The 57,671-nt window shown below is 34.3% G+C and carries 58 protein-coding genes and 6 tRNA genes (1 of these 64 running past the window's edge); 22 read left to right on the top strand and 42 right to left on the bottom strand.

All coding sequences use genetic code 11. The features are described 5' to 3' along the window. From Q5I06_RS02770 to Q5I06_RS02695, 16 genes are all read right to left on the bottom strand, one after another. On the bottom strand, positions 1–70 hold the beginning of the coding sequence (locus Q5I06_RS02770; protein ID WP_305520908.1) for a formyltransferase family protein. It extends 803 nt beyond the left edge of the window; 70 of the gene's 873 nt are visible here — the first part of the coding sequence; its start codon is at positions 68–70; the stop codon falls past the left edge of the window. 42 nt (positions 71–112) lie between these two features. Beyond that, the gene (locus Q5I06_RS02765; RefSeq protein ID WP_305520907.1) at positions 113–901 is read right to left on the bottom strand and encodes a hypothetical protein; all 789 of its coding nucleotides are present in this window, start codon (positions 899–901) and stop codon (positions 113–115) included. A gap of 3 nt (positions 902–904) precedes the next feature. Then, a complete protein-coding gene (locus tag Q5I06_RS02760) occupies positions 905–2,248 on the bottom strand; it encodes an AMP-binding protein (RefSeq protein WP_305520910.1) in 1,344 nt (447 codons plus the stop codon). Between the two features lie 16 nt (positions 2,249–2,264). Next, positions 2,265–2,435 carry a hypothetical protein gene (locus Q5I06_RS02755; protein ID WP_305520906.1) on the bottom strand — a complete coding sequence of 57 codons (171 nt, stop codon included), beginning with the start codon at positions 2,433–2,435 and terminating at the stop codon, positions 2,265–2,267. Then, positions 2,432–3,967, bottom strand: coding sequence for an amino acid adenylation domain-containing protein (locus tag Q5I06_RS02750; protein WP_305520905.1), 1,536 nt, complete (start codon positions 3,965–3,967; stop codon positions 2,432–2,434). Before Q5I06_RS02750 ends, Q5I06_RS02755 begins: the two co-directional genes overlap by 4 nt. A gap of 132 nt (positions 3,968–4,099) precedes the next feature. After that, a complete protein-coding gene (locus Q5I06_RS02745; RefSeq protein ID WP_305517771.1) occupies positions 4,100–4,597 on the bottom strand; it encodes an SDR family NAD(P)-dependent oxidoreductase in 498 nt (165 codons plus the stop codon). Then, on the bottom strand, positions 4,570–4,800 hold the full coding sequence (locus tag Q5I06_RS02740) for an SDR family oxidoreductase (protein WP_305517772.1): 231 nt from the start codon (positions 4,798–4,800) through the stop codon (positions 4,570–4,572). Before Q5I06_RS02740 ends, Q5I06_RS02745 begins: the two co-directional genes overlap by 28 nt. Next, positions 4,797–5,642 carry an AAC(3) family N-acetyltransferase gene (locus Q5I06_RS02735; RefSeq protein ID WP_305517773.1) on the bottom strand — a complete coding sequence of 282 codons (846 nt, stop codon included), beginning with the start codon at positions 5,640–5,642 and terminating at the stop codon, positions 4,797–4,799. Before Q5I06_RS02735 ends, Q5I06_RS02740 begins: the two co-directional genes overlap by 4 nt. Positions 5,643–5,653: 11 nt before the next feature. Further along, positions 5,654–6,370, bottom strand: coding sequence for an SDR family oxidoreductase (locus Q5I06_RS02730; RefSeq protein ID WP_305517774.1), 717 nt, complete (start codon positions 6,368–6,370; stop codon positions 5,654–5,656). Next, entirely contained in the window at positions 6,367–6,585 is a 219-nt protein-coding gene (locus tag Q5I06_RS02725) for an acyl carrier protein (protein ID WP_305517775.1), read from the bottom strand. Before Q5I06_RS02725 ends, Q5I06_RS02730 begins: the two co-directional genes overlap by 4 nt. Before the next feature lie 11 nt (positions 6,586–6,596). Then, positions 6,597–7,250, bottom strand: a complete 654-nt coding sequence (locus tag Q5I06_RS02720; RefSeq protein WP_305517776.1) for an acetyltransferase — start codon at positions 7,248–7,250, stop codon at positions 6,597–6,599. Beyond that, complete coding sequence (locus Q5I06_RS02715; protein ID WP_305517777.1) at positions 7,250–7,564, bottom strand: acyl carrier protein; 315 nt, start codon at positions 7,562–7,564, stop codon at positions 7,250–7,252. The genes Q5I06_RS02720 and Q5I06_RS02715 overlap by 1 nt, the downstream gene beginning before the upstream one ends. A 1-nt stretch (position 7,565) precedes the next feature. Further along, positions 7,566–8,636 (bottom strand): ketoacyl-ACP synthase III, encoded by a 1,071-nt coding sequence (locus Q5I06_RS02710; RefSeq protein WP_305517778.1) that lies wholly within the window; start codon positions 8,634–8,636, stop codon positions 7,566–7,568. Continuing rightward, a complete protein-coding gene (locus Q5I06_RS02705) occupies positions 8,633–8,863 on the bottom strand; it encodes an acyl carrier protein (RefSeq protein ID WP_305517779.1) in 231 nt (76 codons plus the stop codon). The genes Q5I06_RS02710 and Q5I06_RS02705 overlap by 4 nt, the downstream gene beginning before the upstream one ends. Continuing rightward, entirely contained in the window at positions 8,856–9,515 is a 660-nt protein-coding gene (locus Q5I06_RS02700; RefSeq protein WP_305517780.1) for an LbetaH domain-containing protein, read from the bottom strand. Before Q5I06_RS02700 ends, Q5I06_RS02705 begins: the two co-directional genes overlap by 8 nt. Beyond that, entirely contained in the window at positions 9,515–10,186 is a 672-nt protein-coding gene (locus tag Q5I06_RS02695) for an acyltransferase (RefSeq protein ID WP_305517781.1), read from the bottom strand. The genes Q5I06_RS02700 and Q5I06_RS02695 overlap by 1 nt, the downstream gene beginning before the upstream one ends. Positions 10,187–10,369: 183 nt before the next feature. Here Q5I06_RS02695 and Q5I06_RS02690 point away from each other — a divergent pair, with 183 nt between their 5' ends. Then, positions 10,370–12,076, top strand: a complete 1,707-nt coding sequence (locus tag Q5I06_RS02690; RefSeq protein ID WP_305517782.1) for an ABC transporter ATP-binding protein/permease — start codon at positions 10,370–10,372, stop codon at positions 12,074–12,076. A gap of 30 nt (positions 12,077–12,106) precedes the next feature. Here Q5I06_RS02690 and Q5I06_RS02685 read toward each other — a convergent pair whose 3' ends face one another. The 9 genes from Q5I06_RS02685 to Q5I06_RS02645 form a co-directional block, all read right to left on the bottom strand. Further along, positions 12,107–12,547 (bottom strand): copper resistance protein CopD, encoded by a 441-nt coding sequence (locus Q5I06_RS02685; RefSeq protein WP_305517783.1) that lies wholly within the window; start codon positions 12,545–12,547, stop codon positions 12,107–12,109. Positions 12,548–12,729: 182 nt separating this feature from the next. Then, positions 12,730–13,824 carry a restriction endonuclease subunit S gene (locus Q5I06_RS02680; RefSeq protein ID WP_305520904.1) on the bottom strand — a complete coding sequence of 365 codons (1,095 nt, stop codon included), beginning with the start codon at positions 13,822–13,824 and terminating at the stop codon, positions 12,730–12,732. A gap of 192 nt (positions 13,825–14,016) precedes the next feature. Next, positions 14,017–14,091 (bottom strand) — tRNA-Asn (locus Q5I06_RS02675). A 79-nt stretch (positions 14,092–14,170) separates the two neighbouring features. Continuing rightward, positions 14,171–15,457, bottom strand: a complete 1,287-nt coding sequence (locus Q5I06_RS02670) for a nucleotide sugar dehydrogenase (protein ID WP_305517645.1) — start codon at positions 15,455–15,457, stop codon at positions 14,171–14,173. Beyond that, positions 15,454–16,542, bottom strand: a complete 1,089-nt coding sequence (locus tag Q5I06_RS02665) for a DegT/DnrJ/EryC1/StrS family aminotransferase (protein WP_305517644.1) — start codon at positions 16,540–16,542, stop codon at positions 15,454–15,456. The genes Q5I06_RS02670 and Q5I06_RS02665 overlap by 4 nt, the downstream gene beginning before the upstream one ends. Continuing rightward, positions 16,539–17,108 (bottom strand): acyltransferase, encoded by a 570-nt coding sequence (locus Q5I06_RS02660; RefSeq protein ID WP_305517643.1) that lies wholly within the window; start codon positions 17,106–17,108, stop codon positions 16,539–16,541. The genes Q5I06_RS02665 and Q5I06_RS02660 overlap by 4 nt, the downstream gene beginning before the upstream one ends. Further along, entirely contained in the window at positions 17,105–18,088 is a 984-nt protein-coding gene (locus Q5I06_RS02655; RefSeq protein ID WP_305517642.1) for a Gfo/Idh/MocA family protein, read from the bottom strand. Before Q5I06_RS02655 ends, Q5I06_RS02660 begins: the two co-directional genes overlap by 4 nt. Continuing rightward, a complete protein-coding gene (gene wecB / locus Q5I06_RS02650; protein ID WP_305517641.1) occupies positions 18,049–19,110 on the bottom strand; it encodes a non-hydrolyzing UDP-N-acetylglucosamine 2-epimerase in 1,062 nt (353 codons plus the stop codon). The genes Q5I06_RS02655 and wecB overlap by 40 nt, the downstream gene beginning before the upstream one ends. A gap of 18 nt (positions 19,111–19,128) precedes the next feature. Next, positions 19,129–19,863, bottom strand: coding sequence for a YebC/PmpR family DNA-binding transcriptional regulator (locus tag Q5I06_RS02645; RefSeq protein ID WP_305517640.1), 735 nt, complete (start codon positions 19,861–19,863; stop codon positions 19,129–19,131). Positions 19,864–20,003: 140 nt separating this feature from the next. On the opposite strand from Q5I06_RS02645, the gene Q5I06_RS02640 reads away from it, so the two are divergent. Further along, a complete protein-coding gene (locus tag Q5I06_RS02640; protein WP_305517639.1) occupies positions 20,004–20,618 on the top strand; it encodes a hypothetical protein in 615 nt (204 codons plus the stop codon). Here Q5I06_RS02640 and hemB read toward each other — a convergent pair. The 13 genes from hemB to Q5I06_RS02575 all read right to left on the bottom strand — a co-directional run bounded on the left by hemB (position 20,615) and on the right by Q5I06_RS02575 (position 31,777). Next, positions 20,615–21,589, bottom strand: coding sequence for a porphobilinogen synthase (hemB, locus tag Q5I06_RS02635; protein WP_305517638.1), 975 nt, complete (start codon positions 21,587–21,589; stop codon positions 20,615–20,617). The genes Q5I06_RS02640 and hemB overlap by 4 nt on opposite strands. 10 nt (positions 21,590–21,599) lie before the next feature. Next, positions 21,600–22,565 (bottom strand): tRNA modification radical SAM protein MnmL/YtqA, encoded by a 966-nt coding sequence (gene mnmL / locus Q5I06_RS02630; RefSeq protein WP_305517637.1) that lies wholly within the window; start codon positions 22,563–22,565, stop codon positions 21,600–21,602. Further along, on the bottom strand, positions 22,562–23,965 hold the full coding sequence (purF, locus tag Q5I06_RS02625; RefSeq protein ID WP_305517636.1) for an amidophosphoribosyltransferase: 1,404 nt from the start codon (positions 23,963–23,965) through the stop codon (positions 22,562–22,564). Before purF ends, mnmL begins: the two co-directional genes overlap by 4 nt. Positions 23,966–24,027: 62 nt before the next feature. Beyond that, complete coding sequence (locus tag Q5I06_RS02620; protein ID WP_305517635.1) at positions 24,028–25,284, bottom strand: ArsS family sensor histidine kinase; 1,257 nt, start codon at positions 25,282–25,284, stop codon at positions 24,028–24,030. A 1-nt stretch (position 25,285) separates the two neighbouring features. Continuing rightward, positions 25,286–25,966 carry an acid response regulator transcription factor ArsR gene (gene arsR / locus Q5I06_RS02615; protein ID WP_305517634.1) on the bottom strand — a complete coding sequence of 227 codons (681 nt, stop codon included), beginning with the start codon at positions 25,964–25,966 and terminating at the stop codon, positions 25,286–25,288. 301 nt (positions 25,967–26,267) lie between these two features. After that, a complete protein-coding gene (locus Q5I06_RS02610) occupies positions 26,268–26,534 on the bottom strand; it encodes a CiaD-like domain-containing protein (protein ID WP_305517633.1) in 267 nt (88 codons plus the stop codon). Beyond that, positions 26,525–26,776, bottom strand: coding sequence for a tetratricopeptide repeat protein (locus tag Q5I06_RS02605; RefSeq protein WP_305517632.1), 252 nt, complete (start codon positions 26,774–26,776; stop codon positions 26,525–26,527). Before Q5I06_RS02605 ends, Q5I06_RS02610 begins: the two co-directional genes overlap by 10 nt. Further along, positions 26,776–27,849: a 3-isopropylmalate dehydrogenase gene (gene leuB / locus Q5I06_RS02600; RefSeq protein ID WP_305517631.1), complete on the bottom strand. Its 1,074-nt coding sequence runs from the start codon at positions 27,847–27,849 to the stop codon at positions 26,776–26,778. The genes Q5I06_RS02605 and leuB overlap by 1 nt, the downstream gene beginning before the upstream one ends. After that, positions 27,846–28,361: a 3-isopropylmalate dehydratase small subunit gene (locus Q5I06_RS02595; protein WP_305517630.1), complete on the bottom strand. Its 516-nt coding sequence runs from the start codon at positions 28,359–28,361 to the stop codon at positions 27,846–27,848. Before Q5I06_RS02595 ends, leuB begins: the two co-directional genes overlap by 4 nt. Positions 28,362–28,413: 52 nt before the next feature. Beyond that, positions 28,414–29,289, bottom strand: a complete 876-nt coding sequence (locus Q5I06_RS02590) for a hypothetical protein (protein WP_305517629.1) — start codon at positions 29,287–29,289, stop codon at positions 28,414–28,416. A gap of 62 nt (positions 29,290–29,351) precedes the next feature. Further along, complete coding sequence (locus tag Q5I06_RS02585) at positions 29,352–30,530, bottom strand: replication-associated recombination protein A (RefSeq protein ID WP_305517628.1); 1,179 nt, start codon at positions 30,528–30,530, stop codon at positions 29,352–29,354. Positions 30,531–30,540: 10 nt separating this feature from the next. After that, positions 30,541–30,903, bottom strand: coding sequence for a heat shock protein transcriptional repressor HspR (locus Q5I06_RS02580; protein ID WP_305517627.1), 363 nt, complete (start codon positions 30,901–30,903; stop codon positions 30,541–30,543). Between the two features lie 10 nt (positions 30,904–30,913). Further along, positions 30,914–31,777 carry a DnaJ C-terminal domain-containing protein gene (locus tag Q5I06_RS02575; RefSeq protein ID WP_305517626.1) on the bottom strand — a complete coding sequence of 288 codons (864 nt, stop codon included), beginning with the start codon at positions 31,775–31,777 and terminating at the stop codon, positions 30,914–30,916. Positions 31,778–31,961: 184 nt separating this feature from the next. Between Q5I06_RS02575 and Q5I06_RS02570 the strand changes: the two genes are divergently transcribed. From Q5I06_RS02570 to Q5I06_RS02560, 3 genes are all read left to right on the top strand, one after another. Further along, on the top strand, positions 31,962–33,089 hold the full coding sequence (locus tag Q5I06_RS02570) for an outer membrane family protein (RefSeq protein WP_305517625.1): 1,128 nt from the start codon (positions 31,962–31,964) through the stop codon (positions 33,087–33,089). A 51-nt stretch (positions 33,090–33,140) separates the two neighbouring features. After that, a complete protein-coding gene (locus Q5I06_RS02565) occupies positions 33,141–34,337 on the top strand; it encodes a hypothetical protein (protein WP_305517624.1) in 1,197 nt (398 codons plus the stop codon). Between the two features lie 72 nt (positions 34,338–34,409). Then, entirely contained in the window at positions 34,410–35,633 is a 1,224-nt protein-coding gene (locus tag Q5I06_RS02560; RefSeq protein WP_305517623.1) for a hypothetical protein, read from the top strand. 60 nt (positions 35,634–35,693) lie between these two features. On the opposite strand, the gene Q5I06_RS02555 is transcribed toward Q5I06_RS02560, so the two are convergent. The 3 genes from Q5I06_RS02555 to Q5I06_RS02545 all read right to left on the bottom strand — a co-directional run bounded on the left by Q5I06_RS02555 (position 35,694) and on the right by Q5I06_RS02545 (position 39,301). Further along, positions 35,694–36,656 (bottom strand): GDP-L-fucose synthase family protein, encoded by a 963-nt coding sequence (locus Q5I06_RS02555; protein WP_305517622.1) that lies wholly within the window; start codon positions 36,654–36,656, stop codon positions 35,694–35,696. 32 nt (positions 36,657–36,688) lie between these two features. Continuing rightward, positions 36,689–37,801, bottom strand: coding sequence for a GDP-mannose 4,6-dehydratase (gene gmd, locus Q5I06_RS02550; RefSeq protein WP_305517621.1), 1,113 nt, complete (start codon positions 37,799–37,801; stop codon positions 36,689–36,691). 102 nt (positions 37,802–37,903) lie between these two features. After that, the gene (locus tag Q5I06_RS02545; RefSeq protein WP_305517620.1) at positions 37,904–39,301 is read right to left on the bottom strand and encodes a mannose-1-phosphate guanylyltransferase/mannose-6-phosphate isomerase; all 1,398 of its coding nucleotides are present in this window, start codon (positions 39,299–39,301) and stop codon (positions 37,904–37,906) included. Positions 39,302–39,504: 203 nt separating this feature from the next. Here Q5I06_RS02545 and Q5I06_RS02540 point away from each other — a divergent pair. The 17 genes from Q5I06_RS02540 (at position 39,505) to fusA (ending at position 56,397) form a co-directional block, all read left to right on the top strand. Beyond that, positions 39,505–39,580 (top strand) — tRNA-Thr (locus Q5I06_RS02540). 71 nt (positions 39,581–39,651) lie between these two features. Then, positions 39,652–39,736 (top strand) — tRNA-Tyr (locus tag Q5I06_RS02535). A gap of 44 nt (positions 39,737–39,780) precedes the next feature. Further along, positions 39,781–39,857: transfer RNA gene (locus tag Q5I06_RS02530), tRNA-Gly, on the top strand. A gap of 57 nt (positions 39,858–39,914) precedes the next feature. After that, a tRNA-Thr gene (locus Q5I06_RS02525) sits at positions 39,915–39,989 on the top strand. A 103-nt stretch (positions 39,990–40,092) separates the two neighbouring features. Continuing rightward, positions 40,093–41,292 carry an elongation factor Tu gene (gene tuf / locus Q5I06_RS02520; protein ID WP_305517619.1) on the top strand — a complete coding sequence of 400 codons (1,200 nt, stop codon included), beginning with the start codon at positions 40,093–40,095 and terminating at the stop codon, positions 41,290–41,292. Positions 41,293–41,309: 17 nt separating this feature from the next. Beyond that, a complete protein-coding gene (gene rpmG / locus Q5I06_RS02515) occupies positions 41,310–41,468 on the top strand; it encodes a 50S ribosomal protein L33 (RefSeq protein ID WP_095273449.1) in 159 nt (52 codons plus the stop codon). A gap of 17 nt (positions 41,469–41,485) precedes the next feature. After that, positions 41,486–41,561, top strand: a tRNA-Trp gene (locus Q5I06_RS02510). Positions 41,562–41,597: 36 nt separating this feature from the next. After that, positions 41,598–41,777 carry a preprotein translocase subunit SecE gene (secE, locus tag Q5I06_RS02505; protein ID WP_095295591.1) on the top strand — a complete coding sequence of 60 codons (180 nt, stop codon included), beginning with the start codon at positions 41,598–41,600 and terminating at the stop codon, positions 41,775–41,777. Between the two features lie 12 nt (positions 41,778–41,789). Continuing rightward, a complete protein-coding gene (gene nusG, locus Q5I06_RS02500; protein WP_305517618.1) occupies positions 41,790–42,323 on the top strand; it encodes a transcription termination/antitermination protein NusG in 534 nt (177 codons plus the stop codon). 24 nt (positions 42,324–42,347) lie between these two features. Continuing rightward, a complete protein-coding gene (rplK, locus tag Q5I06_RS02495; RefSeq protein WP_305517617.1) occupies positions 42,348–42,773 on the top strand; it encodes a 50S ribosomal protein L11 in 426 nt (141 codons plus the stop codon). Between the two features lie 33 nt (positions 42,774–42,806). Next, entirely contained in the window at positions 42,807–43,511 is a 705-nt protein-coding gene (rplA, locus tag Q5I06_RS02490) for a 50S ribosomal protein L1 (protein ID WP_305517616.1), read from the top strand. Between the two features lie 96 nt (positions 43,512–43,607). Next, positions 43,608–44,090 carry a 50S ribosomal protein L10 gene (rplJ, locus tag Q5I06_RS02485; protein ID WP_305517615.1) on the top strand — a complete coding sequence of 161 codons (483 nt, stop codon included), beginning with the start codon at positions 43,608–43,610 and terminating at the stop codon, positions 44,088–44,090. A 16-nt stretch (positions 44,091–44,106) separates the two neighbouring features. Beyond that, positions 44,107–44,478 (top strand): 50S ribosomal protein L7/L12, encoded by a 372-nt coding sequence (gene rplL / locus Q5I06_RS02480; protein ID WP_305517614.1) that lies wholly within the window; start codon positions 44,107–44,109, stop codon positions 44,476–44,478. 158 nt (positions 44,479–44,636) lie between these two features. Beyond that, the gene (locus Q5I06_RS02475; protein ID WP_305517613.1) at positions 44,637–53,294 is read left to right on the top strand and encodes a DNA-directed RNA polymerase subunit beta/beta'; all 8,658 of its coding nucleotides are present in this window, start codon (positions 44,637–44,639) and stop codon (positions 53,292–53,294) included. An 82-nt stretch (positions 53,295–53,376) separates the two neighbouring features. After that, positions 53,377–53,766 carry a 30S ribosomal protein S12 gene (gene rpsL / locus Q5I06_RS02470; RefSeq protein ID WP_095295598.1) on the top strand — a complete coding sequence of 130 codons (390 nt, stop codon included), beginning with the start codon at positions 53,377–53,379 and terminating at the stop codon, positions 53,764–53,766. Between the two features lie 12 nt (positions 53,767–53,778). After that, entirely contained in the window at positions 53,779–54,246 is a 468-nt protein-coding gene (gene rpsG / locus Q5I06_RS02465; RefSeq protein ID WP_305517612.1) for a 30S ribosomal protein S7, read from the top strand. Positions 54,247–54,318: 72 nt separating this feature from the next. Then, the gene (fusA, locus tag Q5I06_RS02460) at positions 54,319–56,397 is read left to right on the top strand and encodes an elongation factor G (protein ID WP_305517611.1); all 2,079 of its coding nucleotides are present in this window, start codon (positions 54,319–54,321) and stop codon (positions 56,395–56,397) included. Positions 56,398–56,572: 175 nt separating this feature from the next. Here the strand turns inward: fusA and Q5I06_RS02455 are convergent, their stop codons facing one another. Continuing rightward, a complete protein-coding gene (locus Q5I06_RS02455) occupies positions 56,573–57,475 on the bottom strand; it encodes a hypothetical protein (protein WP_305517610.1) in 903 nt (300 codons plus the stop codon). Positions 57,476–57,671: the final 196 nt, after the last annotated feature.

Here is a 57,671-nt window from a genome sequence, read left to right as displayed (position 1 = left end):
CAGAGAGGATTTTGGTTATTTCTAAGGCTATAGTGCCATTACCGATGATGATTATTTTTTCAAAAATCATCAAGCAGATCTCAAGAAGAAATCAGGGCTTAGAAGGTTTTGCTTATACCCCCCCCCCCATTTCTTTATTAGCTATTTTTGCAGCTTTGAGGTAGATAAAGTTTTTGAGTCCATCTGGAGAAAAACCTTCTATTTGGTACATATTCATGGCCTTTGTATTTTTTGTATCACACCATAGATAGATGGATTGTATATCAAAGTTGTTTAATTCCTGATAAAACATTTGCCATATTTTTATTAAGCTATCTTTGCCTCCATAATTTGCGATGTAGTTGATGTAAGCACCTTTGCCATTGATATTAAAGATCAAATAACTAATGATTTGTCTTTCTTTTTTTATATAGAGTATTCTTTTATTTTTGATCCAATCTTTTATGGTTTCAAGTGTGGGTAGGTGGTCAAAATAAATATTAAAATCTTTTTGAATAAGTTCATAAAATTTCTTTGCTGAAGGTTTTTTATAAGGAGGTTGCTGGATTTCCATCTTAGAGATATTAGATAGATTTTTTCTAAGCCTTATATAAACAGTTTGTTTTTTTGCAGAGTTTAGAATAATTTCTTCTTGTTTTTGAAGAATTTCTATGCAGATGGGTGCATTATTTTGGATTTTGCTCAAAGTATCTTGAAGTTTTTTTATATCATTGCTAAAAAAATACAATCTCCAAAAACCTAGCTCTTTTTTGAGTATGATAATAGAATGAGATAAAATTTTTACTTGATAGGCGATGTTTAGCTGTGTGTAGAAGTTGGTATAGATGTTTTTCGCATTTTTTTTAATCAAAAATATCTGGGAACGGATATCATTAATATCCATTTTTTGAAAGTCTTTCATTGGCTAACTTTGTGTTTTGATAAACTCTTTGAGTGCTATTCTATCGATTTTACCATTTGCATTCAAGGGCATTTTTTCAATACGGAGTAGTTTTTGAGGATACATATATTTCGCAATTTTATTTTTAAGATGTTCGAAAATAGCTTTTTTTTCTAATTCTATTTTGCTTTGATAGCATAAAATAATTTGATTATTTTCATACATTATACACAAGCTCTCTATAGAGTCAAAATCACTTAAAGCTATTTCGATTTCACTTAATTCGATTCTATAGCCATTATGCTTGATTTGATAGTCCTTTCTTCCCATCAGCACTAGTTCTTGGAATTCATTATATTGGGCAAGATCTCCTGTTTTATAGACTTTATCATAGTATTTATTATGAGTGGGGTTTTGGATGAATACTTCAGATGATTTATTTAGATTTTGGAAATATTGTAAAGATAGGCACGAACCTCTCACATAGAGTTCGCCTGTAATATTTGGCTTATTGATGATTTGATTATTTTCATCAATAAGTAATATTTGTGTATTTCTGCAAGGCTTCCCGATAGGAATAGCTTGTGCATCACTAAAATTCCTATCTACAATATAGCGGCAACAAATATCGGTTATTTCGCTAGGTCCATATAGGTTTCCAAATACAGCATTTGGATAATATTTTTTGAAATAGTTGAGAACCTTAGAACTCATACTTTCTCCCCCAAAAAATATTTTATCTAGCTTTGGACACACCTTTGATAAAAGATCAAGATTTGCTATTTGAGTCAGCACAGAAGGCACCCAATAAATGTAATTGATGTTATTTTGTTCTACAAATTTTAGGCTTTCGATGGGGAATAAAAATTTTTCCTCTGGAATAAGAACCAGTTTGTTGCCTATAGCAAAAGTGGGGTATATATCAAATAGGGATTTATCAAAATAAAACGGGGACTGATTTCCGATCACATCAGAATTAGAAGGTCTTATTTTTTCTTCTGATAATATCCATTCAATATAATCAATAATACTTCTATGAGATACCACCACTCCTTTTGGAGTTCCGGTAGATCCTGAAGTATTGATAATATAAGCAGGATCAGTATCGATGAGATTTTCATAATTTGTTTTTATTTCTTTAGTATCTTTTATCAAATCATCAATCAGCAGTATTTTTTCATCTTCAAAAATATCTTTGAGTTTTTCTTTATTCTCTTTATCTGTAATCACAAAATGTGGTTGAATATTTTTCAAGATAGATTCTAATCTCTCTTTAGGACTTTTTATATCTAAGGGCATATAAATATTCCCAGAAAACAGCACTCCAGCAAAACAAATCAGAGACTCGATAGATTTAGGAAGAAAAATAGCTATTGTATGGAAACTAGACCCTTGCGGGGGGGGGGGGGGTGATTTCTAGCATATGAGTAGAAAAATTCAGAGCTTTAGTGTAGAAATCTCTAAAAGTTATTTCTTTTTGAGAGTCTATTATCGCAATTTTATCGGGAAATTTTTCAGTGGTTTGCTTTAGATATTCAAGTACATTTTTTTTCATTTTTCTTCCTTTGTTTTAAAATTCATGTCTTTGAGTGCTATTCTATCGATTTTGCCATTTGGATTTAATGGCATAGATTGAACACGGAGTAATTTTTGAGGATACATATATTTGGGAAGTTTATTTTTGAGATGAGTGAAAATATCAGCTTTTGAGAGTTCTTTTTCACTCTCATAAAATAGCACAATTTCTGAATCTTTGGTATCATAAATCACGCACAAAGCTTGAATATTTTCCAAATCTCTCAAGGCAGTCTCGATTTCTCCTAATTCGATTCTATAGCCATTATGCTTGATTTGATAGTCTTTTCTTCCTGTGGTGATAAGTTCAAAATTCTCATTGTAATATCCTATATCACCTGTTTTGTATATTTTTTCATTATAGTGAGGTTGGATTGGATTTTGGATGAAGCTTTGATTGGTTTTTTCTATATCATTATAATATCCTAGCGAGAGAGAGGAGCCTCTCACGCAGATTTCACCTGTTTGATAAGCAACATTGATTAGTTTATTATTTTCATCAAGCAAAAGGATTTGCGTATTTCTACAAGATTTTCCTATAGGCAAAATCTCATCATCTCTAAAATTCCGATTAAGCACATAAAATGTGCAATCTACTGTTATTTCAGTGGGACCATATAAATTAGCAAAGGTAGCATTAGGATATTTTTTTATCCAATAGTTCAGATCTCTTGTTGGCATTATTTCCCCAGCAAAGAGGATTTTATCTAGCTTTGGCAAAAGGTTCTCAAGAGCTTTATTTTTTGCTACATTGCTTAGAAGTGTTGGCACCCAAAATATATAATTGATTTTTTTCTCATCAATATATTCTAAAAGCTCTTTTGGAAAAAGAAATTTTTCTTCAGGAATCAATACCAAAGTAACACCAGTAAAAAAACACAAATAAATATCTAAAACTGAGTTATCAAAATAAAACGGGGACTGATTTCCGATCACATCAGAATTAGAAGGTCTTATTTTTTCTTCTGATAATATCCATTCAATATAATCAATAATACTTCTATGAGATACCACCACTCCTTTTGGAGTTCCGGTAGATCCTGAAGTATTGATAATATAAGCAGGATCAGTATCGATGAGATTTTCATAATTTGTTTTTATTTCTTTAGTATCTTTTATCAAATCATCAATCAGCAGTATTTTTTCATCTTCAAAAATATCTTTGAGTTTTTCTTTATTCTCTTTATCTGTAATCACAAAATGTGGTTGAATATTTTTCAAGATAGATTCTAATCTCTCTTTAGGACTTTTTATATCTAAGGGCATATAAATATTCCCAGAAAACAGCACTCCAGCAAAACAAATCAGAGACTCGATAGATTTAGGAAGTGCTATGGCTATGGGAGTTGGCATTTTATATTCAGGAAAATTATCGATTAAATGGGTCGAAATATTTTGAGCAAGATTGTAAAAATCTCCAAAGGTTATTTCTTCTTTTCTATCTATGATGGCGATTTTATCGGCCATAGTGTAGAGAGTTTGTTTTAGATATTCTAATACGTTGATTTTCATTAAAATTCTTTATTTGAGGAAAGTCGTGCTTAATTATAGCATAAAAGCTTTTTTGGATTTTGAGATTATTTGGAATAAAAACATCATCACTATTTGAAATTACTTTGGCTTTTGATGGCTAGGATTTCACCATCAGTTCCCTATAGAGCTTCTACCACCATCAAGAACGATATTTTGTCCGCTTAAGTAGCCACTTGATAACAAAAAATCTACCAAAGCACTTACATCTTCGCATTTTCCTTCACCACTAGGTGGAGGTTTTTGCATTTCTAGCTGTGCTGTAGCTTTTGTGGGGATATTTCCCAAAATAATAGAGTTGATTTTGATTTGAGGAGATAGCTCATCACATAAACTTCGAGTAAGGGAATCCAAACAAGCCTTAGATGCCCCATAAATACTACTCCCTTTATAGCCTCTGAGTGCAGAAATACTAGAAATAAGAATGATATTCTTTAAGTGAGGTTTATTGGGTTTTTTTAAGAGGGTAGCGATGATTTCACAACAAGAAAAAAAGTTTATATTAAAACTCTTAATACTTTGATTATAGTCAAAATATCGAATCGGACCAAATATGGCTTCACCACCACAATGTATAAAATTCTCTATACCCCCCCCCCATTTAGTAAGCAAGAAATAGAATCCCTGATACTAGAAATATCTTTGAGGTTAATGGTTAAAAGCTTGTGAGATTTTGGATTTGGCAAGGATTTTAAAGTCTCTTCTAATTTATTAAGATTGCGCCCTGATAATATTAGGTTTTGTTTTAGCGATAAAACTTGAGCAATGTTTTTACCAATATCTGAGGTAGCTCCTGTGAGTAGTGTGTAATTCATAGAGCAACCTTTTTCCCATAGGTATAACTTTTGTCCAAAAAATCTCTAGGATAGGGGAATTCAAGCATAAAATCTATGTTGGATTTGATGGCTTCAGAGATGATTTTATAGCTATCTTTTTCATTCACGATTTGGATTTGAGTTTGTCCGAGTTTGATTTCTTTGATGGCGTTGTATTTATCTAAGGTTTTATTCAGAGTATCGTCCTTGAAGGCTTCTACATTTGCATATCTTACAGGCAGTATAAAACTATCTTTATAGCTTTTGTCATCTAAAATAATATTTCCTTCAAATACCTTGTCGTATCGATAAGGGACTTCCAACATTCTCTCAATATAATGAGAATAGGTGAAGCAATCACAAACCCTGTTTCCAAAAAACAAAAATTTAACATCTTTTTTGTGATGGAGTTTGTCAAACAAGCTTCCAATCCCACAAGAGTGTTTGCTAATATCAAGAAGATCTTTATCTTCGCCTATGATTGCACAAGACATTAGCGGATCGATTGTTCGCTTTGCATTTTGGAGCTTTCTAAAATATTCACTCAAAATACCCATTGGAGATTTTGTATTTTTAAGATCAAAATCTTCTTTTGCACAAAAACTAAAGCTGAAGGTTGGCATAATAATATTTTTCACTCGCATTGAATCAAAAATATCCACAATATGCCCTAAAAGTTCCTTCTTGCTTAGTTCAGTATTTGGTGTTCCAAAATTAAGTTCAGAATGAACAAATAAATAATCACATTCTTGTGCACCTATTTTTAACAATGAATTCAAAATATCATTTTTTGTGATAGGATTGTTTTTATCTATAAATAAAATCGTATTTAAATCTTGCATAAAACTCCTTTTTAGACGCTATAGCCACCATCGATAATGATTTGTTGCCCACTTATCCATCTGCAATCAAGTATGAATTTTACGCCTTGAGCTATGTCTTGTGTTTTGCCTTCTCCTAGTGGGTATTTTTTGAGTATTTGTTGCTTTTGTTCTTCGTCAAATAGATTTTTTGTCATCCCTGTTTCAAAAATCCCGCCAGGTAAAATCGAATTCACCTTGATATTAGGGGCGAGTTCTAGGCTCAAACTTTTCATATAAGCATCTAATCCACCTTTTGTACTAGCATAAAAGCTATTAGCTATTTCGCCTTTTTTGCTAAAAGTGCTTGAGATGAAAATAATATCTTTAAGATAGGGTTTGAGATTTTTTTTGAGTAAAAACTTGACGATAAGCATTGCAGAGTATAGATTGATTTTTGCACAATCTATCATTTCATTAAAATCAAAATTTTTTGCATAGCTAACATAGCTAACTCCTGCAGAATGGATGAAGGCTTGAATTTTGAATTTTTCAGATATTTCTCGCATTGTCTCAGTGAGCTTGTCAAAATCTAAAAGGTCGCATTCAAAAATAAAATGTTCATTTGGAGAGTGCAGAGTTGCCACTACTTTTTGTATTTTTGAAATATCCCTAGAAATAAAAATCAGAGAATACTCTTTTGAAAGCTCTAGGGCAATATTTTTACCTATTCCAGAGCTCCCTCCTGTGATTAAAATACAAGGCTTCATTTAATCTTGCTTTGAATTAAATCCATCAAATCCCCAACAGTCTTGGCGGCTTTTAATTCATTGGTATATAAATTCACATTATATTCTTTATCCAAAAATGTTATCAAAGTAATGATACATAGACTATCCCAATCTTCAAAATCTTCGAGCATAGAATCTTTGTTCAAAGATTCGCTATCAAGCAAGTCTTGTAATTTTTTATAGATTTTTTCCATTTTGTTTTCCTTTATTTGAAGTTAAAAAATTCATTCGTTCCGATCACCTCTGCAGGATTTCCAAATGCAATAGAACTATCTTTGAGACGTTTGAAAATAACGCTTCCAGCTGATATTTTGCAGTTACTCCCCACTTTTGCTTTTGGAAATAAGCTCACTCTAGGACCCAAATAATTACCATCTTGAAGTGATGAAAATCCAGCAAAACCAGAGTAAGAACCAATAATATTAAAATTCCCAATCACGCTATCATGACCTAATGCACAGGAGACATTGATAAGATTGCCATTGCCAATAATGGTATTATAAGCGATGGTGCTAAAAGGTGCGATCACATTGCATTCACCAATATTGTTTGTATGGGTGATAAAAGCTTTTGGAGAAATGAGATTATAAAATTTCAATCCCTTAGATTTAAAATGATGATAGAGTCTATATCTTGCAATAGGACTTCCAATAGCAATCACTAAATAATCATTTTCTTCAAAATCATAATCATCATAATGACCTAAAAAATACTTTTGCAATCCATAAGGAGCTAGATCATTACTAGTAGATAAAAATCCTTTAAAAAAGATATTCTTATCTATATTCATCACATCAAGCAAATATTGATAGCATTCGCTTCCAAATCCTCCAGCTCCTATAAAAATGATGTTTTTCATTAGGCGACTTTTGAGGAAAGATCAAACAATGTTTTGCTAGATCGAGTATTTTTAGGGTAGGTTGGGACAAAAAGAGAGGTTTTATCTATACCCCCCCCCCCATTGAATTTATTGAAGAGATTGTATATATCTTTTACATTTTTACAAGCACCAAGCTCATCTAAAGTAATGTTGATTTGATAATGCTTTTGAGCAAAAGAAACTAGGGCAACCATAGTAAGGCTATCCCATTCTTCATATTGATTGAGTATAGAATCTAAGGTCAAATCTTGCACATCAAGTAGATCTTGTATTTTTGTTAAAAGTTTTTCCATATCAGTCCTTTAGAGAAATAAGATTCATATAAGGAATTTTTTCCACATCCATAATGATTCCAGCTAATGTTAATCCAACTCCAAAACCTCCAAAACAGATTTTTAATCCTTCTTTAGAAAGTCTGTCATTTAGGTTGAAGCACATATTCAAAGGGATGGTGATTCCGCTCCCATTTCCAAAATTTTCTACGATATTATTAGGCATTTTTTCATGAGGGATTTTGAGTTTGTCTGCTAATTTTTCTAGCATAAATTTATTGGGTTGATGGAAAATAAAAAAATCAATATCTTTTTCTTCAAGTTTAGATTTTTCAAATAGTGATTCTATCATTATAGGAACATACTCTTGAACAAAGCTAAATACCGAAGCACCTTGCATTACTAGATTGTTTAAGCTTCTAATGTTGCCATCTTCATCTTCAAAATCTTTGGCAGTTTCATCTGTGCTAGGAAGCTTGAATCCACCTGCAGGAATAGAGATGGCTAAGGCATTTTCTCCAAAAGTCTTATTAAAACAAAAAATCTCATTTTTTATTTCACTTCTCTCTACAATAACAATGCTTCCGCCATCTCCTACAAGAGGATAACTATTGCGATCTTTTTTATTGACTTTGTGGCTTAAAACATCAGAGTTCGCGATAGCTACTTTGTTGATGCTAGGATTTTCTAACATAAAAAATGCTTGAAATAGCCCGTGTATAAACCCTGCACAGCCTTGATTGAGATCAAAACACAAAATATCTTTTTTGAGTCCGATTTGATCCTGGATAATGGTTGAGGTTTGAGGTACTAGATAATCAGGGGATTGTGTGATGTAAATCAACACATCTATATCTTCAGGCTCAACCACTTTATCTTCAAACAATCGCTTAAAACCTGCGATGATAAAATCTGAAGCGAGTTGATTATCAGCGGCAATTTTATGTTTATTATAGCCCATCAGTTCTTTGAGAATTTTTGATTTTCTTTCAGGGAAATTATAATTAGGCATTTCATCATCAAAGCAACTTTCATTTTCTGGCAAAATGGTGATGACTGAAGAAATTTTTTTCCCAAAAAAGTTAAAATTCATTTTTTGCTTTCCTCTACTAGCTTGGTAATATCATTGAGGGTATTGAAATATTCTGGAGATATCTTTCCTCCATCAATAGAAATACCAAATTCCTTATCAAGTGCAGAAACAATAGATACAATATCAAAAGAATCAAATATTCCATCGTTGATAAACTCTGTATCATCTTGTATTTCTATGTCAGGACGTAGCTCCTCAATGATTTGTTTGATTTTATTTTTAGACATTATAGTTCTCCTGTATTGGGTTAGTTCCGATCGTTTCTGCGGGATTGCCAAGTGCAATGGAATTATCTCTGAGTTTTTTAGATACTACAGAGTTAGCAGAGATGGTGCAGTTGTTTTGAACCAGTGTTTTGGGTGTCAATGTTGCCTTATGTGCGAGGAAGTTTAGATTACCGATACTTGCACCCCCTCCAAAAGAAACATATGAGCTTACAAAATTAAAATCTCCAATTCTGCAGTCATGCCCAATAAGAGAATAAGGACCTATAAGATTTGCATGACCGATGATGGTATTGATTCCTAGTGTGCTAAAAGGTGCGATCACATTGCATTCACCAATATTGTTTGTATGGGTGATAAAAGCTTTTGGAGAAATGAGATTATAAAATTTCAATCCCTTAGATTTAAAATGATGATAGAGTCTATATCTTGCAATAGGACTTCCAATAGCAATCACTAAATAATCATTTTCTTCAAAATCATAATCATCATAATGACCTAAAAAATACTTTTGCAATCCATAAGGAGCTAGATCATTACTAGTAGATAAAAATCCTTTAAAAAAGATATTCTTATCTATATTCATCACATCAAGCAAATATTGATAGCATTCGCTTCCAAATCCTCCAGCTCCTATAAAAATGATGTTTTTCATTAGGCGACTTTTGAGGAATATATCGAAAATAAATTAGGAGAATAAGAATGAAGATCAAAGCAAGAATCTAAGGTTTGTTTATCCCCCCCCCCCATTGAATTGTAAATTTTATTGCTAGAAGCTAGAAATTGTTCATGTAGATCCAAGATATTTTTGTTTCTTTTTGATATTCTTTTTGCAGGTATGCCAAAATATACTCCCCAAGCCTCCGTAGGACGCATAATCAAGCTAGAAGCCCCTACACTTACGCCTTCTGCAAGAGAGCCTCCTGGAAGTATAGTAGAGCCACAACCCAGCAGAGAAAACTTCTCTAGCCTGATAGGTTTAGTGGTGATTTTTCTATATTCTGCGGGAATGCAAGGTCCCACTAACGCATTTCCACTGAAGTCATCGCTAGATCCTAATATCTTGCATTGCACACTCATGGCTGAAAAATCATCAAGATATATTCCCTCTTCTTTTGCCATAAGAATACTTCCAGCACCGATATGGATATGACTTTTTATGTTGATATGCCCAGAGAGAATCACAAAATCATCAATGCGTACATTATTTCCAATAGATATGTTTTGGGCACCATAAATACTAGCTTTTTTACTTAAAAGAATATCTTCTCCTAGTGATTTAAAGCCTAGTTTTTGCAACTCTTGTGTCGTATAAAAACTATCCATTTCCAACCTGAATTTTAGTGTTTTGTATTTTTGTCGTAAGTATTTTAGCATAACATCATTCAAAAACCTATAGTCAAAGCTTTAGGCAAAAAACTTTTATGATTAGCTTTATTATGTTTATTTAAAATCTAAAAGGTTATAATCTCGCTTATCAATAGGAAATAAATTCCCCTAAGTAGAAAAATGAAAAAACAAAAAAAAAATTCAACTAGCGATTTATATAAACTTCGTTATCTCATAACAAGACGCGATAAGATTATTTTGTTATGGCTCTTTTTGGCCACAATTGTATTTTCTGTAGTGGAAACGTTGGGCATAAGCATCATCATGCCATTTATTACATTTGCAAGTAATCCTGATAGGATTTTAAATACTTCTATTTCATTCAAGTTTTATCAATGGATGCACTTTTCTAGCACTTTGAATTTTATGCTTTTTTTTAGTGGTGCATTGGTAGTTTTTTATATATTCAGGGCTTTTTATAGTATTTTTTATAATTACTCTCTTAATCGTTTTGCCTTTGGCAAGTCGCATTATTTTGCTTATCGATTATTTTGTAAATCAACCGAGCTTAGCTATTTTGATTTTACAAAAAAAAATACTGACAAAATACGCGTCTCTGTAGGAGAAGAAGCACAGAATGTCTCGCAATATATTCAGAATTTTTTGCAGATGTTTGCAGAGGTATTTACGATCGCTTTGATGTATGTTTTGCTTTTATTGGTTAGCTGGAAGATGACTTTGGTACTCACTGTTATTATGGCATTGCAGATATTATTTATCATCAAGACCGTTAGCAAAAAAATAAAAAAGCAAGGCGACAAACGTGCGATGATAGAAACTCAGTTTGGAAAAATTATCACCCAAACCTTCGGAAACTTCAAGTTTATCAAGCTCAAAGGAAATCAAAAAGAGATTTATGAAGTTTTTGAACGTACAAGTTCTCATCGAGCAAATATCTTTACAAAATTTCAAACCCTCAACTCCATTCCAAAAAGTTTTTTAGAGACCATTGGTTTTATCTTGCTTATTTCTTGCGTTGCTTATATTTTGGTGAGATACAACGATGTAAGTGCAGTTATTCCTATTATTTCTATGTATGCGCTTGCTCTTTATCGCATACTTCCTTCAGCAAATAAAATTTTAACCAACTACAATGCGATGAGTTTTTATAAAAAAGCTCTCAGTAATGTTTATGAAAACCTCACATATCAAACAGAACTAGAAGATAATAAACCTTGTGAATTTGAAAAAAGCATCGAGCTTAAAAATGTTAGTTTTGCTTATAATGATTCTAAACCTGTGATTGAAAATTTTAATCTCATCATCAACAAGGGCGATAAGGTCGCATTTTGTGGTCCCTCTGGAGCAGGTAAAAGCACCCTAGTAGATATTATTATCGGAATATACAAGCCAAAAAAAGGGGAAATATTTATCGATGGTTTTAAACTCGATAATCACAATCTTCCAGCTTGGCGTAAAAAAATAGGTTATATTCCACAAACGATATATCTTTTTGATGGAAATGTTGCCGAAAATGTAGCATTTGGAAGCGAAATGAACAAAGAAAAGCTTATTTCTGCTTGTAAAAAAGCCAATATTTGGGAGTTTTTAGAGCAACACAATGGACTTGAAACTATCGTAGGCGAGGGGGGAATACTCCTAAGTGGAGGGCAAAAGCAAAGAATTGGTATTGCTAGAGCCATATATGATGATCCTGAAATTTTAGTATTAGATGAGGCTACAAGCGCATTAGACACAGATACTGAAGAGAAGATCATGAATGAAATATATGATGTAGCAAAAAACAAGACACTCTTAGTTATTGCCCATAGGCTCAATACCATCAAACGTTGCAATAAAAAAATAGATATCTCTTTGAGTGCTTAAGCAGCCTCTTGTGATTATTTGTTCAAATAGCTATACAAAAAACATTGCTTTAGCTAGTATCACGATGATAAATCCCAGTGTGAGGGCTAGAGGATGAATGATATTTCTTAGAGGGCTTGGTTTTTTTAGAATAAAAGCATAGGTTAAAGATATCAGTATCATCATTATAATAACAAGAGCGAAGAATATTTTTATAACAAGGAGTTTTTGAAGATTTGTATCAAACCACCCTTGAGCACTATTGATATAATTACTCATCATCATGCCTCCTGTTAGTAAGAGTCCAAGCACACATAAAGGCATAATTTTACTACCTTTTTGAGAGATTGCTTTTGATGCTTTAAAATAGATTTCTTCTCCGAACATTTTTTTGACATTAGGAAATATTGCAATATCAAAAAATAAGTAACCCAAGAAGATGATGGCACAGGATAAATGAATGATCAGGATAAACGGGTAGATTGTTTGCATAGAATTCCTTTTTTGGTTATTTGGGAGTATATCTAAAACAACTCTATGGCAATATAAAATAATAAATAGATTTTGTGCTATCTGATAAATCAAATCCTTGCTTATAAAAGCAACTTTTCACTACACCTTATTACATTTTTCACAAGCACTTACTTGAGCGTCAAAATCCCCTAAAATCCCAATCAAAGTGCCTCCTCAAACCTAAGCAGCTTGTCTCTGTAATACTCATACTGCTTCTTCCTCATCTGTATCTCCGCAGGAATCCCCAAAGAAATATCATTCACAAGCTCATCAAACTTATCCAATATCCCCACAATCCTCTTCTGCTCCTCTAAAGGCGGGATGGGGATTTCTAATCGTTCGATTATTGTTCTTGATAGGCGTGGTATTCCAGCTCTCCAAACATTTGAACGAATAAAATTCTGTTTTGTCAATAAAAAATAATAAATATATTTGTTTTCTATACCTTTTAAATCTGAGAATATCAAGCAGTCGTCCGCTGCCCAAAAATCAATATTGCTATAACCTATCTCACCTGCCGATCCAGCACTTATTATGTATGTTGTGTTTGCCTGTGAATTATATTCATTGTAGTATCCCATTGGCGTAAGAGAATTTTGATAAACAGGATATATCCCTCCGTTAGTTAATTGTTTTTTTATAACTCTTTTCCCTCGTGAAATTTTAGCAATCTCGTTTAATGGGATTTTTTCAATATCATCATAAAGTTTAAAAAGTTTGTTCAAGTAGTATTTGTATTGTTTTTGTCTGAGTTGTAGCTCGGCTTCTAGTTCGCCCTCTAGTTCTGTGAAAGTATCTAGGATTTTCACGATTTCTTCTTGGATGGGTAGAGGCGGGATGGGGATTTTGATGGAAGCTACATGGGATCGAACTAATCCGGGTATTCCTGCTCCTTGTTTGGAATTTTGTATATCCCATTCTTGAGATTTGAGGGCAAAATATAAAAAACGATTTTTCAAGCCTTCATAAGTTGGTTTTATCACATAACAATGTGCTCCTGCCCAGAATTTCGTTGTCATAAAATTCACATATCCAGCAGAACCACCTTGTGCGATGGTGATGGTATTTTCATCTTCATTGTATTTATCTGTATATCCTGAAGGTTTTATGCCACCATTTATCACGGGATATTTACCATTTTTGATCATATTGTTTTTGTTCAATTGTACGCCTGTATAAAATTCACAAACTTCCCCAAGCGTTTTGAACTCTACTCTTTCTCTATCCCCCCCCCCCATTCTTTTGATCGCTTTCATCTATAACCTTTAGTTTTTTTGATTGAATTATACATAATGAGGTTTTCAAACAAAATAAAAGTTTCATTTGAGATTAGGAGGGATGATAGAGATGCGAACGGATTGTTAGAAGTTTATAGCGGGGTTTTATAGATTATAAAGTCTAGGAATTTATAAGAGTGATTTTAAGTGATGTGGTATATCCGAAGAATGTGGCTCCAGATGTAGGATTCGAACCTACGACCAAGCGGTTAACAGCCGCCTACTCTACCGCTGAGCTAATCTGGAATATAAAACTAAGGTCGTGATTATAAGCTATTTTATTATATAAGTCAAGCTTTTTACACTAAATCTTCATCTGAGATGCTTAAAGTCTAGTGATATTTTCTGATGATTTAGTTTCCAAAAATCCTTTTAGATCATATATCACGCTATTTTTATGCACAAGCAAGGGGAGGGAGATGTTTTTAAACTCTTGGTGAGCAACGCACAGAATAATGCCATCATATTTTGTTTCTTGAGCATTTTTAAACGTTTCAGGAAGATCAAAAATATCTATTTGATATGTTTTTTTAACCTCAGCTTTATCAGCTATTGGATCGCATATATGAACATCACAGCCAAAATCTAATAGTTCTTTTGCTACTTGAGGGACTTTTGAATTTCTAGTGTCTTTACAGTTTTCTTTAAAAGTGATGCCTAGTAATAATATCTTTGCATTTAGTATCTCTAGGTAATTTTTTGCTAATAATTTTATCATTTTTTGTGCGATGAATACAGGCATAGCATCATTTATTTGTCTTCCAGCAGATATGACTTTTGGATGATAACCCATTTTTGAAGCAATATGTGTGAGATAATACGGATCCACACCGATGCAGTGACCACCCACAAGACCGGGAGTGAATTTTAAAAAATTCCATTTACTACTAGCAGCTTGTAATACTTCATAAGTATCAATGCCAAGTTTGTCAAATATCATAGCAAGTTCATTTACAAAAGCAATATTAAGATCTCTTTGAGCATTTTCTATGGCCTTTGCTGCTTCAGCAACTTCTATAGAAGGTGCTAGATAGGTTCCTGCTGTTATGATAGAAGAATAGAGTGCATCAATTTCTTCAGCGATCTTTTTTGTGCTTCCCGAGGTGATTTTTTTGATGTTTGTGAGAGTGTTCTGCTTATCTCCAGGGTTGATTCGCTCAGGTGAATATCCCACAAAGAAGTCTTTGTTATAAATAAGATTGCTTGAAGTTTCCAAAACAGGGACACAATTTTGTTGAGTGCAGGTGGGATAGGTGGTGGATTCGTAAATGACGATATTTCCTTTTTTTAGTCCCTCTCCTACTATTTTTGAGGCCTGTAGAAGTGCTGATATATCTGGAGTTTTGTATTTATCCACGGGGGTTGGAACGGTAATGATATAAATATCTGCTTTTTGGATTTCATGATGCTTGTGAGTGAAGTATAGATGATTAGAGGCTTGAAAATCTGTATTTAAAACCTGATCGTTTTTATCTTTATGTTCTAAGAGTTCTTTTATTCTGTTTTTGTCTATATCAAATCCGATTGTTTGATAAAGTTTTCCAAATTCAATAGCAAGAGGAAGCCCCACATATCCTAGACCAATAATTGCGATTATTTTATCTGATTTCAATCTATAACTCCTGATATGTATTCAATCTCATTTTCAGACAGATAAGGATTCATAGGTAAGCTTAATATTTGTTTGCAAGTTTTTTCCGCGATAGGAAAATCACCTTCTTGATAACCCAGATAGGAAAAACAAGGTTGAAGATGGAGCGCAATAGGGTAATGAATAGCATAAGGAATATTATTTTGTTTTAGTTTTTTTTCTAGGGAGTTTCTATCGGCTGACAAAATGCTATATTGAGCATAAACGCTTTGAATATGATCGCCAATAATAGGAAGTTTTACAGACTTATTTTTTAGATATTTTTCATAGAGTTTGGCAACTTGATTTCTTTTACTGATTTTAATAGGGTAGTATTTGAGTTTTACCCTTAAAATAGCAGCTTGGATTGTGTCAAGTCTAGCTCCTAGTCCTATATAAGAATGCTCATAACGTTTTGTTTGTCCATGAATCCTGAGACTTTTGATTTTTGTAGCGATGTGTTCATCATTGCAAAACACCGCCCCGCCATCTCCATAGCATCCTAAGGGTTTGGCTGGAAAAAAGCTAGTTGTTGCTATAGGCGTGAGATTGCAACTTTTTTTCTCTTTGTAAGTTGCTCCAAAACTTTGTGCCCCATCTTCTATGACGATTAGATTGTGTTTTTGAGCTATTTTGTTAATGGAATCCATATCTGAAGGTTGCCCAAATAAGCTTACAGGAATAATTGCTTTTGTTTTGGGGGTAATAGCTGATGTGATAAGTGATGGGTTTATTTGATAAGTTAGGGGATCTATATCTACAAATACAGGCTTTGCCCCCAAAAATGCAATCATTTCAGCTGCAGCAATAAAGCTAAAAGGGCTCGTAATGACTTCATCATTAGTTCCAATTCCTATTGCGCTAAGTGCAAGTAAGAGTGCAGAAGTGCCACTTGAGCAAGTGATGACATGATTTGAACCTGTGAAGTTTTTCAATTCATCTTCAAGCAGCTCAACCTCATCTCCCATAATAAAATGAGATTTTTCTATAGTTTTTTGGATAGCTACATTGATTTCTGTAGCATATTCTTGGTGTGCTAAAGTAAGATTGGCAAAATCAATCTTCATTGTTCAAATACCTCATCATTTTTGAGGATATAATAGCTTCCATCATAGCTATCTTTGGCTATATTATTAGAATCAAAAATCATTTTTTTCCCTCCTTTATCTACCCAACCAATCTGCCTGGCAGGAACACCTACCATCAGAGCAAATGCTTTTACATCTTCTCTAATCAGCGAACCTGCACCCACAAAAGCATATTCACCAATCTTTATCCCGCACACAATGGTTGCATTCGCACCAATAGAACAACCTTTTTTTAGAATTGTTTTTTTAAATTCATTTTTGCGATTGATAAAGGCTCTAGGGTTATAAACATTTGTAAAGACAACCGAAGGTCCTAAAAATACATTTTCTTCACATTCAACACCCTCATAGATGCTGACATTATTTTGGACTTTGCATCCATTGCCTATTTTAACATTTGGACCAACAACGCAATTTTGACCAAAAGAGCAGTTTTTTCCAATATCACAACCACTCAAAATATGACAAAAATGCCATATTTTAGTTCCTTGTGCGATTTTTACATTTTCATCTATAAAACTTGAATGATGTATAAAAAGATTCATTTGAAGACTTTTTGACATAATGGATGATAATCTCCTATCATTCCTATAGGGGTGATATTTCTAATGTCATGGACAATCTCTATACAAGATATTGCATCTTCTAATGTAAAACCTTTGCCGTTTAGAATTTGCTCATAGCTTAATGTATGCAAATCGGTAAAACCATCAGTGAATTCAACTTCTTCATCATTAACAAGCACTGAACGGTAAGTTCTTTTGTCTTCTTTTGGTAGATGATCTTTGTTAATAGATAAAAACCATCTTACACGAGCATTTTTGAGTTCCAAATATCCTCCCATACAATCAGGTTTTGAGATATGGACAATGTTTTTTTTAACATCTCCAAATACATAAGAAAGCATATCAAAGAAATGCACTCCAATATTAGTAGCAATCCCCCCGCTTTTGCTCACATCTCCTTTCCAGGATACAAAATACCATTTTCCTCTGCTTGTAATATAAGTAAGAGTGACATCATAGATTTTATTTGGATCTTGTTCAAGTTCTCTTTGAACTTTTTCTTTTAGAGCGATAATACTAGGATGCAAACGAAGTTGAAGAATATTATATATCTTTTTTCCACTTTCTTTTTGAATCTCTTTGAGTCCATCGATGTTCCATGTATTTAAAACCAGTGGTTTTTCGCAGATAGCATTTACTCCACTTCTAAGGGCAAAGCGTATATGGCTATCATGTAGGTAGTTTGGAGAACAGATACAGATATAATCAAGCCCTTCATTTTTTCGTCTGAGTTTGTCGATATGACGATCGAAACGTTCAAATTCGGTAAAAAAATCGGTTTGTGGAAAATAACTATCTAAAATCCCAACAGAATCTCTGGGATCTAATGCACATATCAAAGTATTGCCCGTATCTTTGATGGCTTTGAGATGGCGAGGTGCGATATAACCACCAACGCCTATGATTCCAAATTTCATATTCACTCCAAAATAGTTTTTGCTATCAATTCTGTTGCACATCCATCACCAAATAGATTTTTAGGAAAAGACCTAGCAAACAAGTCAGATATATTACCAAAACAGCTAATAATCTTTTCTTTATCTGCACCTACTAAGATGTTGCAATTATTTTTTGTGAGTTCCACCCATTCACTTTCTTCTCGGAGTACAAAGCATGGCTTAGAAAAAAAATAAGCTTCTTTTTGTAATCCTCCACTATCTGTAAAAACAGCTTGAGTGTTTTGGAGTAACCAAATCATCTCAAGATAACCTAATGGATCTATGAATGAAATATTTGAAGTGTTTATTTTTTGATGTTTGAGTATTTTTGCTACTCGTGGATGAAGAGGAAGAATGACTTGAACTTCTCTGCCAATATATTCAAGAGCATCAAAAATAGATTTTAATTTTTCTATATCATTTGTATTTTCAGCTCTATGAATTGTAGCTAAGACAAAATTATTTGATAGAGGAATATTTGGTTTTTTTGCATATTTTGAATATTGTTTGATGGAGTCAAGCATCACATCTCCACTGATATGAATTTTGCAAGGAAAGTTTAAAAATCCTTCTTTTTTCAGATTTTCATACGCATTTTGAGTAGGACAAAAAAGTAAGCTTGATATTCTGTCTGTTAAGATGCGGTTAATTTCTTCAGGCATTTGTATGTTGAAACTACGTAGTCCAGCTTCAATATGGATAATTGGAATATGTAATTTAGCAGCACTGAGTGCTCCTGCTAGAGTTGAGTTTGTATCCCCATAAACTAGCACTCTATCAGGCTTTATTTTTAAAATAATTTTTTCGATACCTTCCATCATTTCACCAGTCATTTTTGCATGTGTTTTACCCCCACTTTTGAGAAAAAATGTTGGTTTGGGAATATCAAGATCAGAAAAAAAAACCTGACTCATTTTAAAATCATAATGTTGCCCGGTATGGAGGATAATTTCCTGAATTTCAGGGTATTTTTTGAATGCCTTACTTTGGGAGGAAGCTTTGATAAATTGAGGTCTAGCCCCTAGTATTGTCAATATTTTCATAGGGGGATTATACAATGTTTAGTTTATATTTGTATAGACAGCTTGTACGTCATCATCATCTTCAATTTTATCTAAGAGTTTTTCAATTTCACTTAGTTGTTCAACGCTAAGATTGATCGGAGTATTTGCAATCCGCTTTAAAGAGGCTTTTTTGATGGGGATTTTTAGAGATTCTAAACCATCATTTAATTTGCCAAAATCTGTATAATCGCCATAAATAACGAGAATTTCACCTTCTTGGGTTTGAATGCTTTCAAGCTCTTGTAATCCGTAGTCAATAAGATTTAACTCTAAGCTCTCTGTTTGTATTGCCAAATCATCAATATCTTTTTTGTCGATTTCAAACACACTTTTTCTTGAAAACATAAATTCCAAAGAACCATTGGTAAGCATGGAAGATCCAGGAGTTTTGTTAAAGTAACTTTTGATATTAGCAACCGTTCGAGTGGTGTTGTCTGTTGTACATTCAATAAATATTAATACCCCATAACTCGCCTTGCCTTCATAGGTTACTTCAGAAAAAACACCATCTTTGCCACTTGCTCTTTTTATGGCTGCGTCAATGTTGTCTTTTGGCATATTTTGAGCTTTGGCATTAGCAATAGCCGTTCTTAGTTTCGCGTTCATTTCTGGATCGCTTCCACCTTCTTTTGCCGCTACAGTTATCGTTTTGGCAAGTTTAGGGAAAACCTTACTCATTTTATCCCATCGCTTTTCTTTTGCCGCACGACGATATTCAAATGCTCTTCCCATATATGCTCCTATTTTTTGCTTAATTATATCAAATTCAAAAGTATATCTTTGCGATATTATCTAGCTTATGCCAAAAAAATTTAGTTAAAGATAGGTCTTTTTGTTATAATTAGTATTAAAAAGAATCTAAGGAAACATATATGAAGTTGTTTAGAGGAGTTTTGTTTGTTCTGATTTTTGGTGTTTCTAGTGGTTATGCAAGTGATAGTTTAAAATTATTATTGGGGGCTGATACTAGGGGGACGGACAGCATCTATGACTCCAAATATGGAGATGTTGCGAGTGTAAAACGTTATGGCTATGAGGGATATATCGGAGGTAAGATAGGGATAGAATATTTTTTTACAAAAAAAAATGCAATTTTGGGATTTCTTGGAATGGGGTATGCAAATATCAAGTTATTAAACAAGTCTGATTCTTTTGATCTTTATTCAGGGGTAGGCACACAGGTAGGATTAGAGTATTTGTTCAATTACTATAGCAGCGAGAAGTTTGATTTTGGTCTTGTGGCAGGGGTTAGTTATTTTAATGGTTATTATGAAAGAACTAGTGAATATATTATCTCTAATGAAATATTTGGAATCTTAGGTGTAAATACCACTATTAACTCTAGACATCGCATAGAATTGAGTGCTGGTATTCCGATTTATTCAATGGGTAGATATAGTAATGATGTCTATAAAAATGTCCCCGTAAATAGACGTTTTAAGAATATCTATTACGGAATCTCTTATATGTATTTTTTTAATCTTTAGTTTTTGCTTAGATAATTTGCAATTTCTTTGGCATGGTAGGAAATGATAATATCTGCACCCGCACGTTTGAATGCAATCATCGTTTCTACCATTGTTTTTTCATAATCAATCACACCTGCTTTTTGAGCAGCTTTTAATATAGCATACTCCCCGCTTACATTATAAATAGCTAAAGGCAAAAGAGTTCTCTCTCTTACATCTCTAATGATATCCAAATAAGCCAAGGCTGGTTTTACCATCAAAATATCTGCTCCTTCGGCTTCATCATTAAGACTTTCAAGAATAGCCTCTCTTCTATTTGCAGGATCTTCTTGATAACTTTTTCTGTCCCCAAAGCTTGGAGCAGACTGAGCTACATCTCTAAATGGTCCATAATACGCACTTGCAAATTTTGTAGAATAGCTCATAATGGGGATATGCGAAAATCCTGTTTTATCAAGGCTTGTACGTATATGAATCACCATTCCATCCATCATTGTGCTTGGTGCAATAATATCAGCCCCGCTATTGCATAGAACTATGGCTTGTTGCCCTAAAATTTCTAAAGTTGCGTCATTATCGACACTTTTAAGATGTGGATCAATAATACCACAATGTCCGTGGTCGGTGTATTCACAAAAACACAAATCAGCTGTAACTATCATCTGTGGATATTTTGATTTAACAGCACGGATTGTTTTTGCTACAATCCCTTGATCGCTCAAAGCTTCACTTCCGCAAGAATCTTTATGAGAGGGGATTCCAAATAAAAGAATATGATGGATACCTAATTTTTGCAATTCCTCACATTCTTTGAGAATATTATCACAGCTCATTTGATATACATCTGGCATAGAAGATATTTCATTTTTTATTCCCTCACCTTCAACCACAAAAAGAGGATAAATAAAATCCCTAATATCCAATCGAGTTTCCCTTACTAGATCTCTTAATCCTTCTTTTAATCGCAATCGTCTCAATCTTCTAAACATTTTATCTCCTTTAGTATTCTATGCCTACAGCCTTTAGTCTATCGCGTAAATATCTCATTTGAATATTTTTGTCAAAGCACCATTTTGGGGCTAGAAGTGTATCATCGTGAGCACCTGCGCTAATTCTTTGAACAACGACATCTGTAGGAATAATTTGCAATGATTGCACAATCAAATCAGCGTATTCTTCAAGTTCGATAGGGGTATATTTGCCTGATTGGTATATTTTTGCTAAATGGGTGTCCTCTACAACATATAATGGATGGATTTTGATGCCATCAATTCCCCAATCTAAAATTGTACGCAAGGAATGTAACATCATATCAGGAGTTTCATTTGGAAGTCCATAGATAAGATGAGCACAAAGTTTAATACCGCGATTTCTTGTTTTGGCAAAGAGTTCTTTCATTCCATCTGTGAGATGCCCTCTATTGGTTGCTTTTAGTGTTTCGTCATAGACTGATTGAATCCCATATTCAAGCCATATTTCTTTGCCATTTTTGACATATCCTTCAAGAAGATCAAGCACTTCATCTTCTACGCAATCCACTCTTGTTCCGATACTCATACCCACTACATTAGGAAAAGAGAGGGCTTTTTCATAGAGTTGTTTTAAGGTATCAAAAGGTGCATATGTATTTGTATAAGATTGAAAATAAACTAGATATTTTCTAATCTCAAACTTGTCTTTGTGGAACTCTGAATGCCACTTGAATTGTTCTGTTAGCTGATCAAGTTGATGTTTTAAGAGCGGGTTGGTTGTCATTTTGAAATTCATCATAACAGATGGCTTCTCAGAAGAGAGTTTTGCAATAGAAGGAGAAAAACTTTCATTTCTACAATATATGCAACCGCCCTTTGCCACGCTTCCATCAATATTTGGACAAGTAAATCCTTCTAGTGAAATCGGGATTTTTCTGACCCTTTGCCCAAACCTTGATTTGAAATATCTTCCGATAGTGAGTATTTTTTTCAATCTTTTCTCCCTGTGAGTTCTTCAATGTAATGACCATCAAAACAGGCCTGACAAAATCGTTTATTTTCTTCTGAATTTATACTTTTTTTCAATCCTTCAAGGGAGAGGAAAAATAAAGAATCTGCACCGATAAAATCCCTCACTTCTTCAAGACTATGATTTGCACAAATAAGATCTGACTTATCTGGTGTATCCACGCCATAAAAACATGGAGAAATGGTCGGTGGAGAGCTAATAAAAAGATGTATTTTTTTTGCCCCAGCTTGTTTGAGGATTTTTATGATCTGTTTGCTTGTAGTACCTCTGACAATCGAATCATCAATTACAATAATATCTTTTCCGCTTATAAGCTCTGCAATAGGATTGAGTTTTAGTTTTACTTTGAGTTCTCGCATTGATTGAGTAGGCTCAATAAATGTTCTACCAACATAATGATTTCTGATAATTCCAAGCTCAAAGGGAATACCGCTTTCTCTGGAGTAGCCAAGTGCAGCTGCAACACCACTATCTGGAACAGGGATTACCATATCAGCTTGAATTTTATGTTCTTTTGCAAGTTCAACCCCCATTTGTTTGCGGATTTCATAGACATTTTTTCCAAATACTTTACTATCAGGTCTGGCAAAATAAACATATTCAAAGATGCAAGGATTTGGAGTAGGGGGAAAAATTTGCATAGATTGAGGAACAACATCATTGTTTGTGTAAGCACCTTCAAAAACTAACATTTCGCCAGGCAATACATCTCGAATGTAGTCAGCCCCTATAAGATCAAAGGCACAACTTTCGCTTGCTACGATATAGCCTGTGCTACCATCGGGATTTTTTATCTTACCTAAACTCAAAGGTCTCAGTCCATATTGATCTCGAACAACAAACATTTTAGTACGTGACAAAAATACCAACGCATAAGCACCTCGTATTTTTGTGAGTGCATCTTTGATTCTATCAACAAGATGATTTCGGTGACTTTTGGCAATGAGATGAATGAGATTTTCTGTATCAAGATGACTTTGAAAGATTGCCCCTTCTTGAATGAGGGATTCTCGGATTTCTTTCGCATTTGTGAAATTACCATTGTGTGCAAGAGCTATTTCCCCTAGTCCATATTTTGCAAAAATAGGTTGGCTATCGTTGATAGAATCTTCTCCAGCTGTGGAGTAGCGATTATGACCAATACTAGATTTACCCTGAAGTTTTTCAAGGATTGTTTTGTTGAAAACCTTTGTAACAAGCCCGTTATTTTTATAGGTAGATATTTTTTGTCCATTTGAGGCACTAATACCGCTAGCTTCTTGCCCTCTGTGTTGCATAGAAAAAAGAGAATAATAGCTTAATACAGAAGCATTATGGGCATTATAGATACCGACAACAGCACATTCTTCGTTCCATTCTTTCATCAAAATCCCTTGAGTGTCTGTTCAATATTATTCCATAATGTTGATAATAAAATCATAATTTGTTATATTTTTGTGTTTTTTGGAATGACGCAATAATTCTCGACAATACATCCATTAATAATAAAATAGTTTGTATCATCTTTATATTCATAGGATAAATTGAAGCCTTGTGCATCTAAGGTATTTTTAATAATATACATTCCTAGTCCAAATCCGTGAGAATTTTTTGAAAAATCTTTAAAATATGGCTTGAAATATTCTTTAAAATCCATTTTTAAAGGCTCACCTTTATTGGCAATAATAAGATTATATTTATCTGTGCTTACGGTTACTTTTCCATCAGAACCATATTTGATTGCGTTGTCTAAAAGATTTTTTACAGACATGGCAAAGAGGTCAAAATCTGCTTTGATGAGGTCATTTGGAGATAATAAAACAATAGGATCTATGCTGATCTTATCAATAAGTAACATTTTTTTAGTATGTTCTATAAGTTCATCTACTAAAAATTCTCTTTTGTTTAGATTGTAGCTTTTTGAGGAGAGTTGTTCGATTTTTGCAAACTGGTTTATAAGTGTATTTAGACGACCAAATGCGGAAGTAAGCCGTTCTTTTTGTAAAGGGTTTTCTACCATTTCGGCAATAATTCTGCCTTTTGTGATAGGGGTTTTGAGTTCATGCATAATAGATCTCAAAAAAAGTGTTCGAGACTCATTGAGTGCTACAATTTTTTTGATAGCGTTATCAAATTCATTGGCAAGTTCGCCTATTTCATCTTGTTGTTCTGTTTTGCAGTTAATATTCAGTTTTCCATTCGAAAAATAACGAATTTGTCGGCGTAAACTCTTTAATGGTAATAGGCTTTTGATGACCAATATAAATAAAAATATGAGCAACATTCCAGCAAAAGCAATAAGATAGTAGCTATGATAAGATACTTTAAAAGTATCCTTGTATAAGATGGCTTGACTATGAGTTTCTAAAAGAATGAAGACTTCATTGTTGAGTTTAATGGTTTTTGCAAATACCCCGTTGAAGTTTGTGGGAAGCTTGTTGTAATTAAGAAGAGCCTTTTTGATATCAGGTTCAGAAGTTACCTCAAATCCAAGATCTTTTAGATAACGTTCTATTAATTCAATACTTCCATTATTTGCCATAATCTGATTAATAGTGGTAGTGAATTGGTTGTATTTGATTTGAGATATTCTTTCCTCGCGATCTACCTGTGATTTTACAAAATAAAATGAAAATGCAAAAAAACTAAATAAGGCAAAAAGAAATAAGATAGTGATTTTGAAAAATATTGAACTTTTTATCATTTTAAGATTCTAATTTATAGCCTACGCCCCGAACTGAAATGATATATTTAGGTTTCTTTGGATCTTCTTCTATTTTTGCTCTTAAGCGACCAATAATTACATCGATGCTTTTGTTGGAGCTTTCAGGGTTGATAGATTCAGATTCTATCGCAATAGCTTCACGGGAAAACACATGACCTTTTTTACTGATAAGCAAGGTAAGGATTTCATATTCTGCTCTAGTGAGTTCTAATTTTTTTTCTTTGAAATAAACTTCTCTACTATCTTTATCTATTCTGAAGGTTGAATCCTTATTTTTCTGATCATCCTTTGTGCCTTTTTTATTGTATCGTCTCAAAAGGGACTGGATTCTTGCTAGAAGTTCCTTGGGATCGTAGGGTTTGGGAATATAATCATCAGCACCATACTCAAGAGCCTTGACCTTATCATCAAGATCACTTCTAGCTGAAGATATGATAATAGGTATATTTTTTTGTTTCGCCACTCTTTTGCATACTTCAAGCCCATCAAGATTGGGTAAAGTTAAATCTAAGAGCAGTAAATCATAATGCTGCGTAGCTACCGCACTCATTCCAGTGTATGGTTCATCGTAATTGGTTACATTTATATCGTATTGTTTGAGATATTCGCTCAAGATTTCTGCAAGCTCTATATCATCTTCTATCATTAGTATTTCTAGCATACTTTAACCTCTGAAGGAATATTTATTATGCTCATATGATACTTAAAATTAATAAATAAACTTATATATAGAGGTCAAAAAGCAAGGATTATATCTAGGAGAATCTATAGATAAAGCCGACCATCATCGGGAGGGGGGTAATGAAATGGTGGCTTTATCTAGTTTTTTAAAATAATTAAACCAGCAGAGAGTTGGGAGGGGGGGGGGGACTCCCTGCTAGCTAAAGACAACTCTAATGTCATCTACCTTCATTTTTGATAGGCAGTATCATTCTAGTTTAGTTTAGTAAATAATTTTCTAATCAAATTCCAAGTTTTTGATCAAGTATGGAAAGTTGATATTGTAAATAATTAATAACCAAGTCAAGTTTGACTTTCAAATCTTCATCTTGAGCTGATTGTAGACCTTCAAACAAAACCAGTGCCTTTTCACGCAAAGCATAGAGTATGCTTGATTCTTCCTGATATGTAGAAGTGGTATTTTTAGGTTCATCGATTTGAAGTTCTTGGTTTTTGGGACTTTCTTCTATTTCTGTAAGGGTTTGAAGAATCATATCTTTTAATTCCATTGCATTAGCCACCTTTCAAATGTTTTTAATTCTTCGTGAGTGGAGGTTTTTATAAAAAAATCTTTAGCCTTTATATTTACCCCCTCAAAGGTTTTAGATGTATTTTTGAGTCGCTTGTAAGCATCTTGAGCTTCTTTGTTGTCGGGATCTTTTTTGAGAATATCTTTATATATTTCTAAAGCTTCATTTTTAAACCCTTGAAGCTCGTATATACTTGCAAGTGTAATCGTCCTAAAACTCATCATTGTTCCTTTTTCACATATTCTGCGATTAGAGATCCCATCTTGGATGTACTGCAAATTTCCTTAGCGCCAAAAGAGGCAATATCTTTAGTACGATAACCATCTTTAAGAACTTTTGAGATCGCTTTTTGGATTTTATTAGCAGAAGTTGTTTCTTTAAGAGTATTTTTTAACATCATAGAAGCACTCAAAATGGCAGCTATTGGATTGGCTATTCCAAGACCGGCTATATCAGGAGCAGATCCGTGAATAGGTTCATATAAAGCCGCTTTTTCTCCTACGCTTGCAGAAGGCAAAAGACCGATAGAACCTGTAAGCATACTTGCTTCATCACTTAAAATATCACCAAACAAATTACTTGTTAAAATGACATCAAATTGTTTTGGATTTAAAATCAGCTGCATACTTGCATTATCTACATATTGATGAGTAAGTTCAACATCTGGATATTCTTTTGCAATCTCGCTAACAACTTCTCTCCAAAGTGTGCTGACATCTAAAACATTTGCCTTATCAACAGAGCATAATTTTTTTCTCCGACTTCTGGCTAATTCAAACCCAACTTTTGCAATCCGACTTATTTCATCTATTGTATAAACCATCGTATTGTAAGCCTTATTTCCTTCTCTTCCTTTGGGTTCTCCAAAATAGATTCCTCCTATGAGTTCACGTACAACGACTAAATCCACTCCTCTTATAACCTCGCTTTTGAGAGTACTTGCATCTATAAGTTCATCAAAAACAATCGCAGGTCGTATGTTTGCGAAAACTTCAAGATTTTTGCGTAGTTTTAACAGACCACTTTCAGGTCGTAGTTCTCTAGGTAGGTTGTCCCATTTATTTCCGCCAATAGCTCCAAATAAAACTGCATCAGCTTTTAGACATCCATTTATTGTTTCTTCTGGTAGAGGGTTTTGATACTTATCATAAGCACATCCACCCATCAAATATTCCTCAAATTGGAATGAAAAATCTTGGTTGATACTCAATGCTTCAAGAACTTTTTGTGCCTCATTGATGACTTCAGGACCTATTCCATCACCTTTGATTAGGGCTATTTTATAATCTTTCAAATTTGCTCCTTGAGTTGTTTTTGGGCATATGGCATTAGTCCTCCTGCATTCAGCAACTCAAGCATAAAAGGAGGTATTTTTGCATAGTTGTAATATTCTTTTTTGGTGTGATTAGTGATTTTATTAGAGAGTAAATCAACTTCTAGTTCATCTCCTTCGGAGATTCTGTCAATATCGTTCTGAGAAAGCTCTAAGATTAAAAGCCCCGTATTAAAAGCGTTGCGATAAAATATTCTTGCAAAAGAAGAAGATAAAACCGCTGCAATCCCAGCCTCTTTTAATGCTAAAGGAGCATGTTCTCTGCTACTTCCGCAACCAAAATTTTCATCAGCAACAATAAAATCTCCTCTAGAAATCATGTTATAAAAATCTCCCCTAGAGTCTTCCATAATGTGTTTTGCGAGTTGTTTCCCATCGCTTGTATTGAGGTATCTTGCAGCAATGATGATGTCTGTATCAATATTTTTTCCAAATTTCCAAACTTTCCCGAAATTTTTTTGCTTATTTTCCATTTTATATCTCCAGTAGCTTTAGTTCATTTTTATTCATTTTAGCAAGTTTGATTTAAAAATCACTTGATTTTTGTTTTGCATCAATGAAAACTTGACTATAAGAGATTGAAACCCCTATAAATAAATTTGTTCCAACCTCTTTGAAATACCTTCCTTTTAGCATATAGAAACTTACAAAAGGGGCTACTGAAAAATTTTTATAAACTTTTGTGTCTAATTTTACATTAAATTCTAGTTCGTATTCTGGATTATGTGATGGGGGGTAGTTGTTTAAGAGATAGCTACGAAAATTAAATTGATAAGTAAGGGTAACATTATCCTCGATCTTATGCTCTATATTTAGACCCGTTTCAAGCCCCATACTCTCTACGGGTATTTTGTATGTAAAATCCTCTTCCCCAAACATATTTAGGTGAAGATTTTTGATATATTTTCCATCAAATACTTTAAAACCTGTATTGAAACGTAAAATCTTTCTTCTATCGAGTCCTGCTTGAGGGGTGAATTCTGTTTGGTATCCTAATTGGACATAAGGACCAACTTCAAATCCCCCTAAGATTCTATCAATTTTCCAAATTCTTTGCGTATAGTCAGTACCTATCAGTATCCTATCTAGGGTTTTATTGTCGATTTTGGCAGAATTTTGAGGATAGATGATATTTCGACCATATTCAGCAATAAGGGAGTTGAAGATTACGAAATTTTTTGCATAGTAGTTGGCCTGAAAATTTCCAAACGCCTGTCCGACGATTTGAGAATCACCCTTGATACGATTGTTTGAGAAATCTTTATAAATATCTTGATTTTTTAATGATGCTGAAGTAAAGTTCAAAGATATTTTTTTCAATTCTAAATTCCATCCATTTTTAGTTGCATCAATATCTAAAACAGGAGGAGTATCTTTGGTATCTTTTGCAAAAATTTGCACACATAATCCAAAACACAAAAAAATACATTTAAGAAAGTGGAATGATTTTTTAGGCATATTATTTAAGAGCCTTTGATTTTCTGTATCCACTCAAAGAGAGTTTTTTCAAACCCTTTTTGGGTGTGTTTAACAAACTCTAGTGGTTTTTGTAAATATTTTTGTTGTACCCAACCCCCATAAGCATGAGGATAGAGATAGTCTTTGGATTTGGGAAGGATATTTTTAGGGATGGGTAAAATTTCTCCATCATCAATGGCTTTCATAGCCTCATTGATTGCATTGTATGCTGTGTTTGATTTAGGAGAACAAGCTAAATAAATCACGCATTCAGAAAGAATGATTCTAGCTTCTGGATACCCTATCTTTGAAACTGCTAACATTGTAGATGTGGCGATATTAAGTGCATTAGGATTTGCATTGCCAATATCTTCGCTAGATAAAATCACCAGTCTTCTTGCTATGAATTCAGGATTTTCTCCTGCACAAATAAGTCTAGCAAGATAATAAATCGCTGCGTTTTCATCGCTTCCGCGAATGGATTTTATCAATGCACTGATAAGATTGTAGTGAGTATCATCTTCGCTGCTGCCATCTTTTAGACTGGTGGAACGGAGTATTTTTAGGGCTGCTAAATCTATCTCTTCTAATTCCATTGCAACATCTAGTAGATTTAACATTGCTCTTGCGTCCCCAGAGCTAGATTCTATCAAATAATCTTTTGCCTCTTGAGTGATGTGGCAAGGATAGGATTGAAACACTTTTTCAAGAATACTAGAGAGTTGAATTTTATTTAATGGAGAAAATTCAAATAACAAAGATCGTGATCTTATTGCGTTTGTGAGTGTGTAGTATGGATTTTCTGTACTTGCTCCGATGATGATGGCTTCTTGATTTTCCATAACAGGAAGCAAAAATTCTTGCTGTGCTTTGTTGAGACGATGAACTTCATCAATGAAAACGATAGGTTTTGTGAGTGTATTTTTGTATTGCTTGAGCATAGATCTGAGTTCTTCAAGCTTAAAATTTGTCGCATTGAGCTGTAAAAAAGGTTTGTCTAATTTACCAGCGATCAGTCTTGCTAAGGTTGTTTTTCCAGTTCCAGGAACGCCATAAAAAAATGAATGAGGAAAATTTCCTGACAAAAGAGCTTGCTTTAAAGCAGACTTGTGTCCAAGAATATGCTCTTGACCAACAAATTCTTCTAAGGTTTTAGGACGAAAAAGATTAGCCAAATTTTTCATCTAGATAAGCTTATTTTTTGAACAATATCAATTCATAAGAGCTTTGTTTTACACTTACTCTTGTGTTTGAAGTTTGGGTCTTTTTTTGTAAATTATCTCGCAGTTCTTCGTTGATGTTATCTAGTTCATCTAGTTTTTCTTTGAGTCGTAAAATAATATCAACTCCTGCGAGATTTACCCCCATATCGCGAGTGAGTCTCAAGATGGTTTTTATTTTATCTATATCTCTTTGAGAATAAAGTCGCATTTTTCCATCAGTGCGACCAGGTTCTATTAATCCTTCTTTCTCATATTGCCTTAGTGTTTGTGGGTGAATTTCTAAAATTTTAGCAACTACACTAATAAGATACACAGGTTCATCATAGCTATACATTTTTTATCCTTTAGTTTGGTAATTGGTCTTCAAGAGCTTTTTTGAGATCATCAGAAAGAGAATCTGTATGTGGTAAAACTATATTTGCTTTTAAGAACAAATCTCCCATATGACCAGTTTTTCTATTTTTTACTCCAAGTTCTTTGATACGAAATTTTTGTAAATTTTTTGTGTTTGCAGGGATTTTTAAATTTACTTCTTTATAAAGTGTTGGTATGAGAACTTTTCCTCCAAAAAGAGCAGTTTTCAATGGCAAATCAAATGTCTTGGTAAGATCATCATTTTCTCTAGTGTATTGCGGATCCTCGCTTATGGTGATTTTGAGCAACAAATCGCCTCTCGCACTTCTTCCTGCCTTTCCTTTTCCTTTTATCCGAATCGTCTCGTTGTTTGCTATTCCTGCTGGGATTTTAATATCAAAACTATCATTTTGCATATTGATATGTTGTTTGCCTCCAAGAACAGCTGTAGAAAAAGGAATTGTAAGACTTGCTTGAACGTCTAAATCAGGTTCAAAGCCAAATCCTACACCAAAGCCAAAGCTATTTGCACCTGCTCCAAAACCCCCGGAGTTTCCAAATATTTGAGAAAGAATATCATCTAAGTTGAGTCCACCGCTTCCTTGATTTCGGGCAAAATCACTGAAATTTTGCCCTCCAAACATGTTGTCTCCAAATTGATCATATTGTGCTCGTTTTTTCTCATCACTTAAAATTTCATAAGCTGCATTAATTTCCTTGAATTTTTCTTCTGCTTCTTTTTCTTTATTGATATCAGGATGGTATTTTCTAGCTAGTTTTCTATAAGATTTCTTAATTTCATCAGCACTTGCATTTTCGCTGACTCCAAGTGTTTCATAAAGACTTTTGCTCATCCATTTCTCCTAATCATTTTTTGTGTTTTTATGATTTCAAATTAAGCTTTATTCTATCATAAAAGTTTAGTATAAGTCAATCAACTTTATTTATAAAAATCATTCAAAATTTTTTGGAACTTTTTTTGCTAGAATAAGCCAAATTAAATGTATTAACTCGCCAAGAATTGAGAAAAGGATATGGATGCTAAGGAAGCTTGTTTTGTGCTGTTTGTCTATATATGGAGGTATTGTATTTGCAGATAATATAAAAAGTCCTCAAGATGCACTAATGAAAGGTGTCATAAATGGTCATATAGGAGCTTTTTTTCAGCAATCAACCAAGCAAGATCCGACTTATGGGGATTTGAATATGTCTTTGGCTTATCAATCTCAAAGATTTATGGGTTATAAGGTTGGGGCTGAAGCTTGGCTAGTTCCTAGACTTTATCAGGGGAAAACGGGAGATTTTGATAGAGCACAAGATCTATTTGTATTTACAAAACTTTATGGGGATTTTTACAACCAATATGAAAAATTTAAAATGACTTTGGGGCGATATGAGATAAATGAACAGTGGATAACTCACAATACAGAAGGATTGAGTCTGAGCTATGATAAGCTTGATAATATCTCTTTGAAATTTGTGTGGGCATTTAGAAATGCTTATGTTGAAAATTATTATTTGAGTGGTTTTAGAAAAATGTATGGTTGGGCTGGGGCAATTTTATTTCAAGGGGATATTCAAATTCCTAATGCTCCTGTAAAAATAAAACCTTATTTGTATTTTGCACCCGGAGTTTTTATTTCTCCTGGAATTGATGTGGATTTGCACTTACCACTAAAATCAGGAATTTATTTTGATAGTCATATTTATCTGCTTTCGTATGTAGCAGACAAAAAATATTATGGTGCTTCTGGATCAAGTGGTCTTGTATGGCTAGAAGGACTTGTAGGGCTTGGAAATATGCAAGGAGGTCTTGGACTTAGCACTGTTGGAGGTGGGCAGGGTGCTAATAGAATTGATGCGTTTGGACAACATACTCCGTTTGAACGTGCAACTGGTATGTTTTATGGAAATTCAACCACTATCTATGGATTTGCTAGTGCTGATATTACAAATTATGCAAAAATATATGGAGCATTAAGAGGAAGCTTTATTAATGGAAAAAGTGTTTTTAACTGGGAAGCAAAGGTTAATTTTACACCTATTAAGGGTGTAGAGTTGGGAATCAGTATTTTAGGTATGGCTAATCAAACCGATGCGATAGGCTATTTTAACGATACGAAGAACTATATCATGGGTAGAGGATTTGTTCAGTATAAATTTTAGTTTTATTGTATATAATTGTTAGATAATTTCAATATTTTGTAGGAGAGTTTCATGAAAAAGTTTATTTTAGGCTCAGTTATTTCTTGTGCTTTTTTTGGTGCAAGTCAGTTAGAAGCACTTGAGGTTACAGTTGACCCTTATGGGTATTTGGGTGCCTTGTATAATCAAGGGATTGAATCAAGCCCTCATAGTTATATAGGACTGACCGCAAGAGCTGGAGCGAATTTTTTATTAGACAATAACTGGAGTTTAGGACTAGGTGCTATTGGAGCTTGGAGTGTATTTAATAATGATACTATTCCAGGATCAAACAAGCCATACGATAACACAGGTGATATTTCAGATGCTTTTGTTAAATACAACACAGATAAATTAAAATTTGCACTTGGAAGATATAACACAGATTTTGCTGAGTTTGATTGGATAGCAGGGAATATTCAGGGAGCTTCTATAAAAATTCATGATAGGGGAATGAATTATTGGGGAATCTATATGGATTCAATGCTCTATAATGGTTATCAATATAGTGGCCAACAAGGCAACCGAATTGCTACAGAACTCAATTCCCTCGTGGCGTATAATTCTGGAGGTAAGAAAAATAAATATGTTGGTGGTGAAGTGATTGCCGCTGGGGTTGATTATACCTATAAGGCCTTTAGAATTTCTCCTTTTGTGCTTATTGATACTCAATTGCCAACAACAACAAAAGGTGTATTAGTGCAAGTAGGTGCTAAGGCTGGTTATGCGACAAGTATAGGCAGTGGTTTTTATTCTACTACACTCTTAAGAGGTATGTTTCAATATGGTGATACAGACGGAGTGGCTGGAGATGATATTTCTGGACTTATTTGGATTGATGAGGCCATTAAATATAAGATGTTCAATTTTGGGGCAGGTTTTTATGCTGTGATTGGAGCAGATAAAAAAGGTTCTCTTTATACCTTTAGTGATAGAACCAGGTTCTATGGTAGAGGAATCAATTCACCAGGTGTTCCAGCAATTTATTTTGCTAACGATACTATAACAGGCTATGTTTTCGGTGGCTTAGAGGTCAATAGGGTGAGATTGGATGCAATGGTAGCATTTGGAAATTATCAAGAGTATTCATTGGTTGCAGATTATAAACTTTGGCAACATAAAAATATGAAATTCAATGCCGGTGCAGGATATGTATATGCGTATTCTTCAAAAGCTCCTGCTAGTATAGGAAATAGTTCATTGATATTTTTTGGTAAATTCTCTTATTAGGACTAAAAAAAGATTTTATTTTGACGATTTAGCTAATGTGTGCATAAAAAATTCTATATTAAGGAATAGGAAATGAAAAACAAGATTTTTGGTTCGTTTGCATTAGCAGGAGCTCTTTTGGGTAGTCTTAGTGCTGCTGATTATGATGTATTTGGGCATATTGGAGGGACTTTCAATAAAGGTTTTTCAAATGGAAATAAAGCTTTTGATTATTCAAATGGCGAATATAAAAATGCAGATTATGCAGGATTGACAGCTCAATTAGGTTTGGATATAGGATTTGGAAATCTTCACATTGGTGCAGCCGGTTGGGGTGGATATGGATTTTATGGAAGTCCAAAAGACTATACAGGTAATGGCTATACTTATGGAGAGTCAAGATATACCAAAAAATATGGAGATTTGTCTGACTTGTATGTAAAATACGATGGTCAGATAGAATTAGCGGTAGGACGATTTGATACAGAGTTTTTAAAATCTGATTGGATCGCTGGACATACTCAGGGCGTAGCTGCTAAATGGGATAGCAAATATTTTGGCGTTTGGGCGACTTGGGTAAATGATTACGCTACTTATGGTTATAAACCAAATCGCTTTGGTTCTGAAATAAGTAGTTTTGATCGTTATTCTTCTAGTTTCAACCATTTTGATATTGGTAATAGAGACCTATTTGCTGGTGGTATCAATATCGATTTAGGGTTTCTCAAAATCGATCCATTTGTCCATTATTGGTTAGGTGGATATGGATATTATGGTGATGAAACTAATGCAGGTAACCATTCAATGATCCAAGCAGGAACAAAAGTTGCGTTGGAGTTTGGTAATGACGCAAGTATCAAATCTATCACTTCAGGCAGAGTTTTGTGGCAAAATATAATAGGCGTGGATAGCGATGATACCTTTTTGTTTTGGGCAGACGAGGAAGTGCGATTCAAAAATATGGTTAAAGTGGGTGCAGGTTGGTATTCTGTAGGGAAAAACAACGGTATTTATACCATCAATGATAGAAGCCGATTTTATGGGACAACCTATTTGACACCTAGCAAATCTAGCTATTTTGGTCAAAATGTGAGTAGCTGGTATATTTTTGCGGGATTTGAGAGTGAGATTGTTAATTTTGATTTGCTTTACGCAAATGGAGATTATAATGAATTTTCTGCGATTCTTTCATGGAATGTCTTTAAGGCAAAAAATGATCTAGCACTTGATATTGGCGGTGGTTATGTGAGTAATGGTTTTCAAAGCAAGGCTGTTCAGCAAAACAATGCCGTTATATTTGCAAAACTATCTTTTTGATAGTTTGAATTCATCAAGCCTTTTAAAGGCTTGATATTTTTTATTCTTTTTTATATTGCATTATTTCTTCTGATTAATATACCACTCAAAAACTTCTTTGACACCTTTCTCCAGTGTGATTTTTGGTTTCCATCCTAGAGAGTTTAGCTTGGAAGTATCTAAAAGCTTTTGATAAGTACCATCAGGTTTGGATTTGTCATAAATGATTTCTCCATCAAAGCCCACTATATTTTTTATTAAAGTTGCTAATTCTTTGATGCTTACATCGCTTCCATACCCGATATTAATATGAGTGTTGCGAATTTCTTTTGAGTTGTTTATGAGATCGTTAAAATTAATATTTTCCATAATATAAATACAGGCTTGTGCCATGTCGGAACTGTGTAAAAACTCTCTTCTAGGATTACCGCTTCCCCATACTTCTACAGAGTTTGACTTATTCAGCTTTCCTTCATAAAATTTTCGTATTAATGCAGGAAGCACATGAGAAGTATTAAGATCAAAATTGTCATTTTCACCATAAAGGTTTGTTGGCATTACAGAAATAAAGTTACAGCCATATTGCAAATTGAAAGCTTCACACATTTTAAGTCCTGCAATTTTAGCAATTGCGTAGGGCTCATTGGTATATTCTAATGTATCTGTTAATAGGTATTCTTCTTTTATAGGCTGAGGAGCATTCTTTGGATAGATGCAGCTTGATCCCAAGAAGAGTAATTTTTTAACCCCATTTTTGTAAGCACTATAGATAATGTTATTTTGAATCATCAGATTTTCATAAATAAAATCAGCACGATAAGTATTGTTAGCGATAATTCCTCCCACTTTTGCGGCTGCCAAAAAAACATATTCTGGCTTTTCTTTTTGAAAGAATTCCTCTACTTTTATGGTACTGCTTAAATCCAATTCAGATCGCGTTTTAAGTACAAGATTTTGATAACCCTTTGATAAAAGAGCTTTTTTGATGGCTGTTCCGACTAGACCATTATGACCTGCTACAAAAATTTTAGAATCTAACTTCATTTCTATCCTTATTTGAAACTCAAAAACTACGATTATTCAAAGTAGCTCAAAATCTCATAACCACCTTTTTGAAGATATTTATCTTTTTGAACGAGTTTAATATCTGATTGCATCATATCTTTTATAAGGCTTTTAAGATCATATTCTGGGACCCACCCAAGTTTATTTTTTGCTTTGCTTGCGTCTCCTATAAGGAGTTCAACTTCTGTTGGACGGAAATAACGTTCATCGACATTTATGACTTCTTTTCCTATAGGAAGCTGAAAATCTTTGTTTTCACATTTAACTACATAGCCTTTTTCCTGAATGCCTTCTCCGCGAAATTCAATATTGATACCGACTTCCTCAAAAGCTAATTTTACAAATTCACGAACTTCAGTTGTGATACCTGTAGCAATGACCCAATCTTCAGCTTCCTTTGCTTGAAGAATCATCCACATCATTCTTATGTAGTCTTTGGCATGTCCCCAGTCTCTTTTTGCAGATAGATTACCAAGATAGAGTTTATCTTGAAGTCCAAGTGCTATTTTTGCTACCCCGCGAGTTATTTTACGAGTTACGAAAGTTTCACCACGTATAGGGCTTTCGTGATTAAACAATATGCCATTACTAGCAAATATATTGTATGCTTCGCGATAATTGATAGTGATCCAATAAGCATATAGTTTTGCACAAGCATAAGGAGAACGTGGATAAAATGGGGTGGTTTCTTTTTGAGGAATTTCTTGAACTTTGCCAAATAATTCACTTGTAGATGCTTGGTATATTTTTGTTTTTTCTTTTAATCCTAAAAGTCTTACAGCTTCAAGAATTCTCAATGTTCCTATACCATCAGCATTTGCGGTGTATTCAGGTGTTTCAAATGATACTGCCACATGGCTCATTGCTGCTAGATTATAGATCTCATCAGGCTGAACTTCTTGGATTATGCGAGTTAGATTCATTGAATCGGTCATATCTCCATAATGCAGGATGAAGTCACGATTTTGAATATGGGGATCTTGATAGAGATGATCTATTCTATCGGTATTAAATAGGGAGCTTCTACGCTTCACTCCGTGTACTACATACCCTTTTTTAAGTAGAAATTCGGCTAAATATGCTCCATCTTGTCCTGTGATACCTGTAATTAGTGCAACTTTCATCCATGTCCTTGCTAGATTATTTGGATAATTTTAACACAACAAACTTTAAATTTTTGGAACCTTTTGATATGTTACATTGTTTTTTTGTTTTGTGTGGAGAGATTAGCATCTTCTAAAATCATCTTCAATTCTAACAATATCATCTTCGCCTAGATATTCCCCAACTTGTATTTCAATGATAACAAGATCGATTTTGCCTTGATTTTCTAATCGATGCAACTGCCCCATTGGAATATAGGTAGATTCATTTGCCTTAAGAAAAATTTCTTTGTCTCCACTTTTAACATTTGCACTTCCACTCACTACCACCCAATGTTCATTTCTATGGAAATGTTTCTGCAAACTAAGCCTACATTTAGGTTTAACAATGATTTGTTTGATTTTATAATTAGATGATTCCAAAAGCACTGTATAACTTCCCCATGGACGGTAAGCTGTCGTATGGATTTGAGTAAGTTCTGGGCGAGTTTTTTTAAGCTCTGTGACAATATCTTTTATAGCCTGAGATTCACCCTTTTTTGCTAAAAGTAACGAATCGTTTGTATCTACTATAATCAAATCCTTTATACCAATAGTTGCTACAAATTTATCCGAGAGTATAAAATTATTTTCGCTATTTTTTGCGATAATATCATTTCTTGAAGCGTTTCCTTGAGTATCCTTTGGCCATTCATCATTTAAGGATTCAAAGCTTCCTACATCACTCCAAGAAAAATCTCCAATAACACATTTGATTTTTTTGCTCTTCTCCATTAGTGCATAATCTATACTTATTTCAGGAATCTTTTCAGAAAGCTCAGAGTTTATACGAGTATATATTTCATTGTGATCTGAATTTTCATAGGCTACAATACAGGCATCATAGACTTTTTTTGAATATCGTTGCAATTCATCTAAAAAAACAGAGGCTTTAAAACAGAACATTCCGCTATTCCAGAAATGATTTCCTTCTTCAAGATATGTTTGTGCAAGTTTTTGGTCTGGTTTTTCGGTAAATTTTTTAACATTACCATTTTTTTCACATTCTATATATCCATAACCAGTGTGAGGGCTTTTAGGCTTTATTCCAAATGTTACTAGATAGTCATTTTTTGCATATTCTATAGCTTCTTGTATAGCTTTTTGGTAAGCTTTTGAATCTTTGATGAGATGATCGCTAGGGAGTGCTAAAATAATCTCATCTTTATCATATTTAAAAGCAGTATCCAATGCACTTAGACAGAGGGCAGGTGCTGTATTTTTTCCGATTGTTTCTAAAATATAACTTTGTATCTCTACTTTTGCCTGTTTTGCCTGATCTTGGGCAATAAAATAATTTACTTCATTTGCAATAATTTGAAAATGTGCATTATGAGACTTTATTAAAGGAGCATTTCTAAGGAGGGTTTGCGTAAAAAATGAACCACTCTCCAAAAGTGGAGCGAACTGTTTAGGCAGTAAAGACCGAGAAAGTGGCCAAAGTCTTGTTCCTGAACCGCCACAAAGTATTGCTATTGTCATAAGTGCAGTATCCTATTTTTGATTATAAACGAATTTCTAAATAATGTATTATAATATGAAAATTAGAAAAAATATATCAATAAATTAATGGAATTAAATTTTTCATAATGTTTCGGAATATTCTTATGGCACTTGACAAAGCTAGTGAAATTTTAATATAATTCCGCCCTTGCTTTAATAAATTGCAGGGTGTTTTTTAGTTTGCTGGTTTAGCTCAGTTGGTAGAGCAGCTGCCTTGTAAGCAGCAGGTCGGGGGTTCAAGTCCCTTAACCAGCTCCATTCAAACCTTAAACAGAATTCTCTGATTCAGTGTTTGACCAGTGTTAATTGAACTATAATTTCAGCTGTTGGGTGAGATACTCAAGTGGCCAACGAGGGCAGACTGTAAATCTGCTGACTATGTCTTCCGTGGTTCGAATCCACGTCTCACCACCACTAGATCATCTGATTTGAGTGCTGTTTTATAGTTTTTGCAAGATGCGGGAATAGCTCAGTTGGCTAGAGCATCAGCCTTCCAAGCTGAGGGTCGCGGGTTCGAGCCCCGTTTCCCGCTCCATTTTAACTGGGAGCTGAACTTCATAAAACTTAAAAGTTTTTTATAGCTCCAAAACTTGCCCATATAGCTCAGGGGTAGAGCACTTCCTTGGTAAGGAAGAGGTCGGCGGTTCAATTCCGCTTATGGGCTCCAGTTTTTCTAGATTTTGGTATTTGTGTTTTTAATATTTTGTTTAACATTATTATAAGGACACTTTTATTAGAATCAAAATTCAAATTTATTTCAGGAGAAAACAATGGCGAAGGAAAAATTTGTCAAGAATAAACCCCATGTTAATATTGGGACAATTGGTCACGTAGATCATGGTAAAACTACTCTAAGTGCCGCTATTTCTGCTGTTTTGTCTCTAAAGGGTCTTGCAGAAATGAAAGACTATGATAATATAGACAATGCTCCAGAAGAAAAAGAAAGAGGGATTACAATTGCAACTTCTCATATTGAATATGAGACAGAAAATAGACATTATGCACACGTAGATTGTCCTGGACACGCAGACTATGTTAAAAATATGATTACAGGTGCTGCTCAGATGGATGGAGCTATCTTGGTTGTATCTGCAGCAGATGGTCCTATGCCACAAACTAGAGAGCATATACTTCTTTCTAGACAAGTTGGAGTTCCATATATCGTAGTTTTCTTAAATAAACAGGATATGGTAGATGATCAAGAATTACTTGACTTGGTTGAAATGGAAGTTAGAGAACTTTTGAGTGCTTATGAATTTCCAGGTGATGATACTCCTATTGTAGCAGGATCTGCTTTGAAAGCATTAGATGAAGCAAAATCTGGCAATGTTGGAGAGTGGGGAGAAAAAGTATTAAAGCTTATGGCTGAAGTTGATAGATATATTCCAACTCCAGAAAGAGATACTGATAAGACTTTCTTGATGCCTGTGGAAGATGTATTTTCTATCGCTGGACGTGGAACTGTTGTTACAGGTAGAATTGAAAGAGGTGTTGTAAAAGTTGGAGATGAGGTAGAAATCGTGGGTATTAGAGATACTCAAAAAACTACTGTTACTGGTGTTGAAATGTTTAGAAAAGAACTAGACAAAGGAGAAGCTGGTGATAATGTCGGTGTTCTTCTAAGAGGAACCAAGAAAGAAGAAGTTGAAAGAGGTATGGTCTTATGTAAACCAGGTTCTATTACTCCTCACAAAAAATTTGAAGGTGAAATTTATGTTCTCTCAAAAGAAGAGGGTGGAAGACATACACCATTTTTTGATAACTATAGACCGCAATTTTATGTTAGAACTACAGATGTAACTGGTGCGATTAGATTACCACAAGGTGTTGAAATGGTTATGCCTGGAGATAATATTAAAATCAATGTAGAATTGATCAGTCCTATTGCTTTGGAATTAGGAACTAAGTTTGCTATCAGAGAAGGCGGTAGAACTGTCGGTGCTGGTGTTGTAACTAAGATTATTGAATAACAACTTAGGAAATAAAAATGAAGGTTAAAATAGGGCTAAAATGTTCTGAATGTGGTGATATTAACTACAGCACAACAAAAAACGCTAAAACAAATACAGAAAAACTGGAGCTCAAAAAGTTCTGCCCTAGGCTTAACAAACATACTGTCCATAAGGAAGTTAAGCTAAAAAGCTAGGAATTTTCCTAGCTTATAGGTCAGTAGCTCTAATGGTAGAGCATCGGTCTCCAAAACCGAGTGTTGGGGGTTCGAGTCCCTCCTGGCCTGCCATTTTTAAATTGGGTTATAATTTAGAAGTGAGATTTTATGAAAAAAATATTTACATATTATAGATTAGCTAAAGAAGAATTATCGAAGGTAATTTTTCCTACAAAAGAGCAAATAAGAAATGCTTTAATATCGGTGGTTATCGTAGTAACCGTTATTACTTTGTTCTTGGCATTGGTTGATCTTATTTTGTCTGCTTCTGTATCTAGTATTCTGTAAGTAGGAGAATTTATGTCATTAGATTGGTATGCTATACAGACTTATTCGGGTAGTGAGCAGGCTGTTAAAAGAGCAATTGAGAATCTTGTTAAAGAGTATCAAATTGGTGATCGTTTGAAGGAAATAGTTGTTCCTACAGAGGATATCATTGATGTTTCAAAAAAGACTAAAAATAAAGTTACAGAGCAGAGTTTATACCCTGGTTATGTTTTTATCAAAGTTGATTTAGATACTGCTCTTTGGCATAGAATACAATCTTTACCTAAAGTTGCACGTTTTATAGGTGAGAGCAAAAAACCCACACCTTTAGGAGAAGCTGATATTAATCATATTCTTGAAAAGGTCAAGAATCGTGCAGCACCTAAACCAAAAATATCTTTTGAATCTGGTGAAGTGGTAAGGATTGTAGAAGGACCTTTTGCTAATTTTACAGCAACAGTTGAGGAATATGATATTGAACATAGAAAATTGAAATTAAATGTTTCTATTTTTGGTAGAAATACTCCTATAGAAATACTATATTCACAAGTAGAAAAAATAGTATAAACAAAATATTTTTAAGGAAATAATATGGCAAAGAAAGTTGTTGGTGAATTAAAACTTCAAATCCCTGCTGGTAAGGCAAATCCTTCACCACCTGTAGGTCCTGCTCTTGGTCAAAGAGGTGTTAATATTATGGAGTTTTGCAAGGCGTTCAATGAGAAGACTAAGGATATGGGAAATTTTAATATTCCAGTTGTTATCACTATCTATCAGGACAAGAGCTTTACTTTTATCACAAAGAAGCCACCTGTGACTGATTTGATAAAAAAGACTGCAAATATTACAAAAGGCTCAGACAATCCTTTGAAAAACAAGATTGCTAAGCTAACTCAAGCACAGCTTGAAGAAATAGCAAATCTTAAAATGGAAGATTTAAATGCAAATACACTCGATGCTGCAAAGAAGATTGTAGCTGGTAGTGCAAGAAGTATGGGTATAGAAATCATTGATTGATTTTAAAATAATTTAATTATTGGAGTTTATGGTATGGAAAAAAAGGTAGCCAAAAGATTGCAAGGTTTGCTTTCAAAAATTGATAGTAATCGCACATATGATATAAGCACTGGAGTGAGTACAATTAAAACTTTAGCTTCTGCTAAATTTGATGAGACTGTTGAATTAGCTCTTAAGCTTGGCGTTGACCCAAGACATGCCGATCAAATGATAAGAGGGGCTGTTGTATTACCCCACGGCACTGGAAAAAAAGTAAGAGTCGCTGTTTTTGCAAAAGGATTGAAGGCTGATGAAGCTAGAAATGCTGGAGCAGATGTAGTTGGTGATGATGATTTGGCTGAAGATATAAAAAATGGTAACTTGAATTTTGATATGGTGATTGCTACCCCTGATATGATGGCACTTGTTGGAAAAGTTGGTAGAATACTTGGACCAAAGGGTTTAATGCCAAATCCAAAAACAGGTACGGTCACTATGGATATAGCAAAAGCTGTTACAAATGCAAAAAGTGGTCAAGTTAATTTTAGGGTTGATAAAAAGGGAAATATTCACGCTCCTATAGGCAAGGTTAGTTTTACTGAAGATAAAATTAAAGAAAATATGTTAGAATTAGTAAGAATGGTTAATAGACTAAAACCTGCTAGTGCTAAGGGGAAATATATTCGAGGTGGAATTTTGTCATTGACAATGTCTCCTTCTATTAAACTTGACTCGCAAGAGCTTATGGATGTGAAGTAAGTTCATAAAATAGCTTTATCTTTAGACTGAAGACAACAAGGGCTATGCTTAATTGAGAAATCACCTTGTAGAAGTCTAGTCTGGAAAGGAGGAAAAATGACCAAAAATGAAAAAACTCAAATGGTAGAGCATTTAAGTTCAGAATTCAAGAATGCTTCCGCATTGCTTGTTTGTGACTATAAGGGTCTGACAGTAAAAAGTTTAGAAGAACTCAGAATGTCTGCAAGAAAAGAGCAGGTTAAGGTTCAGGTTATTAAAAATACTTTGGCTAAAATATCTATGAGTAATGCTGGGTATCCTGATCTAGATTTGAAAGACACTAACATTTTTATTTGGGGAAATGATCAGATAGGTTTATCTAAATTAGTTGCAAAATTTGGTGAAGCAAACAAAGATAAATTTGCGATTAAGACTGGATGCTTTGATGGAGAAAGAGTTGAGCTAGATCATATTATGGCTATTTCTAAATTGCCTAGTAGAGATGAGCTTATTGGTATGCTTTTGTCTGTTTGGACAGCTCCGGCAAGATATTTTGTCACTGGATTAGACAATCTTAAAAAGCAAAAAGAACAAGAATAAAAACAAGGAGACTATTATGGCTATTACAAAAGAAGAGATTTTAGATTATATTGGAGGCTTGTCAGTTCTTGAATTATCAGAACTTGTTAAGGCTTTTGAAGAGAAATTTGGAGTTAGTGCAGCTCCCACAGTTGTTGCTGGGGCAGTTGCTGCTGGTGGTGCGGTCGCAGAAGAAAAAACAGAATTTAATGTTGTTTTACTTGATAGTGGTGCGAATAAAATTAATGTCATCAAAGCTGTTCGAGAAATTACTGGTCTTGGACTTAAAGAAGCTAAAGATGCCACAGAAAATACGCCCCATAATATCAAAGAAGGTGTAAATAAAGAAGACGCTGAAGCATTTAAGAAAAAACTTGAAGATGCTGGTGCTAAAGTTGAAATTAAATAATTTTCAGCGTAAAGATTTAGTTTTTGCCCAAAAGATAGATAATCTATTTTTTGGGCTATTTGTATTTATAGACACTCCAGATAAATTTAATGTTTAGAAATTGAATTTATTTGGAGTGTTTGACTCTTCTTAAATTCCACTGAGCGAAGGTTAAAATTATGCCAACAAAAGTTAAAACAAAAAATAGATTACGAATAGATTTTACAAAATTACCACAAAGTTTGGAAGTCCCAAATTTATTGTTATTGCAAAGAGATAGTTATGATTCTTTTTTGTCTCCTAAAGATGATAGAGAAAGTGGAATAGAAAAAGTTTTTAAATCAATATTTCCCATTCAGGATGCTCAAAATAGAATTACTCTGGAGTATGCTGGATGCGAGTTTGGAAAACCAAAATATACAATTAGAGAAGCTATGGAAAGAGGGATTACTTATGCAATCCCTTTAAAAATAAAAGTTAGACTTATTCTATGGGATAAGGATGAAAAAGGTGAAAAAACAGGCATTAAAGATATCAAAGAACAGAGTATATTTATTCGTGAAATTCCTTTAATGACTGACAGAACATCATTTATTATTAATGGTGTAGAAAGAGTTGTAGTAAATCAACTTCATAGAAGCCCGGGCGTAATTTTTAAAGAAGAAGAGTCAAGTTCATCTTTAAATAAGCTAATTTATACAGGACAGATTATTCCTGATAGAGGATCTTGGCTGTATTTTGAATATGATGCAAAAGATACTTTGTTTGTTCGAATCAATAAACGTAGAAAGGTTCCAGTTACCATACTTTTTAGGGCAATGGGATATAGCAAACAAGACATTGTAAGGATGTTTTATCCTTTGTTGAATGTTAGATATGATAAAAATAAATATCTTATACCCTTTAATCCAAGTGATTTCGATGGCAGAATTGAGTTTGATATTAAAGATTCTAATGGAGAGATTGTAATTCCTGCAGGAAAAAGATTGACTGCTAAAAAAGCAAAAGAACTTCAAGAGAAGGGGCTTGAATGGATTGAATATCCTTCAGAAATTTTGCTCAATCGCCATTTAGCAGAGCCCATCATAGATAAAAAAACAGGAGAAATTATTCTTGATACTCTTGCACAGCTTGATGAGGGAAAACTCAAGAAGTTAAAGGAATTAAAAATTAAAGAATTTACTATTGCTAATGACTTGGCTTTAGGATTTGACAATTCAATTATTAATTCATTTGTAGCAGATGCTGAATCTTTAAGATTGCTCAAGCAAACTGAAAAAATAGATGATGAAAATGACTTGGCAGCTATTAGAATTTATAAAGTTATGAGACCTGGAGAACCAGTTACCAAAGATGTTGCCAAACAGTTTGTAAAACAGCTATTCTTTGAACCTGAAAGATATGATTTGACTCGAGTGGGTAGAATGAAGATGAATCATAAGCTTGGACTGAATGTACCTGATTATGTAACTGTTTTAACACATGAAGATGTAATAGAAACCGTAAAATATTTGGTGAAGGTTAAAAATGGGCAGGGTAGAATTGACGATAGAGATCATCTCGGAAATAGAAGAATAAGATCCATTGGAGAGTTATTGGCAAATGAGCTTCATACAGGTCTTGTCAAAATGCAGAAAGCTATTAGAGATAAACTTACAACAATGAGCGGTGCTTTTGATACGATTATGCCACATGATTTGATTAATTCTAAAATGATCACAAGCACTATTATGGAGTTTTTCACTGGCGGACAGCTTTCGCAATTTATGGATCAGACTAATCCGCTTTCTGAAGTTACTCATAAAAGAAGACTCTCAGCACTTGGAGAGGGTGGTTTAGTAAAAGAAAGAGTTGGTTTTGAGGCAAGAGATGTTCATCCTACCCATTATGGAAGGATTTGTCCAATAGAAACACCAGAAGGTCAAAATATTGGTTTGATTAATACCCTTTCTACATTCACCAGAGTAAATGATCTAGGTTTCATAGAGGCTCCCTATAGAAAAGTTATAAATGGTAGAGTAACTGATGAAATCGTATATTTAACTGCTACTCAAGAGGACGGACATATTATCGCCCCAGCGAGTGCAAAAATAAATGACAAAGGAATGATTGTTGAAGACTTGATTGAAACAAGGGTTGGGGGAGAAATTATGCTCAATGAGAAAAGCAAAGTTACCTTGATCGATCTTAGTCCTAGAATGCTAGTAGGTGTTGCTGCTTCATTAATTCCATTTCTTGAACACGATGATGCAAACCGAGCCTTAATGGGATCAAATATGCAACGTCAGGCTGTACCTTTATTGCGTCCAGATGCTCCGATAGTCGGAACAGGTATAGAGAGAATTATTGCAAGAGATTCTTGGGAAGCAATCAAAGCTCTCAGAGGTGGCGTGGTTGAAAAAGTGGATGCTAGAAATATTTATATTTTAGGTGAAGATGAAAATGGTGCCTATATTGACTCTTATTCGTTGCAAAAAAATCTACGAACCAACCAAAATACTAGCTTCACGCAAAAACCTATTGTTAAAATGGGTGATGTAGTTGAAAAAGATCAAGTCATTGCAGATGGTCCAAGCATGGATAATGGCGAATTGGCTTTGGGTAAAAATATTAGAGTTGCGTTTATGCCTTGGAATGGTTATAACTTTGAGGATGCGATCGTTGTAAGCGAAAGAGTGATTAAAGAAGATGCTTTTACTTCTATTCATATCTATGAAAAAGAAATTGAAGCAAGAGAGCTTAAACACGGGATAGAAGAGATCACTTCAGATATTCCAAATGTTCGCGAGGAAGAAATCGCTCATCTTGATGGAAGTGGTATTGTAAAAATTGGAACCTATGTTAGTGGCGGCATGATTTTGGTTGGAAAAGTTTCTCCAAAAGGCGAAGTAAAACCCACACCTGAAGAAAGACTTTTAAGAGCTATTTTTGGCGAAAAAGCGGGACATGTTGTAAATAAATCTTTGTATTGTCCTCCTTCATTGGAAGGAACAGTTGTTGATGTAAAGATATTTACCAAAAAAGGCTACGAAAAGGATTCTAGAGCTATCAGTGCTTATGAAGAAGAAAAAGCAGTTTTGGATATTGAACATCATGATAGACTGACAATGCTCAATCGCGAAGAAATGTTAAGAATAAGCCTGATGCTTTCTAAAGAAAAGTTAGATGCTGATGCTCTTATCAATGAAAAGAAATATAAAAAAGGTGATATGATACCCAAAGGTGAGATTGCCAATATCAATCGATTTGCACTTAATACCTTGGTTAAAAGTTATTCAAAGGCTGTTCAGGCACAATATGAACAAATCAAGACTAATTTCTTGGAGCAGAAAAAAACATTAGGAGAAGAGCACGAAGAAAAACTCTCTATTCTGGAAAAAGATGATATTCTTCCAAGCGGTGTTGTCAAACAAGTTAAGATATATATCGCCACAAAAAGAAAACTAAAAGTCGGAGATAAAATGGCTGGAAGACATGGAAACAAAGGTATTGTTTCCAATATCGTTCCTGCTGTTGATATGCCTTACACTTCAGATGGAGAACCTGTTGATATTGTTTTGAATCCTTTGGGTGTTCCAAGTCGTATGAATATTGGACAAATTCTAGAAGTTCATCTAGGGTTGGTAGGCAAACAATTTGGTCATCAACTTTTAGAGATTTTAGAACAACAGAAAGGAGCTTTTGTTAAGGAGCTTCGTGCAAAAATGTTGGAAATAGCAGAAATAGTCAATGAAGCTGAGCCTGATATTATTGATGTTATCAAAAAATGTTCCGATCAAGAATTGCTTGATTATGCAAGAGATTGGAGTAATGGGGTCAAGTTTGCTATTCCTGTGTTTGAAGGGATTTCTCAAGAAAAATTCAATAAATTATTTGAAATGGCAAAAATTGCTACTGATGGCAAAATAGCTTTATATGATGGAAAGACAGGCGAGAAAATGAGAGAAAGGGTTAATGTCGGCTATATGTATATGCTCAAACTCCATCATCTCGTAGATGAAAAAGTTCATGCGAGAAGCACAGGACCTTATTCACTTGTTACACAACAACCAGTTGGGGGTAAGGCGTTGTTTGGGGGACAAAGATTTGGAGAGATGGAAGTGTGGGCATTAGAGGCTTATGGGGCAGCACATACGCTCAAAGAGATGCTCACTGTAAAATCAGATGATGTTAAAGGAAGAGAGAATGCCTATAAAGCCATTACAAAAGGTGAGCATGTTGGCGAATCTGAGATACCTGAGACCTTCTATGTTCTAACAAAAGAACTTCAATCTTTGGCATTAGATGTGAATATTTTTGGTGACGATATTGATGAAGATGGGAATCCCAAACCAATTGTTGTCAAAGAAGAAGAACGACCTAAAGATTTTAATTCTTTCCAATTGGTATTGGCTAGTCCAGAAAAAATCCATTCTTGGAGCCATGGCGAAGTTAAAAAACCCGAAACTATCAACTATAGAACACTTAAACCAGAAAGAGATGGACTATTTTGTACCAAGATTTTTGGACCTGTTCGCGATTATGAATGCTTGTGTGGTAAATATAAGAAGCCTCGATATAAAGGCATTGTTTGTGAAAAATGTGGCGTTGAAGTCACAAGTTCAAAAGTTCGAAGGTCTCGAATGGGGCACATTGAGCTTGTAACTCCAGTTGCTCATATTTGGTATGTGAGTTCGCTTCCTAGCAGGATTGGTACATTGCTTGGTGTGAAGATGAAAGATTTAGAGAGAGTGCTCTATTATGAGGCCTACATCGTAAAAGATCCTGGTGAGGCATTTTATGATAATGAATCTACTAAGCCTGTAATGAAATACGATGTTTTGAATGAGGAGCAGTATCAAAATATTTATCAAAGATTTGAAGATAAGGGATTTGTTGCCCAAATGGGTGGTGAAGCCGTAAAAGAACTGCTAGAACAACTAGATTTAACTGTATTGTTACAAAATCTTAGAGAAGAAGTAAAGGGTACAAACTCTGAGGCAAAAAAGAAAACTATTGTCAAGAGATTAAAAGTTGTAGAAAGCTTCTTGAATTCTGGTAATCGTCCAGAATGGATGATGCTTACTGTTTTGCCAGTGTTGCCACCTGATTTAAGACCTCTTGTAGCACTTGATGGTGGAAAGTTTGCCGTGAGTGATGTGAATGATTTGTATCGAAGGGTTATTAACAGAAACCAAAGATTAAAAAGGTTGATGGAGTTAGATGCCCCTGAAATAATTGTTAGGAATGAAAAAAGAATGCTTCAAGAAGCAGTGGATGCATTATTTGATAATGGAAGAAATGCAAATGCTGTTAAAGGTGCAAATAAAAGACCTCTAAAATCTCTTTCTGAAATTATTAAGGGCAAACAAGGAAGATTTAGACAAAATCTACTTGGAAAACGCGTTGATTTCTCTGGAAGAAGTGTTATTGTAGTAGGACCAAACCTCAGGATGGATCAGTGTGGTTTGCCTAAAAACATGGCTTTAGAACTTTTCAAACCACATCTTTTGGCAAAATTAGAAGAGAAGGGCTATGCCACAACATTAAAACAAGCTAGAAAGATGATCGAGCAGAAGACAAATGAGGTTTGGGAGTGTTTGCAACAAATTGTAGAGGGTTATCCTGTGCTACTTAACCGTGCTCCAACTTTGCATAAACAATCTATACAGGCTTTCCATCCTAAATTGATTGACGGAAAAGCTATCCAGCTCCACCCCCTTGTCTGTTCCGCATTTAATGCTGACTTTGACGGGGATCAAATGGCGGTTCATATACCTTTATCTCAAGAAGCGATTGCTGAGTGCAAAATATTAATGCTAAGTCCTATGAATATTTTATTACCTGCTAGTGGTAAGGCGGTAGCAGTTCCTAGTCAGGATATGGTTCTAGGGTTGTATTATCTTTCTTTGGAGAGAAATGGTGTAAAAGGTGAGCATAAATTATTTGGAAATATTAATGAAATTATGATAGCCATCGATTCAGATGAATTAGATATCAATGCTAAAATCCGCACTGTTATTGAACGTAGAGTGTTGCATACAACAGCAGGTAGATTAATTTTAAAATCTGTTTTGCCAGATTTTGTTCCTGTAAATTTATGGAACAAAGTGATGAAAAAGAAAGATATTAGTGCTCTTATTGATTATGTTTATAAAGAGGGCGGTATTGGTATGACTGCAACTTTCTTGGATAATCTTAAAAATTTAGGGTTCCAGTATGCAACAAAAGCAGGAATTTCAATCTCTGCAGATGATATTATTGTTCCGCAAGATAAGCAAAAAGTAGTGAGCGTAGCAAAAAATGAGGTCAAAAAAATTCAAGCTCAATACGATCAAGGCTTGCTAACTGAACAAGAGAGATATAATAAAATTATAGATATCTGGACAGATACAAACAATAAAATGGGCAAAGAGATGATGGCATTGGTTGAGGCTGATAAGGGAGGGTTTAACTCTATCTATATGATGGCTGATTCTGGTGCTAGAGGTTCTGCAGCTCAGATTAGACAACTTTCGGCCATGAGAGGGTTGATGGCGAAACCAGATGGCACTATTATTGAAACTCCTATTATTTCGAACTTCAAGGAAGGTTTGAATGTTTTGGAATATTTTAACTCTACTCACGGAGCTAGAAAAGGTCTTGCTGATACCGCTCTTAAAACAGCGAATGCAGGGTATTTGACAAGAAAACTTATCGACGTTTCTCAAAATGTTAAGGTTATCATGGAAGATTGTGGCACTCACGAAGGTATTGAGATTACTGATATTACAGTGGGTAGTGAGCTTATTGAACCACTAGAAGAGAGAATTTTTGGTAGAGTGTTAGCTGAAGACATCATTGATCCAATCACAAGTGAAATTCTCTTGAGTGCAGGAACACTTATTGATGAAGAAAAAGCGAAGAAAATTACAGAATCTGGAGTTAAGTCAGCTATCATTAGAACACCTGTTACTTGTAAGGCTGAAAAAGGTGTTTGTGCAAAATGTTATGGTCTCAATCTTGGGGAAGGAAAAATGTCCAAACCAGGAGAAGCAGTAGGGGTTATTGCAGCTCAATCTATTGGTGAACCCGGAACTCAACTTACACTTAGGACATTCCACGTCGGAGGAACAGCTTCTAGAAGTCAAGAAGAGAGAGAGATTTTGGCAGAAAAAGAAGGCTTTATCAGGTATTACAATTTAAAAACCTACAAAAATAAAGAGGGTAAAAATATCGTGGCTAATAGAAGAAATGCCGCTGTATTGGTTGTGGAGCCCAAAATAAAAGCACCATTTGATGGAGTGCTTAAAATTGATAATGTTCATGATGAAGTGATTGTAAGTGTAAATAACGATAAACAGGAAAGTAAGTTTATATTAAGAAAAGGTGATGTAGCTAAACCAAATGAACTTGCAGGGGTGAGCGGTAAAATTGAAGGTAAGATATTTTTGCCTTATAGCACTGGTCATCGCGTAAAGGCAGGTGGAAGTATCGTTGATATTATAAAAGATGGATGGAATATACCAAACCGTATTCCATATGCAAGTGAAATTGTCGTAGATGATAATGCTCCTATTGCTCAAAAAATTTATGCCAAAGAAAAGGGCGTTGTAAAATACTATACATTAGAGGCAGATCATTTGCAGCGAAACAAAGATATCAAAGAAGGACATATCGTCAAAGAAAAAGGTATTTTTGCTGTTGTTGCTGACGAAAATGGAAGAGAGGCTATCAGGCATTATCTAGCAAGAAGTTCGAAAATATTGGTAGGTGATAATAGCAAGGTCGATCCACAAACTCTCCTTGCAGAGCCCGAGTCCGATATTAAAAATATCATTGCACTTTGGGATCCTTATAATAATCCAATTATTTCAGATAAAGCCGGGGTTGTTAAATTTGAAGATATTATTCCAAGTGTGACGGTTGCAGAAAAAGAAGATGAAAATACAGGTACGACCAATTTAGTCGTGAATGAGTATATTCCTGCTGGATATAAACCTAGTATTTTGGTTGATTGCGGGAAAGGTGAGGTGCTAAGATATGTACTTGAGCCTAAAACTTCTATTTCTGTTACAGAGGGTTCGAAGGTTGAAGTTGCTGATATTTTGGCAAAAACACCAAAAGCCACAGTTAAATCTAGAGATATTACTGGAGGTCTTCCTAGGGTTTCTGAGCTATTTGAAGCAAGAAAACCAAAAGATATTGCGATTTTATCAGAAATAGACGGAGTCGTAAGTTTTGGAAAACCTATCAGAAACAAAGAGCGTATCATTGTCACTTCCGATGACGGAAGGAGTACAGAATATCTTGTGGATAAAAACAAGCAGATTTTAGTTCATGCTGAAGAGTTTGTTCATGCTGGAGAAGCGATGACAGATGGCGTGGTTTCAAGCCATGATATTTTAAGGATTAGTGGTGAGAAAGAATTACATAAATATATTGTAAGTGAGGTTCAACAGGTTTATAGACGACAAGGGGTTAGTATCGCTGATAAACACATAGAGATAATTGTCTCTCAAATGTTGCGACAAGTAAGAATTGTAGATAGCGGGAATACTAAATTTATTGAAGGCGATCTTATTAGTAAGAGACATTTTAAAGATGAAAATGAAAAAACTATTAGATTAGGCGGTGAACCTGCTATAGCCGAGCCAATTTTATTGGGTATTACAAGAGCAGCAATAGGAAGCGATAGTATTATTTCAGCTGCTTCTTTCCAGGAGACTACAAAGGTTCTCACTGAGGCAAGTATCGCTGCGAAGAAAGACTTCTTGGAAGACTTAAAGGAGAATGTTGTTTTAGGAAGAATGATTCCTGTAGGAACAGGTCTTTATAAAAACAAGAAATTTGTTGTTAAGCTAGATATGCAAGACTAAATATTTGTCTATCTAAGATAAATAAAAGATTTTTTGGTGTAGAATTACACCATTTATTTAAATTTACAAAAGGAATTAAATAGTGCCAACCATCAATCAGTTAGTCAGAAAAGAACGAAAGAAAGTTATTAAGAAAACCAAGTCTCCAGCATTGTTGGAATGTCCTCAAAGAAGAGGTGTTTGCACACGTGTTTATACGACAACACCAAAGAAACCTAACTCAGCTTTGAGAAAAGTTGCTAAAGTTAGACTTACAAGTAAGGTTGAAGTTATCAGTTATATTCCTGGAGAAGGTCATAATCTCCAAGAGCACTCTATCGTACTTGTTAGAGGTGGAAGGGTAAAAGACTTACCTGGTGTTAAGTATCATATAATTAGAGGTGCATTAGATACTGCTGGTGTTGCGAAAAGAACGGTTTCTAGAAGTAAGTATGGTGCAAAAAAAGCTAAAGCTGGTTCTGATAAAAAATAAGGAAGGAATTAAATGAGAAGACGAAAAGCTCCAACAAGAGAGATTTTGGGTGATCCTATTTATGGCAATAAGGTTGTAACGAAGTTTATCAATAAAATGATGTATGATGGTAAAAAAAGCATTGCTGAAAAAATCATTTATGCTGCATTTAATAAAATTGAAGAAAAAAGTGGAGAAAAGGGGATTGAGGTATTTGAGAAGGCACTCGAAAAGGTAAAACCTTTGGTTGAAGTAAGAAGTCGAAGGGTTGGCGGGGCAACTTATCAGGTTCCTGTAGAAGTTAGACCTGTTAGACAGCAGTCTTTATCTATTCGATGGATACTTGAAGCAACAAGAAAGAGAAATGAACGAACAATGACAGATAGATTGGCAAATGAATTGATGGATGCTGCAGGTGATAAGGGTGCAGCATTCAAAAAAAAGGAAGATGTGCATAAAATGGCTGAGGCAAACAAAGCTTTTGCTCATTATCGATGGTAATTTTAGAGTGATTTTATCACTCTCTTCTTTGAACTTCATCTATCATATAAAATTTTCAAATTAAGGAAAAAAATGGCAAGAAAAACACCATTAGAAAGAATCAGAAATATCGGTATAGCTGCTCATATTGATGCTGGAAAGACAACTACTTCAGAGAGAATACTTTTTTATACAGGCGTCAGTCATAAAATAGGTGAAGTGCATGATGGTGCAGCGACTATGGACTGGATGGAACAAGAAAAAGAAAGGGGTATCACCATTACATCTGCTGCGACAACCTGTTATTGGAAAGATTGTCAAATAAATCTTATTGATACTCCTGGACACGTTGATTTTACGATTGAAGTTGAAAGATCTATGAGGGTCTTAGATGGTGCTGTTGCTGTGTTTTGTTCAGTTGGTGGAGTTCAGCCACAGAGTGAGACTGTTTGGAGACAAGCGAATAAATACGGTGTTCCAAGAATGGTTTTTGTAAATAAAATGGATAGAATTGGAGCTAATTTCTACAATGTTGAATCTCAGATCAAACAAAGATTAAAAGCTAATCCTGTTCCTATTAATATTCCAATTGGAGCAGAAGATACTTTTAAGGGGGTTGTTGATCTTATTGAGATGAGAGCTATTGTCTGGAATGATGAGACAATGGGTGCTAAATACGATATTGAAGAAATACCTGCAGATCTTATAGATAAGGCAAAAGAATATCGAGAAAGACTTATTGAAGCTGCTGCTGAACAAGATGAAAATTTGATGGAAAAATATTTAGGCGGGGAAGAATTGACTGCTACAGAGATAAGAAAAGGCATTAAAATAGGTTGTCACAATATGAGTCTCATTCCAATGCTTTGTGGATCGTCTTTTAAAAATAAAGGTGTCCAAACTCTCCTTGATGCGGTTGTTGAATTTTTACCCTCTCCTACAGAGGTTGTGGATATTAAAGGGATTGATCCTAAAACAGAAGAAGAGATTCATGTTGAATCTACTGATAATGGAGCTTTTGCAGGACTTGCATTTAAAATAATGACAGATCCTTTTGTGGGGCAACTTACATTTGTTCGTGTTTATAGGGGGATGCTAGAGTCAGGAAGCTATGTTTTTAATTCTACAAAAGGCAAAAAAGAACGTGTTGGAAGACTCTTAAAAATGCATTCTAACAAACGAGAAGATATAAAAGAAGTTTATGCTGGAGAGATTTGTGCTTTTGTTGGTCTTAAAGACACACTAACAGGAGATACGCTATGCGATGATAAGGCTCCTGTTATACTAGAGAGAATGGAATTTCCAGAACCTGTTATTCATATTGCTGTTGAGCCAAAAACAAAAGCAGATCAAGAAAAGATGGGTGTGGCATTGGGCAAGTTAGCAGAAGAAGATCCAAGCTTTAGAGTAAGCACACAAGAGGAAACTGGACAGACGCTTATAGGTGGTATGGGCGAACTTCATCTAGAGATTATTGTAGATCGTTTAAAAAGGGAATTTAAAGTTGAGGCTGAAATAGGACAACCTCAAGTTGCGTTCCGCGAAACTATTAGGTCTTCTGTAAATAAAGAATGTAAATATGCAAAACAATCTGGTGGTAGAGGTCAATACGGGCATGTATTTATTAAGCTAGAACCTAAAGAGCCTGGCGAAGGTTACGAATTTTCCAATCAAATTTCAGGTGGGGTTATTCCAAAAGAATATATTCCTGCGGTTGATAAAGGAATTCAAGAAGCTATGCAAAGTGGCGTTTTGGCTGGTTATCCTGTTGTGGATTTTAAAGTTACGCTCTATGATGGTAGTTATCATGATGTGGATTCTTCTGAAATGGCATTTAAAATCGCAGGTTCTATGGCGTTTAAAGATGCTTGTAGAGATGCGAATCCTGTTTTGCTTGAGCCGATGATGAAAGTAGAGGTCGAAATTCCAGAGGAATATATGGGAGATGTTATTGGGGACTTGAATCGTAGGAGAGGACAGATTAATTCTATGGACGATAGAATGGGACTTAAGATCGTAAATGCCTTTGTGCCATTAGCAGAGATGTTTGGTTATTCTACAGATCTTCGCTCTGCAACACAGGGTAGAGGAACTTATTCAATGGAATTTGATCATTATGGAGAAGTTCCATCCAATATCGCCAAGGAAATAGTAGAAAAACGCAAGGGCTAGTCTTAATAATTCAATTCTTTTAGATTTATCTAAGAGTATTGAATTATCTTTTTTTTGTAATGAATTATTTCTCAAGTTTAAATATCTTAAGTTTTACTCACCATGAAAAATTAAAACTAAAATAGTGTTATGTATAGATTAAAACATTCAGATTCATTTTGAATCTGAATGTAGATTATTTAATATAAAATCCGACAGTTATGCTTGCATCACTACTATTATAATCTATCGCATAGTTCATATAATTTACAGAGAATTTTGCACCAAAATGATCGTTAAAATCGTGTTTTACGCCAATTGTAATACCAGTTCCAAATCCATTAAAATGATTGTTTTTAAGACGCAAACCATCAATTGTGTCAGAATCTCTAATAGTTCCCTTTAGTCCTACAAATCCAAGCGTATTGTTTTGACCAAAGTATAAAAATGCACTTGCCCCATATTCATCACCATTTTTAAAACTCATATCGTTGTATGCTTGAGTCATATTCAGTCTATAGTAGAGTTGTGTTACACTAGTGAAAAAAATATTTTCATTACCTGCACTTGAAACTAGGTTTATAAAAAATGTATGCCCTTTGAAATAGTTTATATGCGAATCAGAGTTATTAAATATCGCATTATCTATGATATCTGAGTTATCACCTATAATAAGGCGGAAAGTATCACTTTTATATAATGTAGCCATAAGTCCAATATTTGCATTCGCAAAATTTATTTTTTTAGTAAGACCGCCTTCATCTCTGGAGGATGAAAATTGATAATAACCATTTCCATTGGCAAAAAATTCAAAATAATTAAAAAGTCCATATCTAAAATTAAGATTTAACATCACATTGTTTTGTACAATGTCTTCACTTTTTACATATGAAGGGATAGGAATATATTGACCGTTTATACCGGAAATATCTGAAAGATAAGGAGCGGATGTATTTCCTAGTCGGTTTGTCAAGGAATTTGAAATATCTACATCTAATACAAAATCATTACCATCTAGCACATCACCCTCTATGGGAGGTCTGGCAGAGACCACATTGAGGGCAAGAGCTAGGATAAAAAGAAAATATATATTTTTCATTTTTTCTCCTGCTTATTTTGATTGAAAAGATTTAACGAAATAGTTTATCGCCAATCCAATTCCCAAACTGAACAGCAACAGGAGTGAGAGCAGCTCCTAAAAGTCCTAGAAAAAAACCTTCTCCTTGCGTATTCTTCATCTCTTCATTATCTAATACCATCGCATTAGCTTTACCACCAAAGAGCATCGCTTCATC

The sequence above is a fragment of the Helicobacter cappadocius genome, assembly GCF_030688855.1.
Taxonomy (GTDB): domain Bacteria; phylum Campylobacterota; class Campylobacteria; order Campylobacterales; family Helicobacteraceae; genus Helicobacter_J; species Helicobacter_J cappadocius.
Note: the sequence above shows the minus strand (reverse complement) of the source record. Positions and strands in the feature narration are given on the sequence as shown.

Coding starts and splice junctions, on each gene's coding strand:
- Q5I06_RS02560 (WP_305517623.1), top strand. CDS start 34,410: ATGAAAAACAAGATTTTTGGTTCGTTTGCATTAGCAGGAGCTCTTTTG.
- Q5I06_RS02595 (WP_305517630.1), bottom strand. CDS start 28,361: ATGGAAAATAAGCAAAAAAATTTCGGGAAAGTTTGGAAATTTGGAAAA.
- Q5I06_RS02605 (WP_305517632.1), bottom strand. CDS start 26,776: ATGAGTTTTAGGACGATTACACTTGCAAGTATATACGAGCTTCAAGGG.
- Q5I06_RS02555 (WP_305517622.1), bottom strand. CDS start 36,656: ATGAAGTTAGATTCTAAAATTTTTGTAGCAGGTCATAATGGTCTAGTC.
- Q5I06_RS02765 (WP_305520907.1), bottom strand. CDS start 901: ATGAAAGACTTTCAAAAAATGGATATTAATGATATCCGTTCCCAGATA.
- Q5I06_RS02570 (WP_305517625.1), top strand. CDS start 31,962: ATGCTAAGGAAGCTTGTTTTGTGCTGTTTGTCTATATATGGAGGTATT.
- Q5I06_RS02735 (WP_305517773.1), bottom strand. CDS start 5,642: ATGCAAGATTTAAATACGATTTTATTTATAGATAAAAACAATCCTATC.
- Q5I06_RS02620 (WP_305517635.1), bottom strand. CDS start 25,284: ATGATAAAAAGTTCAATATTTTTCAAAATCACTATCTTATTTCTTTTT.
- Q5I06_RS02710 (WP_305517778.1), bottom strand. CDS start 8,636: ATGAATTTTAACTTTTTTGGGAAAAAAATTTCTTCAGTCATCACCATT.
- secE (WP_095295591.1), top strand. CDS start 41,598: ATGAAAAAAATATTTACATATTATAGATTAGCTAAAGAAGAATTATCG.
- Q5I06_RS02565 (WP_305517624.1), top strand. CDS start 33,141: ATGAAAAAGTTTATTTTAGGCTCAGTTATTTCTTGTGCTTTTTTTGGT.
- Q5I06_RS02455 (WP_305517610.1), bottom strand. CDS start 57,475: ATGAAAAATATATATTTTCTTTTTATCCTAGCTCTTGCCCTCAATGTG.
- Q5I06_RS02720 (WP_305517776.1), bottom strand. CDS start 7,250: ATGAAAAACATCATTTTTATAGGAGCTGGAGGATTTGGAAGCGAATGC.
- Q5I06_RS02610 (WP_305517633.1), bottom strand. CDS start 26,534: ATGGAATTAAAAGATATGATTCTTCAAACCCTTACAGAAATAGAAGAA.
- Q5I06_RS02585 (WP_305517628.1), bottom strand. CDS start 30,530: ATGAAAAATTTGGCTAATCTTTTTCGTCCTAAAACCTTAGAAGAATTT.
- Q5I06_RS02690 (WP_305517782.1), top strand. CDS start 10,370: ATGAAAAAACAAAAAAAAAATTCAACTAGCGATTTATATAAACTTCGT.
- purF (WP_305517636.1), bottom strand. CDS start 23,965: ATGAAAGAATGGAACGAAGAATGTGCTGTTGTCGGTATCTATAATGCC.
- Q5I06_RS02575 (WP_305517626.1), bottom strand. CDS start 31,777: ATGAGCAAAAGTCTTTATGAAACACTTGGAGTCAGCGAAAATGCAAGT.
- gmd (WP_305517621.1), bottom strand. CDS start 37,801: ATGAAAGTTGCACTAATTACAGGTATCACAGGACAAGATGGAGCATAT.
- Q5I06_RS02655 (WP_305517642.1), bottom strand. CDS start 18,088: ATGTGCAACAGAATTGATAGCAAAAACTATTTTGGAGTGAATATGAAA.
- Q5I06_RS02580 (WP_305517627.1), bottom strand. CDS start 30,903: ATGTATAGCTATGATGAACCTGTGTATCTTATTAGTGTAGTTGCTAAA.
- Q5I06_RS02715 (WP_305517777.1), bottom strand. CDS start 7,564: ATGGAAAAACTTTTAACAAAAATACAAGATCTACTTGATGTGCAAGAT.
- rplK (WP_305517617.1), top strand. CDS start 42,348: ATGGCAAAGAAAGTTGTTGGTGAATTAAAACTTCAAATCCCTGCTGGT.
- Q5I06_RS02695 (WP_305517781.1), bottom strand. CDS start 10,186: ATGGATAGTTTTTATACGACACAAGAGTTGCAAAAACTAGGCTTTAAA.
- hemB (WP_305517638.1), bottom strand. CDS start 21,589: ATGTTTAGAAGATTGAGACGATTGCGATTAAAAGAAGGATTAAGAGAT.
- wecB (WP_305517641.1), bottom strand. CDS start 19,110: ATGAAAATATTGACAATACTAGGGGCTAGACCTCAATTTATCAAAGCT.
- Q5I06_RS02665 (WP_305517644.1), bottom strand. CDS start 16,542: ATGAAGATTGATTTTGCCAATCTTACTTTAGCACACCAAGAATATGCT.
- Q5I06_RS02680 (WP_305520904.1), bottom strand. CDS start 13,824: ATGAAAGCGATCAAAAGAATGGGGGGGGGGGATAGAGAAAGAGTAGAG.
- fusA (WP_305517611.1), top strand. CDS start 54,319: ATGGCAAGAAAAACACCATTAGAAAGAATCAGAAATATCGGTATAGCT.
- Q5I06_RS02725 (WP_305517775.1), bottom strand. CDS start 6,585: ATGGAAAAAATCTATAAAAAATTACAAGACTTGCTTGATAGCGAATCT.
- arsR (WP_305517634.1), bottom strand. CDS start 25,966: ATGCTAGAAATACTAATGATAGAAGATGATATAGAGCTTGCAGAAATC.
- rplJ (WP_305517615.1), top strand. CDS start 43,608: ATGACCAAAAATGAAAAAACTCAAATGGTAGAGCATTTAAGTTCAGAA.
- Q5I06_RS02475 (WP_305517613.1), top strand. CDS start 44,637: ATGCCAACAAAAGTTAAAACAAAAAATAGATTACGAATAGATTTTACA.
- Q5I06_RS02640 (WP_305517639.1), top strand. CDS start 20,004: ATGAAGTTGTTTAGAGGAGTTTTGTTTGTTCTGATTTTTGGTGTTTCT.
- Q5I06_RS02730 (WP_305517774.1), bottom strand. CDS start 6,370: ATGAAGCCTTGTATTTTAATCACAGGAGGGAGCTCTGGAATAGGTAAA.
- Q5I06_RS02645 (WP_305517640.1), bottom strand. CDS start 19,863: ATGGGAAGAGCATTTGAATATCGTCGTGCGGCAAAAGAAAAGCGATGG.
- Q5I06_RS02755 (WP_305520906.1), bottom strand. CDS start 2,435: ATGAAAAAAAATGTACTTGAATATCTAAAGCAAACCACTGAAAAATTT.
- rplL (WP_305517614.1), top strand. CDS start 44,107: ATGGCTATTACAAAAGAAGAGATTTTAGATTATATTGGAGGCTTGTCA.
- Q5I06_RS02660 (WP_305517643.1), bottom strand. CDS start 17,108: ATGAATCTTTTTATACATCATTCAAGTTTTATAGATGAAAATGTAAAA.
- Q5I06_RS02740 (WP_305517772.1), bottom strand. CDS start 4,800: ATGAATTACACACTACTCACAGGAGCTACCTCAGATATTGGTAAAAAC.
- rpsG (WP_305517612.1), top strand. CDS start 53,779: ATGAGAAGACGAAAAGCTCCAACAAGAGAGATTTTGGGTGATCCTATT.
- Q5I06_RS02705 (WP_305517779.1), bottom strand. CDS start 8,863: ATGTCTAAAAATAAAATCAAACAAATCATTGAGGAGCTACGTCCTGAC.
- Q5I06_RS02750 (WP_305520905.1), bottom strand. CDS start 3,967: ATGAAAATCAACGTATTAGAATATCTAAAACAAACTCTCTACACTATG.
- nusG (WP_305517618.1), top strand. CDS start 41,790: ATGTCATTAGATTGGTATGCTATACAGACTTATTCGGGTAGTGAGCAG.
- Q5I06_RS02685 (WP_305517783.1), bottom strand. CDS start 12,547: ATGCAAACAATCTACCCGTTTATCCTGATCATTCATTTATCCTGTGCC.
- Q5I06_RS02545 (WP_305517620.1), bottom strand. CDS start 39,301: ATGACAATAGCAATACTTTGTGGCGGTTCAGGAACAAGACTTTGGCCA.
- rpmG (WP_095273449.1), top strand. CDS start 41,310: ATGAAGGTTAAAATAGGGCTAAAATGTTCTGAATGTGGTGATATTAAC.
- tuf (WP_305517619.1), top strand. CDS start 40,093: ATGGCGAAGGAAAAATTTGTCAAGAATAAACCCCATGTTAATATTGGG.
- rplA (WP_305517616.1), top strand. CDS start 42,807: ATGGAAAAAAAGGTAGCCAAAAGATTGCAAGGTTTGCTTTCAAAAATT.
- Q5I06_RS02700 (WP_305517780.1), bottom strand. CDS start 9,515: ATGAAAAACATCATTTTTATAGGAGCTGGAGGATTTGGAAGCGAATGC.